Here is a 55,817-nt window from a genome sequence, read left to right as displayed (position 1 = left end):
TCCTATCGGTAGTATCACCTGCGTTAATGGCGTTAGTGGCTCAGGGAAGTCAACACTAGTAAATAGTGTTATTGCAAATGAAGCATTTCGACGAGAGCAGTTAACCAAAAAACAAAAAGGTGGTTATTACAAATTAGTGAGGCCAGAGTTTGAGTCAATTGCCGGTCTCCAAAATGTTCTGATTGTAAATCAGAAGCCTTTACTTCATTTGGAAAGTTCGACTGTAGCTACTGCCTCCGGGTTAGGGGATTTGCTCAGAGGAGGCTTTCTTCGGGACGGTGTTATCGAATGTCAGTGCGGAAGTATTGTCGACAATAAAATATGCTACGAAACCCTAGGAAAGGCCATAGAGCTTTATGCAGCTGACGAAAATTCAATGGTATTTGTTGAGTATTCAGGCGGGCAACAGTTAAATAAGAGCCATCTTTACAACTACATGCGTGAGCATGGATTCTATCATTTCCAGATAGAAGGAAATAAAAAGCAATACGCAATTAGCGATATTGACTCCCTCAAAGAGGGGGGTAGATACAAAATTCGACTTGTAGCTTTGAATCTGTCGGATTTGGCCAGCAAAAATGTTCCCACAGATCGAATTTCCGTATATGTCGAAGACAAGCTTACTCTGGACTTCGCATATCAAACATTTTGCCCCTCTTGCTTGAGGGAGTACCAGAAGAAGTCTTTATCACTGTTTACTACTTCTCGCTTAAGTGACAAAAGCGGCTGCTGCGAAGCGTGCTCTGGGTTGGGTAAAACTCAGGTCATAAACAACGAGCGCTTGTTGATCCGCAGCAACTCTTTGGATGAAAATTTTCTGAGCATCCCTCTCGAAGATGGGCGCTACAAGAGTCTCGGGATATATAAATCAAGTTTTAGCAAGATAATAAAGAAGCACAGGCTCAAGAGTTCGACGCCTTATGCGGAATTTACTGATGCTACCCAAAAAGAAATCAGCGATCTCATAAAGGAAAAGTTAATTAGCCGGCGCCGAGACATAGACCTTGAAGGCCTGCTAATAGAAAATGAGTGCCCATCTTGTAACGGAACTGGGTTCAACTATAAGGCTAGAGCCGTAAGGGTTGAGGGTAGAAATATCAGTGAAACGCTCTCCCTGACTGTCCAGGAAGCGGTTTCTGTCTTGAAAGATCCTAAGCTTAGCTCTGTCTTGGAGGCTCTGGCTGATTTGTCGCTTGGGCACCTTTCTTTAGAGCGTACCACCGACACATTAAGCGGTGGTGAGCTGCAAAGAATAAAGTTGGTAAAGGCCATATCCTCAGGCTTAACTGACTCAATAATAATTATTGACGAACCGTCATCGGGCCTAAGTTTCGGCGATGTAGACAAGTTATTTCGACTCTTTATCAGGCTGCGAGATGAAGGAAATACAGTCCTAATAGTCGACCATTCCGAACACATAATCAGCAAATCTGATTACAGTTTACATTTGGGGCCGGGGTCGGGGCCATCTGGTGGAAATATCGTCGAGCGTGTAAACCAGATTGCAGTGACGGAAGAAATTTCGACGGTGACGATTGATAGCAAAGCGTGGGAGAGAAGATACCTTGCTCTCTTTCCGATAAACCATAACAACATTGTAAATCAAAGAGTTGTTCTACCCCTTGGTGCTATTACTGCTGTAGTAGGCAACTCTGGCAGTGGCAAAAGCAGCCTGATCCAGGGGATGATAGAATGTATTCGCCTCAACTCCACGAGTGAGCGTGAAAAATCTGATCTTATTTCCGAAATCGTACTGTTGAATCAAAAACCAATCAGAGCGAGCAGAAGATCCAGTGTATTAACCTTTTTGGGGTTATCGGATGAACTGAGGAAGAACTTCTCACAGTCAAACTCCGCTAAAGCGCTCGGCCTTGATTCCAGCTACTTCACTAGCAATGGCATCAATGGGGCTTGCCCGCACTGTGAAGGTGACGGTGAGATTGATGGTGTCGTCTGCCACTCATGTTGTGGTTCGCGCTTCAAAAGCATTGTTCTATCAGTGACGATTAATGACCTAAATATACTTGATATATTAAATATGCCGGCTGTAGAGGTGATGGATTTAGAGCTCCCGTCGAGCATAAATGAAGGCTGCCGAATTTTAGTGGAGTTAGGTCTTGGTCATTTGGGCTTGGGCCGTGTGCTCACCGATATTAGTGGAGGAGAAGCTCAGCGCCTCAAGCTTGCAAAATTTTTAATTGAGAATGAAAAGTCCATCGCCGCCCCATCGCAGCACATGATGATTATTCTTGATGAACCGTGCAGAGGACTGAGTACGAACGACTCAAAATTTATTTTGGGCGTCTTTAGAGAGCTAGCACTGAATAACAATACAGTGATTGTGGTTGAGCACAATCCATATGTTATTTCTCAATCAGACTATGTGATTCAGCTTGGGCCAGGCGTCGGCGCTCTAGGAGGAAAAATACTATTTTGCGGGCCGACTGAAGAATTTAAAGCAGATGCCTGCGTGACTGCCAAAAATATACCTAAATCAATACTGGGTTTTTCTTCATTAGGGACTTCCTTGAGCGAGGAAGACAAACATTTCGCTCTAATAAGGAATTATTCCCAAAACCACACAGTAGTTGGCAATGGGCATGTAAAAACATTCCCTGGTAAAAAATCTATAATTTCCTTTGCTCAAGAGAACACGGAAGACGGACTTTACTACTTCAATCCCTTTTGCAATGACTTTTTTCTATCTAGAGTGGTTCCAAACTCGACAATTAAAGAAAGGCTCTCGGGGCTTCTGAAGTTTGGGCTAGAGCATATCTGTGTTTTAGGTAGACTAATAAATTTAAAAACGGCTCACAAGTACATTAGCCAGGATAATATTTGGCATGTCTACGTGCCTTCCGGTGATCCAGACTTAGCGTACAGCTTAGGTGGAGGTTGGCTTGCACTAAAGCAGAGAGACGGTTTCCTCAATATAGCGACTCGGCTTGTAGATATTGAGGCCAGGGTTGTAGGAACCAGGTCTATTTCGGCAAAAACATTTAATACCTTCTACAATGGTTGCAATACTTGTTTGGGTGCAGGAAATTTATTTTTCTATGATGACTTCATAGGCGACCCCAACAAGCCTGTTACAGATGTTGAGTTTTACATAAAGGAGCTACAGGGATATTTCAAGAAACACCTATCCTTTAAGATAAAAGAGTCCGTGGTGCTCTTCAAATCCGAGGGGCTGGTTGATCTATCAAGGCCATTCAGCAGTCTTGGTTCTTACGAGAAGTCAATTGCATTTTTTGGGTTTCCTAACTTTTCTTTTGTTAAAAAAAATGGCAGAAAAGATGCGTTGAGTGACAGAGTTGAGTGGATAGGAATTATCCCCACTTTTGACTTGCATGCTGAGAAAATTGAGAGAGATACAGGCTTTAAAATTGGCGCAGTAAGGCAGTCGGTGGACTGCCCAGAATGTTTGGGGTCAAGATTTAAAAAAGAAGTTTCTTACTACCGCGTTAAAGGGAAGGCCATATACGAACAAGCAGTCAGCTAGGGTTTCATCTCTTGTGTGGTCACTATTTTTATTGAGTTAAATCCCTCTGCATAATCGGGCGGGCAGACTCGCCCGAATAGCATTTCGACCATCTCCTCGGATACAACTCTTTCGTGCGCTCGCTTTTTGTTTTGAATCAAGCAGAGATCAAGTTCGGTTTTTACAAAGATTGCATTGATGCTTATGTTCTGGTCGAGTAAAAACAGGAATTCCCGTTCGTGCGCCTCGTTGAAGTAGGTGGTGTCAAGGACTATATCCTCCTTTGCGCCCTTAACCCTGGCCATAACTATTTCTTTTATTTTATTTTTTATCACCTCTCTTATTTCAAAAGATCTTCTGTCCCCAAAAAGCTCTTCTCGCAGCTGATCACAGGATATTATTTCCAATCCATGGAATGCTTTTTCGCAGTAGTGGCTTTTTCCGGCGCCCGGCGCACCTATCATTAGATATATATTCATATACGTCCTGTGAGTTGCTTCGGTTTTTGTGTAGGCCGTTTCGTTTCAGTCAGGCCGCTTTGGCCTGATTTGCTTATTGCTGGTGGAGCTCTATCTTACCTGCTTAAAAAGCGTGCATGAGCAGTTGAGCGCTAGGGGCAGTTTTCGGTCAGCACAAGGGCCTTTAATTGGGCAGTCATCGTTTAGCGCCAACAGCCTGATGATAGCCTGCGTCTATTCCGTGCGGTCATAATCGCACACGGTGTGACTCTCGTGGCGAATGGGGGCGCTCGCCTTTCTGGGGATCAACTGATGCTTTTTGGCCCTGAGTCGTGTGGGGCAAATCTGGTGGCAAAGTCGCGGCTGATTTCCATCGTTCATTACAGGGCGCTGGTGTTACGTTGCACCGTTACTCACTGAGCCGACGAGCGAAGACGACTATGATGCTCTGATAGAGGCGATGGTTGAACTGCTGATCGTGGTCGGCGATGATGAAGGTGATCCGCTGGCCAGCCTGACTTCTCAACTGGGTGACATGATCGAATAGCTTGATGCCGGTTCGCTGTTAAACTTTTCTAAGCATGGAGCGCTGATGTCAGACAACTATTTGACCCTCGCCAAACGGTTCTGGGTCGATGACATGCCGGGTTCTTCAGTCTCTGGTTCACGCCTGTCTAACCTTCTGGCTACCTTTGCCCAAGGTAAACCATTGAGTGCTCTAGGGCTGCGCTTCCTGACTGAAAATGGCCTCAAGAGCCTGGCGCAATTCGTTGCTGGTGATATTTCTGAATCACAGTTTCTTCGGCTTGCGCCAATTGAGCAGTCGTCCAGGGTCGCCGCTGCTGCGGAGCATCAGAAATCCCTTGAGCAACAGCGAAAGGTTGAGCAGGAGGCGGCTGAGGCTCGCCACGCTACCATGATGGCTCGCTTCCATGCCGAGAGACTCCAGCGCGAAAGTGATCCGAAATTCATCGCTCGCCAAAAGAGTCGAGTGCTGCGAGAAAACTATGGTGTTGATGGCTTCGTTGACGAGCTCGACTTCAGCCAACTGATGGCGATTTTGCGCAAGCTAGATAGTGCAAGGCGGCTTTCCGAGGAAGAGGCCGTTTGGCTGAAAAGCGAGGGCAGGGAATACGCCACTGAGGAAATCCTACGTGCTCATAATCGTATGGAAGCTGACTACTACTTGGGGGCGTTTCGCAAGACGGGTGATGTCTGGCAGTTAGTGAATGCCAGTGGCCACCTGCGCAAATGCGATGCCTCGCAGGAAGCGCATGACCTCCTGGAGAAGATCCAGGATGGAGCCCTCAAGCAAGCCAAGCTGAGGTCGGCGGTTCGCACCACTCATGGTGGCGTGATGCGCGATCTTGGTCGCTATAATGAAGCACTCAAGTTGGCGGACGAAGCACACCGGCTTCTGCCGAATAGCTTTCGACCGTGCACACTTCTTGGGGCACTGAACATCGAGATGGGTAACATCGCCCTTGGGCATGAATGGTACTCAAAGGCAGAGGAGCGGGGTGCTAAAGCAGGGAGCATTGAATCGGAAATTCGATCTCTGCTGGGGCGTATGCCTCCGGAGAAGAGAGAGTCTGTGATAGGCCAGCTGCTGAGTATTGATCCTGCTCAATACGCTTGGCTGCGCAAGAAAACCGCCCTAAAAAAGGATCATCGCTGAGTGCTTTGGGCCTGTAGTGCGTATGCCAGGATTGCCATGGGTATGGCTGAAAGCGCTCCATAATGAGCTGCAAAACTCCTCTGGAGGCCGCGGTTTTGCGTTGTCAAAGCAGCAGATTTTTGTCAATTTACACCAATCGAAATTGAAAAGATCTTCTGGTAAAGCCTTTTAATTCAATTGCTTACGGATTTCAGTGTGCCCTTGATAGCTTGCATGGGGTGCAAGGGGTCGAGTGTTCGAATCACTCCGTCCCGACCAAAAAACCCTAGAAAATCCAGCCACTTAACGGTGACTGGATTTTTTTATGCCTGTAGGTTTTTGATGCTAGTGCTATTTTTATCTTTCTGGTTGCCAATTGGTTGCCAATTGAGATTGGCTAGGCTGTGAGGGCTTCCGGCAACCTGACGTGCTTGGCGCTACTGGAGCGGGGGACGCCATCCGAGCATTGGTTTGGCTTGGCGAGGCAAGCGCGGGGGATGCAGTTTCCAAACTTCATGAGCTGCTACCCGAGAGCGAATGGGGTGCTCTTGTGTCAGCTCACCGCTCGTTACCTATCTGGATGGCGAATGCAATCTGCGCTCAGTCGAGTTGCACCTGCACCCACCCTGTCAAGTTGGGCTAGCGGTTAGCTGTAGCCTACTTACCGCCAGACCGGCATTATCTGGGATGGGGCAATTCGATGTGAAAGCCCGTGAGGCTAGCCGCTGAGGTGCACCAGATGCGGCCTTTGTGAGCCTCAATGATGGATCGGGTGATTGCAAGCCCGAGCCCGGCGTTGCTCGGGCTGCCCTCCCGCCGAGCGGGGTCAACCCGGTAAAAACGGTCGAAGAGCTTCTCTAGATGCTCTGAGCTGATTGTGTCCCCTGGGTTCTCGATACTGAAGGTAGTGGAGTCCTCTGTCTCGCGGATCAGAACCGAAATTGTCTGTCCCGCCGGCGTGTAGCGCAGCGCATTGGACAGCAAGTTGGATAGCGCGCGATCAAGCATCAGCCGATCTCCCAGCACTTGGCCTTTGCCTGTGAGCGATAGCTCAATGCCGCGCTCTTCGGCCAGAAGGTGGTAGTAGTCAAACAGCTTGAAGACTACGTCAGCCAGTTCGATCCTGGCCTGCTCGGGGATGATCAGGCCATTATCAGCCTTGGCCAAGAACAGCATGTCATCAATCATCCGAGACATGCGCTTCAAGTCCTCCAGGTTGGAGTACAGATTCTCCTCATAGGCATTGATATCGCGTTTTTTACTCAGCACGACCTCGGTGTGGGTCATCAGATTGCTGACTGGAGTTCGTAGCTCGTGGGCAATGTCGGCCGAAAAATTGGAGAGCCTAACGAAGGCATCCTCTAGCCGAGCCAACATCGCATTGAAGGAGAGAACCAGTTGCTGAAGTTCCCGCGGCACTGGTTCGAGAGGGATTCGCTCCTGTAACGAGCGAGCGGACATCCCGGAGGCCACATGAGTGACTTGCCGCAGAGGCCTAAGGCCGCTGCGAGCAACCACCCAGCCGAGTGTGGCACTGAACAGGGCGCTGATGACCAATCCAATCCAAAACCATCGTTGCAGCGTGTCGAAAAAGTGTGTGTGATCGGTGACGTCAAGAATCAGCAACGCAGTGAGCGGCTCAGCCTGATCGGCTACCGAGATTTGCTCCGTCATGCCACGGTACATGTGTTGGCCGTTCTGCCACTCCCACATGCTCTGCTCATTTGCACGTCTGAAACGCTCAGGTACTTCGACTGCTCTGGGGTCGGAAAACAGTACAGAACCGTCACTGGCCAGGATAGTGGCGGCCAGATCCTGATGGGCTCCCAGCAAAGCTCGCAACTGCGGTAATTCTTCCGAAAGGCTCGCTTCACCGCGAGCATTGTTGAGGATATGTTTGGCGGATTCGAGTTTCTCCACCAGGGCCTGCCGATCCAGCATCTTGAAGTGGTGCTGGCTGAGCATATTGAAACTCAGCCCTGCTACCGTCAGGACTGCAATTACCGCGGACATGAACATCAGGCTCATGCGTGCGGTCAGCGAAAGGTGCTTCATATTCACTCCGGAGCATCCATCATGTATCCCATGCCGCGGGCGGTATGAATCAGCTTGAGATCGAAATCGTCATCGATTTTTGCGCGTAGCCGGCGTACCGCAACCTCAATAACATTGGTGTCGCTGTCGAAATTCATGTCCCAAACCTGAGAGGCAATCAGCGACTTCGGGAGCACCTCGCCGCGCCGGCGCAGTAGCAGTTCCAGCAGTGAAAACTCCTTCGCGGTCAGGTCAATTCTTTTCCCGCCACGGATCGCACGCCGCTTCATCAGATCGACTTCCAGATCGGCAATTTTCATGGTGGTCTGCGTCGGCGAACCATTACCTCTGCGCAACAGCGTTCTGACCCTGGCCAGAAGCTCTGAGAAAGCAAATGGCTTGATCAGGTAGTCGTCCGCACCCAGCTCCAACCCTTTTACGCGGTCTTCCACACCATCGCGTGCCGTCAAGAACAGTACGGGGACGTCTTTTCCTGCTGCGCGCAACATGCGCAGCACTTCCCAACCGTCCAGCCCAGGCATCATTACATCCAGAATTAGCAGGTCATAGGCTTCGCTAAGTGCATGCTGAAGGGCATCTGTACCGGTCATAACCCGGTCGACATTGAACCCAGCCTCGGTGAGACCTTGCTGGAGGTACGTACCGGTTTTGGGTTCGTCTTCAGCTACCAGTAGTTTCATTCGAGCAGACTCCAAAAGTCGGGTGGCCTGAGTTTGCAGGCAAACGGCACCACCAACCAGAAGCTTACGAAAATGTAATCCTGACTTCAGGTCACTGACAGGGTGGCTTGTCTAGGGTGCAAGCATGAGCACTGGGTTGTGCTCTCGGCCCTCGATAGACCAAAAGCAGAGGTGCCGGCCATAGTTTGCACTGATGGAGACTGCCCCATGAAATCGCTGAAACCTTTACTTCTGGTTGGTTCGCTGCTGCTTTCTTCTATGGTCTGGGCCGAAGGGGGGAGTGATCGTACCTTTGAGCGCATGCAGCAGATGCGCGACAAAGCGGAAGCCGTGCTGATCCAGGCAGAGAAGGCCCCAGTCGGCGAGCGGCATGTGCACATGAAGGAGCACATGAACATGCTCGAAGACCTCATGAGTCAGCTGCACAATGAACATCCTGCTCCAGGCATGTCTGCCGAAGATCATTTGGCCTGGATGGAAAGACACGACAAGTTAGTAGACGACGTCCTGGGTCAAATGATTCGCGAGCACAAGCTGATGATGGCCGACAAAGAGTGCCATCAGTAAAGATTTCCCCCATCTTCCAGGCCTTCCGTGATTGCTCCTTTGGCCTAGCGGCGCCTCAATGGCGCCGTGCTTTTTTCCAGCTGACGCAATTGTAGTTTTGGGGTCAGCGGCCTGGCAGGAAGCGGGGAATAGCATGAGATTTCCAGCCTACCTAGCGAGGTCTCACCATGAAACGCATCCCCCTTAAGCTGCTGATCAGCACACTGTTCATCAGCACCACTTTTCCGGCAGTTGCCGAGACCGGCGACAGTAACAATGGCATTGGGCAGCAGGCCCAGGCGACGCCGGCGACTCGTACCGTCTTCGTGAAGATGGACGACATCAACTACAGCCAGAAGACGATCGATGTAAAGCCAGGTGAAACCGTGCGGTTCGTTCTGAAGAACGAAGGTGCATTGATGCATGAGTTCAACATCGGGCAGGCAGCGTCCCAACTGGAACACCAGCGCAAGATGGCGGCCTTGTTCAAGGACGGTACGTTGACGCCGACAGGCATGGCCGAAAGTATTGTCTGGCATGAGCGTTATGGCACTGGTGATGCCAACCCGCCTGGGTATCCGGAAGTCATCAAAGCCAAGCATGACGATCCGAACGCGATTCTCGTTGAGCCCGGCATAACCAAAGAGTTCGTGTGGACCTTCCCCAAGGCTGGGAGCTTGAGCTTTGCCTGCACGCTACCTGGACATTATCAAGCGGGAATGGTGGGTGAGTTCGCCCTGCGTTAGATCGACGGCGGAGCGGTGCTACCCGTTAGCCACGGGTCTGGGTAGCACCGATCTAACGAACCTTACTGTGATGTATTTTTCGCGTCAGCGTGCCGGCAGCTTCACCTGATTAGCATCAGGGCGTTTCCTTCCTCATTAGCACAGGTGCTCACCATGAAGCTCAGATCAGTATCCATAGTCACCACCGTTGGCTTGCTGCTCAGCACTGCGAACGCTCTGGCCAGCCCGGGACACAACAAAGACAGCATCGGGCAACCGGGAGACAGCCAGGCAGTAGACCGCACCATCGAAGTACGGATGGGGGACATCTTCTTTGAACCCAAGGTAATGGAAATCAAGGCGGGCGAGACTGTTCGCTTCGTACTGCAAAACGAGGGGACTCTGCTGCACGAATTCAACCTTGGCAAAGCCGCGTCCCATGCCGCGCATCAGAAAGAGATGGCTGCGATGTTTCAGAACGGCACGTTGTCCCCGACTGCAGCGCATGTCATGAGCAATATGGACCATGCCATGGGCGGCATGAAGATGGTCGGCATGGAGCACGACGATCCCAACAGTGTTCTGGTAGGACCTGGCGCACGCGAAGAGCTGGTTTGGACCTTCTCCGAGGCCACTGATCTGGAATTCGCCTGTAATGTCCCAGGACATTATCAATCGGGAATGTTCGGCAAGGTGACCGTACGCTGAACTCTATTGATACGTGTCAACTCCGCTTTACTTGAGCCGCCTATGCTGATCCAACAGCCATTGAATTGAGGCTATTGTCATGGACCACACTCATCACTCCAGCACGACTGAACCGCCTTTTTGGAAGAGCAAGATCGGTATTTCGCTAATCATGCTGGCCGTAATCGGCATCTTCTATGTGGCGCGTGAGCATTACGGTCACCTTTCGCAGGCCCTGCCGTACCTCATCCTGCTGCTGTGCCCACTGATGCATCTGTTTGGCCATAATCACGGCGGGCATTCCCACTCCAGCAGCACCGCTGTTTCCAAGGACGAAGAAAGGAAATAAATCGCATGCATAAGACCTCCTGCCATCATGACCAGGATCATGCACATAACTCGCTCGCTCACTCCGAGAGCCAGCGCGACCCGGTGTGTGGCATGGAGGTCAAACCTGATAGCCCTTACCACGAGAGCGTTGAAGGGAAGGCCTATCGTTTCTGCAGTGCGAAGTGCCTGGAGAAATTCCAAGCAGATCCTCATCAGTACACGAGCCATCAGTCGCATGGTGGGCATCACCAGCACGTGACTCCAGCACCCACATCGACACCCGTAAGTGCTGAATACACCTGTCCGATGCATCCAGAGATTCGTCAACCGGCTCCCGGAAACTGCCCGATCTGCGGGATGACGCTGGAACCTGTCATCCCGGAGCTGGAAGAGGAGGAAAACCCAGAGCTGAAGGACTTCTCGCGGCGGTTCTGGTGGACTTTACCGTTGACCTGAATAGGCCCCGCTTCCCTAGAGACCTCCGAGCCTCATAATTGAGGCCCATTAGGAGGTGCCATGAGCAACCAGCGTTACCCCGAAGAATTCAAGATCGAAGCGGTCAAGCAAGTGACCGAGCGCGACCGCCCTGTTGCCGAGGTCGCGGCTCGGTTGGGCGTATCCACACACAGCCTGTATGTGTGGATCAAGCGCTACAGTAAGCCGGAAGCCCAGCGCAAACGCGAAGATGATCAACAAGCCGAGTTGCGTCGCCTGCGTGCCGAGCTCAAGCGAGTGACCGAGGAGCGCGACATCCTAAAAAAGGCCGCCGCGTACTTTGCCAAGGAGTCAGGCTGAGGTACGTCTTTGTCCGCCAGCTCTCGGCGAGCTACTCCGTTCAACGTCTCTGCCAGGTGCTGAAAGTGCATCCCAGCGGCTACTACGCCTGGCTGAGCGAGCCCAAGTCTGCGCGAGCCAAGGACGATCAGCGCTTGCTAGGTCTGATCAAGCATTCATGGCTGGAAAGCGGTGGTGTCTACGGCTACNTGCCAAGGAGTCAGGCTGAGGTACGTCTTTGTCCGCCAGCTCTCGGCGAGCTACTCCGTTCAACGTCTCTGCCAGGTGCTGAAAGTGCATCCCAGCGGCTACTACGCCTGGCTGAGCGAGCCCAAGTCTGCGCGAGCCAAGGACGATCAGCGCTTGCTAGGTCTGATCAAGCATTCATGGCTGGAAAGCGGTGGTGTCTACGGCTACCGCAAGATCCATGCGGATTTGCGCGAGTTGGGTGAGAGCTGCGGACGACATCGTGTTGCCAGGCTGATGCGTGTGGAAGGATTGCGCTCGCAGACGGGTTATCGTCGTCGACCTGGCCGTTACGGAGGTAAGCCCGCCACGCCGGCACCGAACCGGCTGGAGCGCCAGTTCAATGTCAGTGAACCCAATAGGGTCTGGGTCACTGACATCACCTACATTCGCACCTACGAAGGCTGGCTGTACTTGGCAGTGGTGCTCGACCTGTTCTCTCGTCAGGTCATCGGCTGGTCAATGAAGTCCCGCATGAGCAGCGATCTGGCCATTGACGCGCTATTGATGGCGGTATGGCGGCGCAAGCCGAGGCAAGAGGTGATGATCCACTCCGACCAGGGCAGTCAGTTCAGTAGTGCGGACTGGCAAAGCTTTCTCCGAGCCAACAATCTGACGAGCAGTATGAGTCGGCGAGGCAACTGTCATGACAACGCGGTCGCCGAGAGCTTCTTCCAGCTGCTCAAGCGCGAGCTGCTCAAGCGCAAAATCTACGGGAGCCGCGACGAAGCGCGGAGCGATGTATTCGATTACATCGAGATGTTTTACAACCCCAAGCGACGACATGGTTTCGCTGAGAAGCTGTCACCGATAGAGTTCGAACGTCGTTATTTTCTGAGGCAGGATGGTCTCTAGAAAACCGGGGCCTATTCATGCAGTACTAGAAACCCCCTGCAACTGTTCAAGTTGCAGGGGCTTTTTTTGTTCCACATGGAACATCTGGCGCTGTTTTTTCGGCTGTATGCGGCATAAAAAAGCCGGCCTCTGAGAGGCCGGCTGGCGGCGTGTGCGGGAAACTTATGCACCAATTCGAGGAATTAAACAGTCCAAGAAAATTATTTATAAATCATAGTCTTGAACTGATTAATGGCACTCTGCCGGTATTTCGCGCACAGGTTATCCACAATTGATCAGGCAGGCTCGGTGGCCTCTAGGGGTTGATCCAGGCTGTCCAGCGAGCCGATCTCATACTGCGCCTGGCTGACCCAGGCAAAGGCACGATCATTGAGTTCGGCGATGGCGCGTGGACCACTGCCTTCGGCGTGCATCAGCGGGCCGATCACCACCTGGATGGTGCCTGGGGTTTTGCTCCAGCCCAGTTTGGGCCAGAACTCACCGGCGTTGTGGGCAATCGGCAGCACTGGGAGGTTGGCATTGACTGCCAGGGCGGCACCACCGCGGCTGAACTTGCCAATCTGTCCTGGCGGGATACGTGTGCCTTCCGGGAATACCAGCACCCAGGCGCCCTGCTCCAGTCGCTCATGACCCTGCTTGGCCAGCTGCTTGAGCGCCGCTTTGGGGTTGCTGCGGTCGATGGCGATGGGCTTGAGCATGGCCATGGCCCAGCCGAAGAACGGCACGTAGAGCAGTTCACGTTTGACCACCTGGCTCAGCGGTTCGAAGAAGCCGGAAAGGAAGAAGGTTTCCCAGGTGCTTTGGTGCTTGGCCAGGATCACACAGGGCTGCTCCGGAATGTTCTCCAGGCCCTTGATCTCGTAGCGGATACCGACGACCACCTTGGCCAGCCAGACGGCGCAGCGGCACCAGTTCTGGATGACGAAACGATAGCGGGCGCGGAAGGGCAGGAAGGGTGCAACGAAGACGCTGAGAATGCACCAGAAGAACGAGCTGGAAGAGAGCAGCAGGTAGAAGAAGAAAGTTCTGATGGTCTGCACTGTCGACATGGGAGCTTTTACCGTCGCAGGCAGGGCCTGCTTTATAAGTGGAGAAGCTGATCGGCAACCGCCGCCAGATCATCGAATATCAGGGTGCCCGCTGGCAATCCTTTGGCCAGGGTGCGTTCGCCCTTGCCGGTCTTTACCAAAACAGGCTGACAGTCGACGGCGCCGGCCGCTGTCAGGTCACCGCTGCTGTCGCCAACAAACCACACGCCCGTGAGTGCAACGCCATAGTACGCCGCGATCTGTTCGAGCATGCCGGGTTTCGGCTTGCGGCAGTTGCAGCCTTCATCCGGGCCATGCGGGCAGTAGACCACCAGACCCAGCTCACCGCCCTGCTCGGCCACCAGTTCACGCAGGCGCGTGTGCATGGCATCCAGCGTGGCCAGGTCGTAATAGCCGCGGGCGATTCCCGATTGGTTGGTGGCCACTGCTACGGTCCAGCCGGCTTGCGAAAGGCGTGCGATGGCTTCCACTGCACCAGGCAGTGGAAGCCATTCGTCGAGGCTTTTGATATAGGCGTCGGAGTCGTAATTGATTACGCCGTCGCGATCAAGAATCAGCAGTTTCATCGTCTTATCCATAACCGGGAGACGGTGATGGCCGGCACCCGGTAGAGGTAAAGGTGGGCTGTGCAGCCCACCGGGTGTTCAGCAGGCCTTAGCCCAGTACCGAGATATCCGCGACGCCGAGGAACAGGCCGCGCAGCTTGGCCAGCAGTGCATAGCGGTTGGCCCGCACGGCAGGGTCTTCGGCGTTGACCAGTACGGCCACGAAGAAGGCGTCCACCGGCTCGCGCAGGTTGGCCAGTTGGCTCAGCGCCAGGTTGTACTGGCGTGCGGCAGCCAGAGGCTGTACTGCATGTTCGGCCTGCTGGATGGCGGCGTTGAGGGCGAACTCGCTGGGGTTGTCGAAGTGATGGGCTTCGACGCTCGCTGCGACCTGGCCTTCGGCTTTGCTCAGCAGGTTGGATACACGCTTGTTGGCAGCCGCCAGGGCTTCTGCTTCGGGCAGCTTGCGGAACGCCTGTACAGCCTGCACGCGTTGGTCGAAGTCCAGCGGCGAAGTCGGGCTGACGGCACGCACGGCCTGGTACACGGCCACGTCGACGCCTTCGTCCTCATAACGCGCACGCAGGCGGTCGAAGATAAAGTCCTGTACCTGTGGAGCCAGGCCGTCGGCTTTGACCTTATCGGCGAACTGGTTGATGGAGAAAGCGATGGCTTCGGCCAGGTCCAGATCCAGCTGCTTCTCGATCAGGATGCGCAGCACGCCGAGAGCGGCGCGACGCAGGGCGTAGGGGTCCTTGCTGCCGGTGGGCAGCATGCCGATGCCGAAGATGCCGACCAGGGTATCCAGCTTGTCGGCCAGGGCCACGGCAGCACCGGTGAGGGTGCTCGGCAGCTCGGCGCCGGCACCGCGCGGCATGTACTGCTCGTTCAGCGCCAGGGCGACGTCTTCGGCTTCGCCATCGTGCTTGGCGTAGTAGTAACCAGCGATGCCCTGCATTTCTGGGAATTCGCCGACCATTTCACTGGCCAGGTCGCACTTGCAGAGGATGCCTGCACGCGCGGCGCGGGTAGCGTCGCCACCGATGCGCTGGGCGATAAAACCAGCCAGGGCGGAGACACGCTGCGCCTTGTCATAGACCGAACCGAGCTGGGCCTGGAACACCACGTTGGCCAGGCGCTGGTTGAAGCTTTCCAGCTTCTGCTTCTTGTCCTGCTTGAAGAAAAACTCGGCGTCGGTGAGGCGTGGACGCACCACCTTCTCGTTGCCGGAAATGATCTGCGCCGGGTCTTTGCTCTCGACGTTGGCCACGGTGATAAAGCGTGGCAGCAGCCTGCCGTTGCCATCGAGCAGGCAGAAGTACTTCTGGTTGTCCTGCATGGTGGTGATCAGCGCTTCCTGCGGCACTTCGAGGAAGCGTTCCTCGAACGAGCAGACCAGCGGCACCGGCCATTCGACCAGTGCGCTAACTTCGTCGAGCAGCGCTGGCGGCACGATGGCGCTGCCCTGCTCTGCTGCAGCCAGTTCATTGACCCGCGCGATGATCTGCGCGCGGCGCTCGGCAAAGTCGGCAATCACATAGGCGCTGCGCAGATCTTCGGCATAGCTGGCCGGCGAGCTGATACGCACGTCGTGGTTGGCGTGGAAGCGGTGGCCACGGGAAACCCGGCCGGCTTGCTGGGCAAGGATTTCGCAATCGATCACTTCGTCACCGAACAGCATCACCAGCCACTGGCTTGGGCGGACGAATTCGGTTTTGCGCGCGCCCCAGCGCATACGTTTCGGGATCGGCAGTTCGTTCAGCGAGGTTTCAACGATGCCCGGCAGCAGGCCAGCTGCCGCTTGACCCGCAATGCTCTGGCTGAATTTCAGCTTGGGGCCGCTCTGATCAATCTGGCTCAGCTCAACGCCGCACTTCTTGGCGAAGCCCAGCGCAGCCTGAGTCGGGTTGCCGTCCTTGTCGAACGCCGCCTGTACGGGCGGGCCATCGAGGTTGACGGTGCGGTCCGGTTGCTGGGTCGCGAGTTGCTCCACCAGCACTGCCAGACGACGCGGTGCAGCGTAATAGCGTACGTTGCTGTAGCCAAGGCCAGCAGCCTTGAGGCCTTTCTCGATGCCAGCCAGGAAGGCTTCACCGAGGGTTTTCAGGGCTTTGGGTGGCAGCTCTTCGGTGCCCAGTTCTACCAGGAAATCGTGCGCACTCATTCTGCAGCCTCCAGCTTGGCCAATACTTCATCACGCAGGTCGGGGGTGGCGAGCGGGAAGCCGAGTTTGCGCCGCGCTTGCAGGTAGCTCTGCGCCACCGAACGGGCCAGCGCACGCACGCGCAGGATGTATTGCTGACGCGCAGTCACCGAGATGGCTCGGCGCGCATCCAGCAGGTTGAAGGTGTGTGAGGCCTTGAGCACCATCTCGTAGGTCGGCAGCGGCAGCTCCAACTCGATCAGGCGGTTGGCTTCCGACTCGTAGAAGTCGAACAACTCGAACAGCTTGTCGACGTTGGCGTGCTCGAAGTTGTAGGTCGATTGCTCCACTTCGTTCTGGTGGAACACATCGCCATAGGTGACCTTGCCGAACTGGCCGTCAGTCCACACCAGGTCGTATACCGAGTCGACGCCCTGCAGGTACATGGCCAGGCGCTCCAGGCCATAGGTGATCTCACCGGTCACCGGGTAGCACTCGATGCCACCGACTTGCTGGAAGTAGGTGAACTGGGTGACTTCCATGCCGTTCAACCAGATTTCCCAACCCAGACCCCAGGCGCCGAGGGTCGGCGATTCCCAGTTGTCTTCAACGAAGCGGATGTCGTGCACCAGCGGATCAATACCGATGGCCTTCAGCGAGCCGAGGTACAGCTCCTGGAAGTTCTCCGGGTTCGGTTTCAGCACCACCTGGAACTGGTAATAGTGCTGCAGGCGGTTGGGGTTTTCGCCATAACGGCCGTCGGCCGGCCGACGGGAAGGCTGCACGTAGGCGGCGTTCCAGGTCTCTGGGCCAATGGCACGGAGAAACGTGGCGGTGTGGAAGGTGCCCGCGCCAACTTCCATATCGTAGGGCTGCAATACCACACAGCCCTGCTCGGCCCAGTACTGTTGCAGGGCGAGGATCAAGTCTTGGAAGGTGCGCACGGCAGGCGTAGTCTGGCTCACAAATTTCACCCGTACTTTGGCGGCTTGAGAAAGTCCGCGAGTATACCGAAGCTCAGGAAAACCCGCATGCCACGCTGCTTTTGGTGCTCTGACGATCCGCTTTATCAGGCTTACCACGATGAAGAATGGGGGGTACCGCAACGTGACCCCCAGGTGTTGTTCGAGTTACTGCTGCTGGAGGGTTTTCAGGCCGGCCTGTCGTGGATCACCGTGTTGAAGAAGCGCGAGCATTACCGCAAGGTGCTGTTCGCTTTCGATGTGCAGCGCCTGGCTGCACTGACCGACGAATACATCGAAGACACCCTGATGCGGGACCCCGGCATCATCCGCAACCGCCTCAAGCTCCAGGCTGTGCGTAAGAACGCCCAGGCCTGGCTCAAGCTGGAAGACCCGGTGGCGCTGCTCTGGTCGTTTGTCGGCGGCGTGCCGAAGATCAACCACTTTAGCGAACGCGGCCAGGTACCGGCGGTGACCCCGGAAGCCGAAGCAATGAGCAAGGCGCTGAAGAAGGCCGGTTTCACCTTTGTCGGGCCGACCATCTGTTACGCCTATATGCAGGCCAGCGGCATGGTCATGGATCACACCACCGACTGTGACCGCTACGCGCAACTCAACGCCCGCTAGCGCAGGCGGTTACAATGGGCGCCTTTTGATCGGCTGGAGTTGCCTGTGGAAAAGTTCAAAGGTGCCCTGGTGGTGGGGTTTCTGCGCCTGTTTGCCCTGCTGCCATGGCGAGCGGTGCAGGCGGTGGGCGCGGCGATTGGCTGGCTGATGTGGAAGCTACCGAACCGTTCCCGTGAAGTGACCCGGATCAACCTAGCCGGCTGTTTTGCCCACCTGCCGGCGGATCAGCGTGAACGTCTGGTGGGTGAAAGCCTGCGGGATATCGGCAAGACCCTTACCGAAAGTGCCTGCGCCTGGATCTGGCCCGCCAACAAGACCCTTGGCCTGATCAAGCAGGTTGAGGGCATGCAGGTGCTGCAGGATGCCCTGGCCAGTGGCAAGGGCGTGGTGCTGATCAGCAGCCACCTGGGCAACTGGGAGGTGCTGCTGCAGTACGTCTGCTCGCTGTGCAAGCCGATCATTCTCTACCGCCCGATCAAGCTCAAGGCCGTCGATGAGCTGCTGGTCAAACAGCGCGTGCAGCTGGGTAACAGCCTGGCACCGTCGACCAAGGAAGGCATTCTCAGCCTGATCAAACAGGTGCGCAAAGGCGGTGTCGCAGGGATTGCCGCCGACCCGGAGCCGAGCCTGTCGAGCGGTGTATTCGTGCCCTTCTTCGGGGTGCCGGCGCTGACCAGCAAATTTGTGCCGTCGCTGGTCAAGGACCGCAAGGCTGAAGCGGTATTTATGCACGCCCTGCGCCTGGACGATGGCAGTGGCTACCGTGTGGTTATCGAAGCGGCGCCAGACGCGCTCTACGGCGAAGATATCGAAGCGGCGGTAGCTGCGCTCAATCAGGGCATCGAAAAACAGGTGCGGCAGGCACCCAGCCAATATATGTGGAATATGAAGCGCTTCAAAAAGCGCCCGGAAGGTGAAGCCAAGTGGTACTGAGGCGGTCGTAGAGCGGACTCAAGTTGCAGGTGGGGTCGGCTCTCGACTAGTCTGCCAAGAACAACTCGAACGGACGGCGCATGAGCAATAGTCGAAAGAATGTCCGCACCCCCCTCAAGGTACGCCTGCGCATCGATCACCCGGTGCACGGTGAGCTGATGGTCACCACTCGGGATATTTCCGAATGTGGCGTGTATGTGCTGATGGATCAGGCGCAAAACATGCTGGCCATGGGCGAGCAGGTGCAGGGTCAAGTACAGGGCCTGCCGATGGAGGCACCGGTCCTTACTCTGGAAGTGGTGCGCGTTGAGCCGCTGGGCGTTGGCCTGCGCTTTATCCAGAACGACTAGTCGGCGGGCTTCTGGGCGAGCTTTTCCAGCCGTTTGAGAAACACCGCAATCTCTTTGCCGGCCTGCTTGTCGCCCTTCTGTTCTGCCGCCTGTAATCCCTGCATCCAGGCCGTTCGTGCCTGATCCTGCAAGCCCTGCTTGTTCAGCGCCTGACCGAGCAGCTTCCAGGCAGCTGAATACTGCGCATCGAACTCAACGCAGCGCTGCAAATGCTCCGCCGCCCTGGCGAACTCAGCCGCATCCAGATAGCCCTTGCCCAGGCCGAAGCGCAGCAGGGCGTTGTCCATTCCCTTGGCCAGCATCTTCTCCAGGGCTTCTGTGCTCATCGAATATTCCCTTTACTGTTTAGAACCTGTTTCGGAGCTCGCGAACTAGAGCGAGGCCATTTCTAACGCAGTATCGTCGACACGCAGCAGATCCGAGACTGGTTCTTAGAAGAAGGTCAGGCCGACCTGGAATAGCCGCTCAGCATCACGGATGTATTTCTTGTCGACCAGAAACAGGATCACGTGGTCACCGGATTCGATCACCGTGACGTCGTGGGCGATCAGCACTTCTTCGTCGCGGATGATCGCGCCGATGGTGGTGCCTGGCGGCAGGGCGATGTCTTTGATGGCGCGGCCGACCACCTTGCTTGATCGGGCATCACCGTGGGCGATAGCCTCGATGGCTTCGGCTGCGCCACGGCGCAGGGAGTGCACGCTTTCGATATCGCCACGGCGTACGTGGGTCAGCAGAGTACCGATGGTCGCCAACTGCGGACTGATGGCGATGTCGATCTCGCCGCCCTGTACCAGGTCGACGTAGGCCGGGTTGTTGATCAGGGTCATCACCTTGCGCGCGCCGAGGCGCTTGGCCAGCAACGAGGACATGATATTGGCTTCGTCGTCGTTGGTCAGCGAGAGGAAGATGTCGGCGTCGCTGATGTTCTCTTCCACCAGCAGATCGCGGTCTGAGGCACTGCCTTGCAACACGATGGTGCTGTCGAGGGTTTCCGAGAGGTAGCGGCAGCGTGCCGGGTTCATTTCGATGATCTTTACCTGGTAGCGGCTTTCGATGGCTTCGGCCAGGCGTTCGCCGATATGCCCGCCACCGGCGATCACCACCTTCTTGTAGCTGTCTTCCATGCGGCGCATTTCGCTCATCACCGCACGGATGTGCGCCTTGGCGGCGATAAAGAACACTTCATCATCGGCCTCGATCACCGTGTCGCCCTGCGGCATGATCGCCCGGTTGCGACGGAAGATCGCCGCCACGCGGGTGTCGACATTGGGCATGTGCTCGCGCAGCTGACGCAGCTGCTGACCGACCAGCGGGCCGCCGTAGTAAGCACGCACCGCCACCAACTGGGCCTTGCCTTCGGCGAAGTCGATGACCTGCAAGGCACCGGGGTACTCGATCAGGCGCTTGATGTAGTTGGTCACCACCTGCTCGGGGCTGATCAGCACGTCGACCGGAATCGACTCGTTGCTGAACAAGCCGCTGCGCGTCAGGTAGGCCGCCTCGCGCACCCGGGCAATCTTGGTCGGGGTATGGAACAGGCTGTAGGCCACCTGACAGGCGATCATGTTGATCTCATCGCTGTTGGTCACCGCCACCAGCATGTCGGCGTCGTCCGCGCCTGCTTGGCGCAGCACTGTCGGGAACGAACCACGGCCTTGCACGGTGCGAATATCCAGGCGGTCGCCGAGGTCACGCAGACGGTCACCGTCGGTGTCGACCACGGTGATGTCGTTGGCTTCACTGGCCAGGTGTTCCGCCAGGGTGCCACCGACTTGGCCGGCACCGAGAATGATGATCTTCACAGGATCGCTCCGTTAGCCGCGGGGAGTCGCGGCGACTTTGATCAGCTTGGCATAGTAAAAGCCGTCATGGCCGTCTACTTGCGGGAAGAGCTGGCGACCGTGAGGCGTTTGCACACCGAACGGGCCGCCGATATCTAGCTCGCGGGCACTTGGAGTGCGGGCGAGGAAAGCGGCGATATTGTCACTGTTCTCTGCCGGCATCACCGAGCAGGTGGCATAGAGCAGGATGCCGCCGACCTCCAGGGTCTGCCACAGGCTGTCCAGCAGTTCGCCTTGCAGCTGCGCGAGGGCGGGAATGTCATCGGCCTGGCGGGTCAGCTTGATATCCGGGTGACGGCGAATCACCCCGGTGGCGGAGCACGGTGCGTCGAGCAGAATGCGCTGGAACGGCTTGCCGTCCCACCAGGCAGCCAGGTCGCGGCCATCGGCGGCAAACAGTTCGGCTTGCAGATTGAGGCGCTTGAGGTTTTCGCGCACGCGCACCAGGCGTTTTTCTTCCAGATCCACCGCCACTACGCCGCTCAACCCTGGTTCGGCTTCGAGCAGGTGGCAGGTCTTGCCGCCGGGCGCGGCGCAGGCATCCAGCACGCGTTGGCCAGGCGCCAGGTCGAGCAGTTCGGCAGCCAGTTGCGCCGCCTCGTCCTGCACGCTGACACGGCCTTCGCCGAAACCCGGCAGGGTGGTCACGTCGCAAGCTTGCAGCAGGCGGACGCCATCGCGGCTAAAGGTGCAGGGTTCTGCTTCAAAGCCGACGCGGCGCAGTTCCGCCAGGTAGTCATCACGGCTGCCGAGGCGGCGGTTGACCCGCAAAATCAGCGGCGGATGAGCATTGTTGGCCGCGCAGATGCTTTCCCAGTGTTCCGGCCACTGGGCTTTCAGGGCTTTTTGCAACCAGCGAGGGTGGGCGGTGTGCAGCACCGGATCACGGTCGAGGCTGGCGATAATGCTTTCGCCGTCGCGCTGGGCGTTGCGCAGCACGGCATTGAGCAGACCCTTGAGCGAGGGCTTTTTCAGCTTATCGACGCAGGCCACCGTTTCACCGATGGCGGCGTGGGCGGGAATACGGCTGTAGAACAGCTGGTACAGGCCGATCAGCAGCAGCGCTTCGACATCCCGGTCGGCGGCCTTGAAGGGTTTTTGCAGCAGCTTTTCGGCGATCAGGGCCAGGCGTGGTTGCCAGCGTGCAGTGCCAAAGGCCAGATCCTGGGCCAGGCCACGGTCGCGCGGCTCGACCTTGTCCAGCAACGGCGGCAGGCTGCTGCCCAGCGAAGCCTTGCCGGCCAGCACGCTGGCCAGGGCGCGGGCGGCGGCCAGACGTGGGTTCATTGCCCGAGCACCAGGCCAGGGGCGAACTGCTCGCGGCGGCTGTTGTACAGGTCGCTGAAGGCCAGTGCCTTGCCGCCGGGCAATTGCAGGCGGGTCAGGCGTAATGCGCCTACGCCACAGGCCACGGTCAGGCCGGATTTATCGGCGGCGAGAATGCGGCCAGGTGTACCACTGCCCTCGCCCAACTCAGCGGCATGCACCTTGATGGCGTCGCCACCGAGGGCGCTATGGCAGATCGGCCAGGGATGAAAAGCGCGTACCAGGCGCTCCAGCTCCACGGCCGGGCGGTTCCAGTCCAAGCGCGCTTCGTCTTTGTTCAGCTTGTGCGCGTAGGTGGCCAGGCTGTCGTCCTGCACCTCGCCCTTGAGCGTGCCATCGGCCAGGCCAGTGATGGCTTCAATCACTGCTTGTGGGCCGAGGCTGGCGAGGCGGTCGTGCAGGCTGCCGCCTGTATCGACTGGCGAGATCGGGGTGCTGACTTTCAGCAGCATCGGCCCGGTATCCAGGCCGGCTTCCATCTGCATCACGGTCACGCCGCTTTCGGCATCGCCGGCTTCGACTGCGCGCTGAATCGGTGCGGCGCCACGCCAGCGTGGCAACAGCGAGGCGTGACTGTTGATACAGCCCAGGCGCGGTGTATCCAGCACCACCTGCGGCAGGATCAGGCCGTAAGCGACCACCACCATCAGATCGGGTTTGAGCGCCGCCAGCTCGGCTTGTGCGGCAGGGTCGCGCAGGGTCTGCGGCTGGTAAACCGGGATGTCATGCTGCAGAGCGAGCTGCTTGACCGGGCTGGGTGTGAGCTTCTGCCCGCGGCCTGCCGGGCGGTCCGGCTGGCTGTATACAGCAATGATCTGGTGTTGGCTGTCGAGCAGCGCTTTGAGGTGCTCGGCGGCGAATTCCGGGGTGCCGGCAAACACGATACGCAGTGCTTCAGTCATGGGGGCTCGCTAAAGAAAAAGGCTTGCCGCAGCAAGCCTTTGTAATGATGTGGCTCAAGCCTGCTGGCGGTGCTGCTTTTCCAGCTTCTTCTTGATGCGGTCGCGTTTGAGCGTAGACAGGTAATCGACGAACAGCTTGCCGTTGAGGTGGTCGCATTCGTGCTGGATGCATACGGCAAGCAGGCCTTCGGCGATCAGCTCATAGGGCTGGCCATCACGATCCAGGGCCTTGATCTTGACCTTCTGCGGGCGGTCGACGTTTTCGTAGAAACCCGGCACCGACAGGCAGCCTTCCTGATACTGATCCATTTCCTCGGTCAGCGGCTCGAACTCGGGGTTGATAAACACCCGTGGCTCGGACTTGTCCTCGGACAGATCCATCACCACCACGCGCTTGTGCACGTTGACCTGCGTCGCAGCCAGGCCAATGCCCGGTGCGTCGTACATGGTTTCAAACATGTCATCGATCAGTTGACGCAAGGCGTCGTCGACCACGTCCACCGGCTTGGCGATGGTGCGCAGGCGCGGATCGGGAAATTCGAGGATATTCAGGATCGCCATATGCGTTTGTGATGCACTTGTGGAATAAAGTCAAAATCCGCTGCTAAGATGATGAGCAGCATTGAAAAACGGCTTCACGCCGCAGCACGACTGGGTTTCGTCGCGGCGCTAGGGCGCTCCACGTGAAGACACATAATAAAGGGATTCACCGCATGAGGAAATCACTACTCGCCCTGCTGCTGCTTGCCGCAGGCGGCTTGGCCCAGGCCGAAGTGCAACTCAAGGACGGTCACCCAGACCGTTACACCGTGGTCAAAGGCGACACCCTCTGGGATATCTCCGGAAAATTTCTCAGTCAGCCGTGGAAGTGGCCAGAAATCTGGCACGCCAACCCGCAGGTGGAAAATCCTCATCTGATCTATCCGGGCGACCAACTGAGCCTGGTGTACATCGATGGCCAACCGCGCCTGATGCTTAACCGTGGCGAGTCGCGCGGCACCATCAAGCTGTCGCCGCAAATTCGCAGCACGCCGATGGCTGAAGCCATTCCGGCAATTCCGCTGGAGGCAATCAACAGCTTCCTGCTGGTCAACCGCATTGTCGATACCCCTGAGCAGTTCCAGGGTGCGCCTTATATCGTGGCCGGCAATGCCGAGCGGGTGGTCAGCGGTGCGGGTGATCGCGTGTATGCCCGTGGCAAGTTCGACCAGGCCGCGCCGGCCTATGGCATCTTCCGTCAGGGCAAAACCTACATCGATCCGGATACCCAGGAGTTCCTCGGGATCAACGCCGATGATATCGGTTCCGGTGAGATTGTCGCCGAAGAAGGTGATGTCGGCACCATGGTGCTGACCCGTTCGACTCAGGAAGTGCGCCTTGGCGACCGTCTGTTTGCCACCGAAGAGCGTCCGATCAATTCGACCTTTATGCCGAGCGAGCCAGCCAGCGAGGTCAATGGCGTGATCCTCGATGTGCCGCGCGGCGTGACCCAGATCGGTCAGTTCGACGTGGTGACCATCAACAGGGGTGCCCGTGATGGCTTGAAGGAAGGCAACGTACTGGCCATCTACAAGACCGGTGAAACCGTACGTGACCGGGTAACCGGCGAAGCGGTGAAAATTCCGGACGAGCGTGCGGGCCTGCTGATGGTGTTCCGCACCTACGACAAGCTCAGCTACGGCCTGGTGCTGGGAGCCTCGCGCTCGCTGGCGATCATGGACAAAGTGCGTAACCCGTAACACTGAAAAGCCCCGCCGATGCGGGGCTTTTTATTGCCTGCTGAATTTCTTGCCGCCCGTGCGGCGCGACTGATCAAGGATGATCCGCATGTCGCACTCTGCTGCTATTGCGCCTGCTGTTTCCCCCGCCGAGCTGGAAGCGCGTCTGCGTTTGCACTGCCTGCCGGAGCTGGGTCCACGGCGCTTTCGTAAACTCCTCAGTGCCTTCGACAGCGCATCGGCCGCACTCAGTGCGCCGGCCAGTGCCTGGCGTTCCCTGGGTTTGCCGCAGGTGTGCAGCGAGGCGCGGCGCTGCGCCGAGGTGCGTGAGCGTGCCGCGCAAAGTCTGGTCTGGCTGGAAGATGATGCGCATCACGTGGTGATGTGGGATGACGTGATTTATCCAGGGTTGCTGGACGAGCTGGTGGATGCACCGCCGTTGTTGTTTGTTGCAGGTGACCCGACGCTGCTGGAGCAGCCGCAACTGGCGATGGTCGGCAGTCGGCGCGCTTCGCGGCCAGGGCTGGATACTGCGCAGAGTTTTGCTCGCAGCCTGGCCGGCGGTGGTTTTGTGATTACCAGCGGTTTGGCCTTGGGTATCGATGGCGCGGCCCACCAGGGTGCACTGGATGCCAATGGCAAGACAGTGGCGGTGCTTGGCACCGGCTTGCAGTGTCTTTACCCGGCGCGGCACAAGCAACTCGCCGCCGATATCGTCGCCCAGGGTGGTGCGCTGGTGTCGGAATTACCGCTGGATTGTCCGCCGCAGGCAAGTAACTTTCCCCGGCGCAACAGGATTATCAGCGGTCTTTCTGTGGGCGTGCTGGTGGTGGAAGCCAGCCCCTCCAGTGGTTCGCTGATCACTGCACGGTTGGCTGCCGAACAGGGCCGTGAGGTGTATGCGATTCCCGGTTCGATTCATCATCCCGGTGCCCGTGGCTGTCATCAGTTGATCCGCGAAGGTGCCACGCTGGTAGAAAGCATCGAGGACATTCTCCAGGCGCTGCGTGGCTGGCAGGCGCAGCCACCCGCAAGCGCAGCGCTTAAGCCAGAGTCGCTCAACCACCCTTTACTGGCTTTACTGCATGCCGCGCCGCATAGCAGCGAAGCGCTGGTGGTCGCCAGTGGCTGGCCTCTGGCCGAGGTGCTGGCGGCGCTGACCGAGCTGGAACTGGAAGGCCACATTGCCTGTGAAAATGGTCGCTGGGTGGGCCGCGCGCTTTAGCTTGGATACACTGCCGCCAGGTGTTCAGTGGAGAGCAGTGAATGGTTAGCAACTGGCAGATACAGCAAGCCGCACGGGTGGTGCGCAATGGCGGCGTGATTGCCTATCCGACCGAGGCGGTGTGGGGGCTGGGCTGTGATCCCTGGAATGACGAGGCGGTAGAGCGCTTGCTGGCGCTGAAGGATCGGCCTGTGCACAAGGGCCTGATCCTGGTCGCCGCTGACATCGAACAGTTCGACTTTCTTCTCGATGACCTGCCGGAAATCTGGCTGGCGCGCCTGGCCGGCAGCTGGCCGGGCCCCAACACCTGGCTGGTGCCGCATCAGAATCGCTTGCCCGAATGGATCGGTGGCCAGCACAGCAGTGTGGCACTGCGCGTCAGTGATCATCCGCAGGTGCAGGCGTTGTGTCGCCTGACCGGGCCGCTGGTGTCGACCTCGGCCAACCCGGCAGGTCGCCCGTCTGCGCGGTCGCGTCTGCGCGTCGAGCAGTACTTTCCCGGCCAGCTGGACATGGTGTTGGGTGGGGCGTTGGGCGGCCGCAAGAACCCGAGCCTGATTCGTGACCTGATCAGTGGGGATGTGATCCGTCCGTCCTGAAGCAACAAAAGCTAGCGGCTGACGGTCTACGGCAGCAGAATGGTCGAGCCGGTGGTTTGCCGTGCGCTCAGGGCGCTTTGCGCCAGCGCCGCATCCTTAAGCGCATAGCGGTTGCTGATCTCCACCTGCAGGTGGCCGCTGGCGATCATGGCGAACAGTTCGTCGGCCATGCTTTGCAGTCGGGAAGGCGTGTCGGCATATCCGGCCAGGGTTGGGCGGGTGACAAACAGTGAGCCCTTCTGCGCGAGGATGCCCAGGTTGACGCCGGTGACCGCGCCCGACGCATTGCCGAAACTGACCAGCAGGCCGCGTGGGGCCACACAGTCCAGCGAGGTTTCCCAGGTGTCCTGGCCGACGCCGTCGTAGACCACTGGGCATTTCTTGCCATCGGTCAGTTCCAGCACGCGCTGGGCAACGTTCTCATGGCTGTAGTCGATGGTTGCCCAGGCGCCTTGTGCTTTGGCGCGGGCGGCTTTTTCCGCCGAGCTGACCGTACCGATCAACTTGACCCCAAGTGCCTTCGCCCACTGGCAGGCGAAGGAGCCAACCCCGCCGGCGGCGGCATGAAACAGGATGGTTTCGCCACCTTGCAGGGGGAAGGTTTGGCGCAGCAGGTACTGCACGGTCAGCCCCTTGAGCATCACGGCGGCCGCTTGCTCGAAGCTGATCGCATCCGGCAGTTTCACCAGTTTCTCGGCCGGCAGCACATGCAGTTCGCTGTAGGCGCCCAGCGGCCCGGTGGCATAGGCGACGCGGTCGCCGACCTGAAAGCCGCTGACTGCCGAGCCCACTGCCTCGACGATGCCTGCGCCTTCGGTGCCCAGGCTGGATGGCAAACTTGGTGGCGCATACAGGCCACTGCGGAAATAGGTGTCGATAAAATTCAGGCCAATCGCCTGGTTCTGCACCCGAACTTCATTCGGGCCAGGGGCGGCGGGGTTGTAGTCGGTGTATTCAAGGACGTCCGGGCCGCCGTGACGATTAAACTGGATACGCATGGCCATTTTCAGAGTCTTCCGCGATTGAATGCCTGGATGATGCCCGTAGGGGCAGAAATGTGCCGTTATCCAATCGTCTGCATTGACCGCCGTCAACTGCGGCCTTGGGGTGGCAGGTGGTATGCTGGCCGCCCATTTTTCCCCGCGGCCATGTGCCGCCTGGCCTTACCCGTTTTCAAGGTGCCGCCGTGAGTGACCGTACTGAGGCCGTCAAAGCCTACCTGCTGGATCTGCAAGACCGTATCTGCACTGCCCTGCAAGCCGAAGATGGTGGTGCCGAATTCTTCGAGGATGCCTGGCAGCGGCCGGCCGGTGGTGGAGGTCGCACGCGGGTGATGGAGAGCGGCGCGCTAATCGAAAAGGGCGGGGTGAACTTCTCCCATGTGTTCGGCGACAGCCTGCCGCCTTCGGCCAGTGCACATCGGCCGGAACTGGCCGGACGTGGTTTCGAGGCTCTCGGTGTGTCGCTGGTGATCCACCCGGAAAACCCTTACGTGCCGACCTCCCACGCCAACGTGCGGTTCTTCAGCGCGGAGAAGGAAGGCGAGGAGCCGTTGTGGTGGTTTGGCGGTGGCTTCGACCTGACGCCCTACTACGGCAATGAAGAAGACTGCCGGCACTGGCATCAGGTCGCCCATGACGCCTGTGCACCGTTCGGTGCCGAGGTCTACCCGAAGTTCAAGGCGTGGTGTGATCGCTACTTCCACCTCAAGCACCGGGGCGAGCCGCGCGGTATTGGCGGGCTGTTCTTCGATGACCTGAACCAGTGGGATTTCGACACCAGCTTCGCCTTTATGCGCGCCATCGGCGATGCCTATATCCAGGCCTACCTGCCCATCGTGCAGCGCCGCAAGCTGACCCCCTATGGCGAGCGCGAGCGTGAATTCCAGGCTTTCCGCCGCGGCCGCTATGTCGAGTTCAACCTGGTGTTCGACCGTGGCACGCTGTTCGGCCTGCAATCGGGCGGGCGTACCGAATCGATCCTGATGTCGCTGCCGCCACACGTGCGCTGGGGCTACGACTGGAAGCCGCAGCCGGGCAGCGAAGAGGCGCGCCTGACCGAGTACTTCCTCACGGATCGTGACTGGTTGGCGTAAGCGTAGGGTGCGCCATGCGCACCACTCTGCAATTCAATCCGGTGCGCACGGCGCACCCTACATGCACAAAGCCGGCAACTGTTTTCAAGGATCATTCATGGATCGCTACTGCGTCTTCGGTAACCCCATTGGTCACAGCAAATCGCCGCTGATTCATCGCTTGTTCGCCGAGCAGACCGGCCAGGTGCTCGACTATCAGGCACGCCTGGCACCGCTGGACGACTTCCCCGCGAATGCACGCGCCTTCTTCGCCGAAGGCCTGGGCGGCAACGTCACTGTGCCGTTCAAGGAAGAGGCCTTTCGCCTTTGCGACGAACTCACCGAGCGCGCGCGCCGGGCCGGCGCGGTGAATACCGTGAAGAAACTTGCCGATGGCAGCCTACTCGGTGACAACACCGACGGCGCCGGCCTGGTGCGTGACCTGACGGTGAATGCCGGTGTAAGTCTCAAGGGCAAACGCATCCTGCTGCTCGGCGCGGGTGGTGCGGTGCGTGGGGTGCTGGAGCCGTTGCTGGCCGAGCAACCGGCGGCGCTGGTGATTGCCAACCGTACGGTGGAGAAGGCCGAGCAACTGGCCCGCGAATTTGCCGACTTGGGCCCCGTGGTGGCCAGCGGTTATGACTGGATCGACGCGCCGGTGGATCTGATCATCAACGGCACTTCGGCCAGCCTGGCTGGTGAGTTGCCGCCGATTGCCCCCAGTCTGATCCAGCCCGGCCACACCCTGTGCTACGACATGATGTACGGCAAGGAATTGACCGCCTTTAACCGCTGGGCTGCCGAGCACGGTGCGGCACGTACCCTGGATGGCCTGGGCATGCTGGTCGAGCAGGCCGCCGAAGCTTTCTTCCTCTGGCGCGGCGTGCGCCCGGCCAGCGCGCCGGTATTGGCCGAACTGCGCCGCCTGCTGGCTGAGGGTTGAAACCGTGGGGTTGAGCGCGGATGACCTGGCGCAGATCAGCGCGCTGACCCTGCGCCACTATCAGGACTGTGCCGAAGACTTTCGTGAAGGCACTCGCGACCACGATGTCAGCCAGAATATTGCCGCCCTGCTCACGCATATTCAGGCCACTGCGCCCTACCAGATTCTCGATTTTGGCTGCGGCCCGGGGCGCGATCTGCGCACGTTCAGCGCCATGGGCCACAGTGCTGTTGGTTTGGACGGCTGCGTGCGCTTTATCGAAATGGCCCGCGCCGACAGTGGCTGCGAGGCCTGGCAGCAGAATTTTCTTGCCCTCGACCTGCCGCCTGAACGCTTCGATGGCGTGTTCGCCAATGCTTCACTGTTTCATATCCCCCGCCAGGAACTGCCGCGGGTACTCAAGCAACTGCATGCCACTCTCAAGCCGGGCGGCGTGCTGTTCAGCTCCAATCCCCGTGGCGATAACCAGGAAGGTTGGAATGGTGAGCGCTACGGCGCCTATCACGATCTGGCCAACTGGCGCGTGTTGCTCAATGCGGCCGGCTTCAGCGAGCTGCAGCACTACTATCGTCCAGCCGGCTTACCGCGTGACCAGCAGCCCTGGCTGGCCAGCGTCTGGCGTAGCCGCAGTTAAAAACTTGACTTGCGAGTCTGATTCTTCAAGGATGCCCATCTCCCCCATTGGATGATCGCAGTGCATTTGCCTAGCTCGTAGGAACGATTTATTCGCTGTATCTTTTTGTATATAGCGATATGGGTTCATAAGCTGACAATGGACTGCAAAGGAGTTCTGGATGAAGACAGTTTTTTCCCGACACTTAGTCAGCCTGTTCGCCGCCGTTGCATTCAGCAGCCACGCCCTGGCTGAGCAGGTTCAGGTGGCGGTGGCCGCCAACTTCACTGCGCCGTTGCAGGCGATTGCCAGCGAGTTTGAGAAGGATACCGGGCACAGCGTGGTTGCCTCCTTCGGGGCCACTGGCCAACTGTATGCGCAGATTCAGAACGGTGCGCCGTTCGAGGTGTTTTTAAGTGCCGATGAAAGCACCCCGGCCAAGCTCGACAACGAAGGCTTGGGTGTCAGCGACTCGCGTTTTACCTATGCAATTGGCAGCCTGGTGCTGTGGTCAGCCAAGCCGGGTTACCTGGATGGCAGTGATGCGGTGCTCAAGGCCAATCAGTACAAACACCTGGCGATCGCCAACCCGAAAGCTGCGCCCTACGGCCTGGCGGCCACCGAAGTGCTGGACAAGCTGGGCCTGAGTGCGGCGGTCAAGGACAAACTGGTCGAAGGGCAGAACATCACCCAGGCGCATCAGTTTATTGCCACCGGCAACGCCGAGCTGGGCTTTGTCGCGCTGTCGCAGGTGTACAAGGACGGCCAACTCAGCAGTGGCTCGGCCTGGATGGTACCGGCGCAGATGCACACGCCGATCAAGCAGGATGCGCTGATCCTCAAGAGGGGCGAACATAACCCGGCCGCTGTAGCCCTGACCGAGTACCTGAAAGGTGAAAAGGCGGCCAAGATCATCAAGTCCTACGGTTATCAGCTCTAAGCTGTCGTAGCCCGGAGTGCATCCGGGCTGCATCTGTCATTGAAAGGTTTGTGCAATGCCACTGAGCAAAGCTGATTTCGCTGCGGTCCTGCTGACGCTTGAGCTGGCATCGCTGACCACCCTGTTGCTGCTGCTGATCGGTACACCGATTGCCTGGTGGCTGGCGCGTACGGCGTCGCGCTGGAAGCAGCCGATTGGTGCGATCGTCGCGCTGCCGCTGGTGCTGCCGCCGACGGTGATTGGTTTCTACTTGCTGGTGAGCATGGGCCCGCATGGCGTTATCGGCCAACTGACCCAGAGCCTCGGCCTCGGCACCCTGACGTTTACCTTTACCGGGCTGGTGATCGGCTCAGTGTTCTATTCCCTGCCCTTTGTCGTGCAGCCGCTGCAGAACGCTTTCGAGGCGATTGGCCGTGCCCCGCTGGAGGCGGCGGCGACGCTGCGCGCCGGGCCTTGGGATGCGTTCTTCACGGTGGTGCTGCCGCTGGCCAAGCCGGGCTTTATTACGGCTTCGATTCTCGGTTTTGCCCATACCGTGGGCGAGTTCGGCGTGGTGCTGATGATTGGCGGCAATATCCCCGGCAAGACCCAAGTGGCGTCAGTGCAGATCTACAACCATGTGGAAACCATGGAGTACGCCCAGGCTCACTGGCTTGCGGGCGGTATGGTGCTGTTTTCCTTTATCGTGCTGCTGGCGCTCTACTCTGGTCGAAGCAGCGGGCGCAGCAGCACGCGGGTGTGGCAATGATCTGGCCATTGGCGCGGCGCAATCCGGCGATTCGTACAGTCGCCGGGGCGGGTGAAATCCAGGCGCGTTTCAAGGTGGAGCATGCCGGTTTCACCCTGGATGTTGAGCTGAACCTGCCCGGTCGCGGCGTCAGCGCGCTGTTCGGCCATTCTGGCTCGGGCAAGACCAGCTGCCTGCGCTGTTTTGCCGGGCTGGATCAGCCGAGCGCAGGCTACCTGCAAGTCAACGGTGAGCTGTGGCAGGACAGCGCCCAGGGCATCTTCGTCCCAGCGCATCAACGCGCCGTAGGTTACGTGTTTCAGGATGCCAATCTGTTTGCCCACCTCACCGTGCGGCGCAATCTGCAGTACGGGCTGAAGCGCATCCCCACCGCGCAGCGGCGGATTGCCCTGGAGCAGGCGGTTGAATTGCTCGGCATTGAGCATCTGCTGGAGCGCTTGCCAGGCAAGTTGTCCGGCGGCGAACAGCAGCGCGTAGGCATTGCCCGCGCCCTGCTGACCAGCCCGAGCCTGCTGTTGCTGGATGAGCCGCTGGCATCCCTCGATCTCAAGCGCAAGCAGGAGGTGCTGCCCTATCTGGAGCGCCTGCATCAGGAGCTGGAGATTCCAATTGTCTACGTCAGCCACTCGCCGGATGAGGTGGCGCGCCTGGCCGATCATCTGGTGTTGCTGGAGGACGGCAAGGTCAGCGCCAGTGGCCCATTAAAGGAAACCCTGCTGCGCGCCGACCTGCCGTTTGTCTTCGAGGACGATGCGGAGGCGGTGGTTGATGGCGTAGTTACCGCCCATGACCATGCCTACGGGCTGCTCTACCTGCAATTGCCGGATAGCCAGATCAACCTGCGCTTGCCCCACGGGCCGCTGCCGCTAGGCCAGTCGGTGCGGATCAAGGTCAAGGCACGGGATGTCAGCCTTTGCCTGCAACAGGCCGAGGACAGCAGCGTGCTTAACCTCTTGCCAGCGCGAGTAGTGGACTGGATCAACGTTGCCGAGCAGGCTCACGTGCTGGTACGTGTGCAGGTGGGCGGCGAGCAACTGATCGCCCGCATCACCCGTTACTCCTTCGACCGCCTGCAGATCCAGCGCGAGCAGTCTCTCTGGGCACAGGTCAAGTCGGTGTCGTTACTGAGCACTCACTGATGCCGGGGCAAACTCTCCGCCGACAAGCTGCGAGCGCTTCAGCCCCAGCCACTCCAGCTCGATAAACACCAGCACCACAACAGCCTGGACGAGCACGAAGGCGTAGCCCAGCGCGTTCGGTGTGAACCAGCCGCTGAGCAGCACCAGCAGGCTGAGCACCACCCATAGCGCATTCAGGCCGATCACCGTGTAGACCGCTGCCCGCGCCATGCTTTCACGGCGCGATAGCCAGAGCAGAAAGGCCACCAGCGGAATCAGCACCACGCCAACGCCGAAGAGGAATTCACCCGGCAGGGCCAACAGACTGCTGAGCCAGTCAGCCAGCAGCAGGAGTTGCGCCGTGGTGATCACGCCGACCAGGCCATCGGCGAGCAGGGCACGGCGCAGTAACAGCGAAGGTTGCAAGGTGGTCATGGCGAAGTCTCCGTAAAGAACCGTCGAAATAGCGGCTTGCACTTAGATTTCGCCGATCTGTGCGTTACGTCGATTACCTCGCAGGTAATGGCCGCCATGACGTGGCTGGTCTATCGTCGATGCCCATGAACAGTCAAATCCAGCCCGTCGGGGCTCTGCTGCGCCAGTGGCGCCAGCATCGTCGTCTTAGCCAGCTCGACCTCGCTTGCGAGGCTGAAATTTCCACGCGCCACCTGAGCTTTGTTGAAACCGGGCGCGCCCAGCCCAGCCGCGAGATGCTGCTGTTGCTCGCCGAGCAGCTGGACATTCCGCTGCGCGAACGCAATCGACTGCTCAGCGCTGCCGGCTATGCGCCGCTGTTCACTCAGCATGCGCTGTCCGAGCCAGCCATGGAGGCCGCACGCAGTGCCATCGAACTGCTGCTCAAGGCCCACGAGCCTTACCCGGCACTGACCATCGACCGGCATTGGAACCTGCTGGCGGTCAACAGCGCCCTTGCACCTTTTCTGCAAGGCATTGCCCCCGAGCTGCTGACGCCGCCGATCAATGTCATGCGCCTGAGTCTGCATCCGGGTGGCTTGGCGCCGCGCATCGTCAACCTGGGAGCGTGGCGCGCCTACCTGCTGGCGCGCTTGCAGCGTGATATACAGGTCAGTGGCGATGCTCAGTTGCAAGCGTTGTGGGACGAGCCGAACGCCTATCCCGGCCCTGTTGCAGCGCCGCCGGCCGACACGGATGTGGTGCTGATGCCGTTGCAGTTTGCCAGCGAGCAGGGCGTGGTCAGCCTGATTGGCACGACCACGGTATTCGGCACTGCCAACGACATCACCCTGGCGGAACTGGCCCTGGAAACCTTCTTCCCAGCGGATGCCTTCAGTGCGCAATACCTGCGCGATTTGGCCGAAAAGGCGCATCTTTCCGACGAAATCACTCTTTAGGCTGCTTTTCTCTGTTGGCCAGTGCAGTACCCTGTTGCCCGCGAATGTACCGCTGAGCCCACTCAGCACTGCTCACAAAAATAATAAGGAGCACACCCACAATGCGTTCTACAGCGCTATGTCGCCCGCTATTGCTCGTCATTCTCGGCCTGTTCGCCGGCCTCTCGCCGCTGACCTATGCCCAGGCCGTCACCCCGCAGGAACAGGTTCAGGTGCAGGCCAGTCGGGTCACCAGCAGCCTGATGCTGTTACGCGGCGAAGGTTTCCAAAAGAAACATCAGGACGCCCTGGAAACCGACCTGCAAGCCCTGGCCGCTGCGGTGCAGAGCCTGCCGCAAAGCAGCGATACGCTGCGCAGCGCCCATCAGGAACTGGTGGTGCAGATTCGTCGTGGCGTGGCTTTCGGCCCGAGTGAAGATGACATGCCCTGGCGCTACCCCGAGGACCTCAGCAAAGCCCTGCTCGGCGTGCTCGAGGAAACCCGCAAGCTGGCCGGGCCGGCTGACAGCGAACTGTCCGCCAAGCTCGAATACCTCTCGGTGCAGTACCTCAGCCGTGCCTACTTCGGCAATTTCGAAACCGCCCGCGAGCAGCCCGACACCTACCTCGGTCAGGATGAACGCAAGATTGTGCCGTCGGTGGATGAGCAACTGGCCGCGCTGGATGGCAAGGCCGACCCACAGGTGGGCAAGTTGAAAACCCGCTGGGATTACCTCAAGGCCGCGCTGGTCGATCTCAATAGCCAGAGCAGCGCCCTGCAAAGCGCTTCGGGTCGACCCTTTGCGCCGATCACCGTGTATCGCCATACGCGGTCGCTGACCACGCAATGGATGGCGATGTATTGAGGTCTGTCATGGGTCTGCTGCGCGTCGGCGATACTGCGTTAAAAATGGCCTCGGGCTGCTCATTTACAGTCGTAAACTCCGCGCCCTCGGCCATTTTTGCCTTGTCTCGCTCTAGCTCGCGAGACCCGGATCGGTTCTAGGAGGCCGCTGATGGCGGCCTAGTAGTTTCAAGCAGTGGCTTTTTTCTCACGAATACAGGTCGGGCCGGCGCGTTCGACGATGGCCTGCTCTACCTCTTTGCGCAGGCCCAGCAGGAAGGCCGCTTCGGCAGCGACGAACAGCGGGCCGATGACCAGGCCCATCACGTCATCGACAAACGCCGGCTTGCGTCCTTCGTAGTAATGGCCGACAAACTGAATAATCCAGCCGATCACAAACAGGCCTATGCCGCCGCTCAGCCACACCGCCGTCGATTGCACGGCCAGGCCCGCCGCAGCCCACAGGCTGAGCACCAGCAGCAGCGCCATCAGCAGGCCGAAACGTAGGTCCAGGCGCAGGTAGAACACGCCCGCCGCCACGGCCACCAGCAGTGCGGGGGACAGCCACAGGCCGAGCAGCTCGAAGCCCGGGCGTGACAGCAGCACCGCCACCGCCACAACGATCAGTGGAATACCGATAAAGTGGCTGAGAATATTGCGTTGGTCGCGGTGATAGGCCGCGTATTGAGCCAGATGATCAACCAGGGTTTTCATTATTATTTTCCTCATGCAAGACAGGTGGCCAGCATGAACCCACGCCCACGCAGCGCTCTGTCAGCTAGCCGACAAACCGCCTGGAGCTGTCGATGAACAGCGGCCACCACTATCAGGCACGTCTGCGTCAGGGACACTGGTTCAGCGCCCTGCCCGCTGCATTACAGGAGGCGCTGCTGGCCGCCGCCCAGGTGCAGCAACTGGCGCCCGGTCAGGTGCTGTTTCGTCGAGGCGACAAACCCTGTGGCCTGTATGCAGTGGTCGAGGGTGGCATGCGCATTGGTGCGGTTAGTGCCACCGGCAAGGAAGCGCTGCTGACCCTGGTCGAGCCGCCCTACTGGTTTGGCGAAATCTCCCTGTTCGATGGCCAACCACGCACCCACGATGCCTTTGCCGAAGGCCCTGCGACTTTGCTGCTGGTGCCGCAGGCGCGGCTGCTGGCGCTGCTCGAACAGCAACCGCAGTACTGGCGTGATTTCGCCCTGTTGATGAGCCACAAACTGCGCCTGGCGTTTATCGCCCTGGAAGAAATGAGCCTGCTGCCCGCTGCCCCACGGCTGGCCAGGCGGTTGCTGCTGATCGCGGAAAACTATGGCGAGGGCGAGCCGCGCCGGGTGCTGCACCTGCCGCAGGAGCAGCTGGCGCTGATGCTGGCGATCTCCCGGCAGACCACCAACCAGATCCTCAAGGAGCTGGAGGCTCAGGGCATCCTGCGGCTGACCTATGGCGAGATCGAACTCCTTGATCTGCCGCGCCTGCGTCAGGCGGCGCAGTAGGCGGCTGCAAAGACTGAACCTCTGCCGCACAATGGCGCTCTATAACCGACCCTATTTGCGTAGAGCCCGCCGCCCTGATGCCGACCGCCACCGCTGTTGCCCACGCTGACCTGCCCCTGGTGCTGGCCGGCCCGCTGCTGCGCCGCATGGAAGCGCAGCGCCTGGTGCTCTGGCTGGTTGGCAGCCGCCCCTTATCGCTGACCCTGCAGTTGAGCCATGGTGATATGCCCGAGCCACAACGGCTGCCGCTGGCTGGCGACAGCTGCCAGGTTATCCAGATGGGCGAGCAGGCGTTTATCCACCTGATTGATCTGAAACTTGACGCGCCGCTGCCCTGCGATGTGCAGATCGACTACGACCTGCTGATTGAACAGCCGTATCAGTCTGAAATGGGCATCGCCGACTGGGCGCCGCACTTGCTGTACGACGGCGCGACCCAGGCCAATTTCGTCCTGCGCGCGCGGCTGGATCATCTGCTGCACGGCTCTTGCCGCAAGCCGCATCATCCGGCGGCCGATGGCCTACTCTGCGCAGATCGTCTGCTGGCCGAAGCGCCTGCCGCCGAGCAGCGCCCGGCCTTGCTGCTGATGAGTGGCGATCAGATCTACGCCGATGATGTCAGCGGGCCGCTGCTGCGGGCGATTCATCAGGTGATCGAACGCCTGGGTTTGTTTGGCGAGCACCTTGAAGGTGCGGTGGTCGCTGACAGCACGGCGCTGTACCAGCATCCCGCCAGCTACTACCAGCGCGCCGAGCTGCTGCCAGCGCTGAAGAGCAACGAAACCCTGCGCGAGCGGTTTTTCGGTGGTGTGGAAAAACCGGTGTTCACCACCAACAGCGCCGATAACCACCTGGTGACCTGTGCCGAAGTGTTGGCCATGTACCTGCTGGTCTGGTCGCCGACGCCATGGACCTTGCTGGATGCCGAGATGCCGGCGCTGAGCGCCGAGGAAGTGCCGCGTTATCAGGCCGAGCGTGAGCGCATCGAAGTCTTTCGCGGTGGGCTGGGCCAGGTCGCCCGCGCCCTCGCCCATTTGCCGACGCTGATGATCTTTGATGATCACGACATCACCGATGACTGGAACCTCTCCGCTCAGTGGGAAGAGACCGCCTACGGCCACCCGTTTTCCAAACGCATCATCGGCAATGCGTTGATCGCCTACCTGCTGTGCCAGGGCTGGGGCAATAACCCGGATGTGTTTGCTGAGCCGCTGCAGATGATCCGCGCGATGACCGAGGGCCGCGATGCTGCCAACCATATGGACAGCCAGCCGCAGGATGCGCTGATCGACAGCCTGCTGAGCTTTCATCAGTGGCAATTCGTCCTGCCGAGCAGCCCGGCGCTGGTGGTGCTCGACACCCGCACCCGACGCTGGCGCAGCGAGCGCAACCTCAAGCGGCCGTCCGGTCTGCTGGATTGGGAAGCGCTGTGCGAGTTTCAGCAGGCGCTGCTGGATCAGCCGTCGGCGATCATCGTTTCGCCGGCGCCGATGTTCGGCGTCAAGCTGATCGAGACCATCCAGAAGGTCTTCAGCTGGGCCGGCCATCCGCTGATGGTCGACGCGGAAAACTGGATGGCCCACCGGGGCGCCGCGCAGGTGATGCTGAATATCTTCCGCCACTCGCGCACGCCGGGTAACTACGTGATTCTCTCCGGCGATGTGCATTACTCGTTTGTCTACGAGGTGTTGATTCGCCAGCGCAAGCGCGGGCCGAAGCTTTGGCAGATCACCAGCAGCGGCCTGAAAAACGAATTCCCGCCGCGCCTGCTCGACTGGTTCGACCGCCTCAACCGCTGGCTCTACGCGCCCTGGTCACCGCTCAACTGGCTGACCACGCGCCGGCGCATGCAGGTCAAACCGCGCATCCCCTCGCGCAGCAAGGCCGGCGAACGCCTGTGGAATGGCGCGGGGCTCGGTCAGGTGTGGTTCAACGACAACGGCCAGCCGAGCGCGATCTACCAGCTAAATGCCGATGGCTCGCCCGCGGTGGCCTTTGTCGATGACCGTGATAACGCAGCGAGCACGGCGCCTACCCGCCGCGTAGCAACTCAGTCGGCAGATCACTCGGCCTGAGACCGGACTGGCCAAAGCAGGGCCAGCCATTGCGCGCGCCAGTTCAGGGTCAGTGCGACGAGCAGCGTGGCGACGCCCAGCAGCATCAGCCACAGCAGGATGGCCATGGCCGGCGAATCGCCCGCCAGGCTGCACAGCAATGACAGCCCGAGCATCAGGCTGGCGCCGCTGCGCAGGGCGACTTGCCGTGACGCCGTCTGTTGCACGCCTTGATGCACCTGACGCCAATGGTTGGGCAAGGCCAGGGCGAGCCAGGCAAAGCCCAGCACCGCCAGCAGCAGGGCCAACAGCGAGTACAGAACGGCGTCAGACATGGGCGACCTCCAGCGTTTCTTCCTGCGGCACGCGGCGGCGCAGCTTGTGCGCGGCCAGCAGGGCGAGTGCGGCTGCAGCGAGCAGGCACAGGTCAGTGCCGGCCACCGGGCCGTTACCGCTGCGCAGGGTGGCCAGCAGGTGATCGCCGGTGGTCAGCCAGTTGGCCAGAACGGCCAGTACCGCCAGCAGCGCAATCGCCGTGCACTGCTCACGCCAGGCGTGCAGGTAACCGAGGCGTGGGTCCAGCGCCACTCGCCACACAGCATGGGCGCTCGCCACGAGCCACATGGCATAGAAACTCAGGATTTCGACGCGGGCGCGGCCCAGGCCAAACAGCTGCTCCTGCATGGGCAGCCAGCGGTTGGCGAGCAGAAACGCCAGGGTGGCGAGAATCACCCCGCACACGCCGGCAATGCTCAGGGCGTCCAGCAGCGAGACACCGAGATGGCCATGGCGCTGCTGCTTCTTGCGCCGGGCCTGGGTCCAGAAGAACAGCCCGGTGGCGATCACCACACAACCGCCCAGCCCGCCGAGGAAATACAGCCAGCGCAGGGCGTCGTGGCGGAACTGGATGTAGTGCAGGCCGGCGATGAAGTTCCAGGTGTTCACCGTGGCTGATGCCTGAAAGCGGCCCATGACCTCACCGCTGACGTTGGCAAAGCGGAAGTTGTCGATGTCCTTGGTCACGCTGCTGTGGCTGGTGCGGCGCAGCAGCACATTGCCGTTGGCATCCTTGGGATTGTTGATCCGCAGCAGGTACACCGAGCCCGACCCCCAGTGCTGCTCAGCCTTGGCCACCATGGGTTCCAGCGGTGCCAGTTCGCCCGGCTCTTTGGCGGCCCGCAGGCGGATACGGCCGAGTGCTTCGCCGAGGAAGGCGCGTTCGGCGCTGACACCGCTTTGCACCTGCTCGCGGTAGGTGTGTTGCGGCGCATCCGGGTAGTAGATGGCGAACGCGACAATCAGCCCGGACAGGGTGATCAGCAGGTGGAACGGCAGCAGCGCCACGCCAGCGACGTTATGCACATCCAGGGTGCTGCGGCCGAAGGCGCGGTGTAGGCGCAGGGTGAAGAATTCGCTGAACAGCTTGCGGTGGATGACCACGCCGGACACCAGCAGGCAGAGCATGGCCATGCCGGCAATGCCCACCAGCCAGGCGCCGATGTTTTTGTAGCGCAGCGTCAGGTTGTGGTGGAAGGGGTAGATAAAGCCACTGGCACCCAGGGTCAACGGCTTGGCCAGCGGCTCTAGGGTAATCGGGTGGAACAGGTCGCGGCTGCTCTTGCGCGACTCTTCGCTGCCGTAAGTCAGGGTCAGGAACGGCGTGCGCTCCAGGGGCAGGATGATGGTCCAGACGGGTGCGTTGGCGGCGCGTTGTTCCAGCAGTGGGCGAATGTCACGGTCCAGCGACGGCCGCTGCATGCTGTCATCCCAGTGCAGGCGGGTGCTGGGCATCATCCAGCGGTCGATTTCCTTGTCGAACACCGACAGGCTGCCGGTCCAGAATACGGCGAACAGCAAGACGCCGAGCAACACGCCGGCCCAGGTGTGCAGCTCGCCCATGCGGCTTCTGAATCCTGTTTTCATGCTTGCACCTGCAGCAGCAGGGGCGTGCCCCAGGCGAGCAGGCTCAGGCCGCCGAGCAACAGCCAGGCGTTACGTCGGCGCTCGCGGGAAAAGCCCAAGAGCAGCAACAGCAACAGGTAAATGAAGCCGAGCATGATCGCCAGCATCACCGCATCGCCCTGACTCATGCCGCCCCACCAGGCCAGCAGGCCAACCAGTTGTGCGCTGGCGAAATAGGCCAGCGCACACAGGCCGACAACGTGGCTGGCCGTCGCGGCCGGTTGGATAACATCGCGCAGGTGCATGACGGCCTCACTCAAAGCGGTAGCTGGTGCTGAATTGCAGCGAACGCGGTTCGCCCGGCAGGATGCCGAGGTCATTGGTGGCCGACTCGTAGTAGGTCTTGTTGCCCAGGTTGCGGGCGTTGAGGGCAAACGCCCAGGGGCCGCGCTCATGGAACAGTCCGGCATCCAGCACGGTGTAGGCCGGCAGGGTGACGGCGTTGGTGGTCGAGGCGAAGGAATCGCCCTGATGGCGCACACCGAGGCCGACGCGCCAGCCGTTACCCAGCTCTTTGACGCCCCACAGGGTGGCGCTAAAGCGTGGGGCGTTGGCCGCCCGTTTACCTTCCAGCGGCGTGGCCGGCTGCGCCGGGGTGATCGCCGGCGCCGTGGTGTTGTTCGACTGGGTCACCCGCGCATCCAGGTAGGTGAGCCCGCCCTGCAGGCTCAGGCCATGGCCGAGATCGCCGAGGGCCGACAGCTCGACCCCTTCGGCGGTGATTTCACCGACATACAGCGACGGGCCGTTGGGGTCGCTGGGGTCACGGGTCGGCACGTTTTCCTTGATGATCTGGAACAGGCTCAGGCCCAGCTCCAAGGCACCGTCGTTCAGGCGCAGCTTGCTGCCCAGCTCATAGCTGGTGGTGATCTCCGGCGGCTGGATGGCGTTGCCCGGATCGATGACCCCGGTGGCGCTGCCAGGCTGATAGGAGCGTGAAGCGGACAGGTAGTAGGACGACCAGTCATTGGGCTGATAGACCAGCCCGGCGCGCGGGCTGCGGTAATCGTCATCACGGCTGTAATCACTGCCGACGCGGTTGTCGAAGTCGCGTTCCAGCTGATCTTCGCGCAGGCCCAGCAGCATCACCCAGTGCTCGTTGAAGCGCATCAGGTCCTGGATGTAATAACCGGCGGTATGGGTTTCATAGATGCCATCGCGGCGCACGGAGGCTGCGCTGTAGGGCACGGTCTTGAGCACCGGGTTGTACACCGACAGGTTGTAGGCGGCCGGCAGGTCGCCGCCGCGTGACAGGGTGTCGCGCTCCTCGATGGCGTACTCGGCACCGACCATCAGCTCGTGCTGGATGCCCAGCCACTCGACCTGCTTGCTCAGCTCCAGCTTGTTGGCCAGGTCGGTCTGCTGGCTGTCGAAGTTGCTGCGCGACAGGCGCACGGTGGGCGTGGCGGTGTTGAGCAGCAGACGGTTGATGGTGGTCTGGTTACGCTCAAGGTCCAGGGTGCGGTAGCTCAGGGTGTTGCGCAGTTGCAGGCTGTCGCTCAGGTCCACCCTGAGGTCGGCCTGGAAGGTGCTGTCGGCGCTGGTGCCGCTGTCGTTATCGCCGGGGTTGGCCGAGCCGTAATAGGTCGAGCGCGAGACATCCGCCGGCTTGCCGTTGATCCCGGGAATACCGGCGTCGAACACGCGCTCATCGGCCAGGTGCTGGGCGCGCAGGTCGAGGGTCACGTCATCGTTGAAACGCAGGGTGGAAGCCAGCGCCAGGCCGTGCTTCTTGTACCAGACCTCATCGCGGTACGAGTCGCCCTCGTCGGCCATGGCATTGATGCGCACCTGCACCGCTTCGTTCAGCGGCTGGTTGACGTCGAGGGTCAGGCGCCGGGCGTCGTAGGTCCCCAGGCTGGCTGCCAGGTCAGTTTGTGCCTGTGAGTGTGGGCGTTTGCTCACCAGGTTGATCAAACCACCGGCCGAGCCCCGGCCGTAGAGCACGCCGCTGGGACCTTTGACCACTTCGACCTGCTCCAGGTTGAAGGTGTCGCGGAAGCTGTTGCCGCCATCGCGCATGCCGTCCACATAGGTATCAGAAATAGCCGAGAAGCCACGGATGACGAACTGCTCACGAATGCCTTCACCGGTGCTGCTGGTCACGCCTGGGGTGTAGGCCAGGGCTTCCTTGATCGAACGCGCGCCGCGATCACGCAGCACAGTAGCCGGCACGGCATCGACCGTCTGCGGTACATCCAGCGAGTCGACATCGGAGCGGGTGGCGCTGCTCACCGGCACGCTACTTTGGTAACGGCTGGCCTTGCCGGAAATGGTCATGGCAGGCAGCTCGGCACGGGCCGCTGCGTTGTCCGTGTGCGCGGGTGCGGGCCGCAGCACATAACCGCCAGCCTCTACTTGTACGGCCTGCAAGCCGGTATCGAGCAGCAGCGTCGCCAGAGCTTCGGGCACGGTGTAATGGCCTTGAAGACCTGCGGTTACCTTGTCGGCCGTCTGTTCGGCGGTAAAGCTGAGCAGCAGGTTAGCGTTGCTCGACAGGCTGCGCAGCGCCGGCGCCAAAGGCCCGGCGGCAATCGTGAAGGCCTGTTGCGCTTGCTGTTGGGCGTGCGTGCTGTCTGCGGCCATGGCCACGCCCGGCAGTTGCTGGAGGGCCAAGCTGCAGGCCAGGGCCAAGAGCAGGCGGCCACTCGGCCGCTGTTGGAGGTTGTGCGCGGTGTGACGCGGCGGCGTCACGGGGTAATTGGCACGGTGCATGGGGGCTCATGGCACAGAAAGCGAATAAGGTTCTTGCTGTGTAGGTGCCGCGAGAATGGCAATCGGGCAGTGCGTGGCTGAATTATTTTTCGTCGCGCTCGACTATCCGCTGCGACGCGGGCTTAGCCGGCCTGTTCGATCAGCACTCAGTAGCGGCTGCGCGTGCGCACCTGCACTGGCAGCACGCTGGGCAGCGTGGCGAGAATGCGATCGCTGTCGTGCACCGGAAACACCCCGGACAGGCGCAACCCGGCGACGTGTGGATCGCAGCGCAGCAGCCCGGGGCGGTAGCGATCAAGCTCGGCGATGAATGCGCCCAGGGGCATGTCATCAGCAATGATCTGCCCACGGGGCCAGGCCAGATCAGCCTCATGCAGCGGTCGCAGTGGGTCGATATGGGTGCGGCTGAAGCCGGTGCGTTGCCCGGCCAGTAGCACTTGCACGCGGTCACTGCGGGTCGGGTGGATCTGTACGGCGCTTTCCTGTACGGCCACCTGGGTATGGCCGTCGTCCTGGCGCACGCTGAAGCGCGTGCCCAACGCGCGAATGCGCCCTTGCGCGGTCTGCACCTCAAGCGGGCGTGGGTCGACGGGCTGCAGGCCCTGGGCCGCGGCGGTGACGACCATGATCTCGCCCGCGCGCAGGTGCAGCAGACGGGTCTGCGCATCGAATTGCAGATCGAGCGCCGTGGCGGTGTTGAGCGTGACGTGGGTGCCATCGCTGAGGGTCACGCGGCGTTGCTCACCGGTGCCGGTACGGTGTTCGGCCAGCTGTTCCTGCCAGGTGCTGGTGCGGCTGGCCAGCAGCCCGGAGCCGGCCAGCAGGCCACCCCAGAACAGCGAACGCAGCAGCGTGCGGCGGCTGGCCTGCGTGGTTTGTCGGGCATAGGGCGAGAGCGTCTGGTAGGCACTCTTGGCCGGCAATGCCTTGAGCCGTCCGGTCATGGCCTCGATATGCCGCCAGGCGCGCTCGTGCTCGGGGCTGGCGGCGCGCCAGGCTTGCCAGGCCAGCTGCTCCTGGGCGCTGGTTGCGCCTGACATCAGCAGGGTCAGCCATTCCACCGCCTGGTCGGCCACGGCTGCGCTGATCGGCTGGCCCTCGGCCAAGAGCCTGGCGGGTGTGTTGGGGTAAACCGCGCTGTGCTGTCCGTTCATGTCAGTTGGCCAGGGCAAACAGGTATTGGCGGTTGGCGCGCATCAGGTACTGCTTCACCGAGCTGCTGGACACGCCCAGGCGTTCGGCGATTTCGGCATAGCTGAGTTCTTCCAGGTGGGCGAGCAGGAAGGCTTCCTTGACCTGGGCCGGCAGACCGTCAAGGGCGCTGTCGATCTGGCGCAGGGTTTCCAGTGCCTGCAGCTGTTCTTCCGGCGAGGGGTAAACTGCTTCCGGCAGGCTGGCGAGCACTTCAAGGTAGGCGTCTTCCAGGCGCTGGCGGCGATGACGATGGGCAATCAGTCGGCGCGCAATGGTCGCCAGAAAGGGCCGGGGTTCGCGAATTTCATGGGCCTGACCGGAATGAATAACGCTGACGAAGGTGTCCTGGGCCAGGTCTGCGGCGGCAAAGGTGTCGTTCAGCTTGCGCCGCAACCAGCCTTCCAGCCAGCCGTGGTGCTGGCGGTAGAGCGTGTCGAGGTCGGTAGACAGGTCAAATTCAGAGGCAGGCACAGTGAGCTCCGGTCAGCCGGATGGCTACTCAGGCGCACATGATAATTATTATTAAAAACTCAATGCTGCCGGTGACGTGTGCCCCGGCAGCTGATCAGCGGACTGCGCTCACACGTCAGCGCCGCAGCCTTCTTAGCGCAGCTTTTCCAGCATCTGGTAGTACCACATGCCGGCGGCCAGCATCGGGTTGCCGAACACATCGCCCAGCGGCACCTTGATGTGTTTGCAGGCGGCGAAGGTGTCGTAGTGGCCCATTGTTCCGGTCAGGGCGTTGGCCATGATCTCGCCCATGATGTGGGTGGTGGCGATGCCGTGGCCGGAGTAGCCCTGGCAGTACCAGACGTTGTCCGAGAGCTTGCCCAGCTGCGGGATGCGGTTGATCACGATGCCCATGGCGCAGCTCCACTGAAAATCAATGGCGACGCCCTTGAGCTGCGGGAAAGTCTGCTCGATGCCGGGGCGCAGTTCGCCGGCGATATCCCGTGAGTCGCGCCCCGAGTAGTTGCAGCCACCGCCGAACAGCAGGCGACCGTCGGCGGTCATGCGGTAGTAGTCGAGGACGAAACGGCAGTCGTATACGGCCAGATCCTGCGGGTTGATCTGCTTGGCCAGCTCACCCAGCGGCGCGGTGGTGACGATGCCGCCCATGGCCGGGAAGATCATGCCCTTGAGCTTTTTCGGCTCCAGCTTGTGGTACACATCGCCGGCCAGCAGCACCTGCTTGGCGTTGATCCGGCCTTGGGCGGTGACCACCGCCGGGGTGTTGCCATGCACAATCTCCAGTACTTCGGAGTGCTCGAAAATCAGCGCGCCGAGGCTGGCGGCGGCCTTGGCCTCGCCGATGCACAGGTTCAGCGGGTGCAGGTGCATATTGCGGGTGTTCTTCAGCGCGCCGCTGTACAGGTCGCTGGCCAGGTGGCTGCGTACGCCTGCGCGGTCGAGCAGGGTCACATCAGCGCCCATGCCGCGGCGCTGCGCTTCGGCGTAGGTGGCTTCCAGTTCCTGCATGTGGGTTGGCTTCATCGCCGCATGCAGGTGACCGTGCTTGAGGTCGCACTGAATGCCGTATTTCTCCACGCGATTCTTGATGATCTCGTGTCCGCGCCAGCGCAGGTGCCAGATAAAGTCTTCGACTTCCTCGCCGAGGGTGTTGCGCATCTGCTTGGTCATTGCCGCATCGCCCGACAGGCTGCCAGTGACCTGCCCGCCGTTGCGCCCGGTGGCGCCCCAGCCAATTTTGTTGGCCTCAACAATTGCCACCTTGAGGCCGCGTTCTGCCAGCTCCACGGCAGACGCCACGCCGGTAAAACCGCCGCCGATGATCACCACATCGACGCTGACCTCGCCTTGCAGGGTCGGGTAGTCTGTTTCTTCATTGAGGGTGGCGCTGTAGTAAGACGGGCAACGCACGGCGGCGGGCGTTACGGGTTTGAGGGCGGCATTCATAAGCAGTTTCCTGGTAGACGACGGAAATGGGCAGAGCAGTCAGGGCTGAACGCTCCGGTCATCCGGCGGGCGCGCGTGGCGGCAATGCCACAACGCCCAGAACGCCAGGGTGTGTGGCAGCGTGACCCGGTCACGCGGTGCGGCTGCGTGCAACGGGGCGGGAGAGAACACAAGAGAAAGGCGCATGACCGCCAGATTCACACGGGGCCATGCGTTGGTTAAATGCTGTTTTTTACATGCTTGGTTAATGTCTGGCTAAACATTGCGCGGGTGACTCATGCACCGCGCAACTGGGCTATCACCCGCTCGGCGTTTTCCGTGCAGGGCATGCCTTCCGGTTTGCTTTCGATGCTGGCGATGATGGTCAGCAGTTGCGCCTTGTTCTGCGCCAGGCGTTGCTGCATGGCCTCGATCTCGCCGACCTTGCGTTGCAGGCTGCCGAGCAACTGCTCATGCGCCCAGCCCTCGGTGTTGGCATCAGGAAGCAGGCGGCGGATTTCCTCCAGGCTGAAGCCGGCCTGCTGCGCGCAGCTGATAATGCCCAGGGTCTGCACCGCCTGTTCCGGATAGCGGCGGTAGCCGTTGGCCTGGCGCTGGGCGCTGATCAGCCCGCTGGCTTCATAGAAGCGAATACGCGATGCGGCCAGCCCTGTGCGGCTGGCCAGTTCACCAATTTTCATCATTCGTGTTCCGAGCTATTGACCTTAAAGTTGACTTTAACCTTAGCCTTGCTCCATCTGCTAGCTCGGAGTACGCCATGACTGCCTTCCAACCGCTGCAACTGCCCAACGGCACCACCCTGTTCAACCGCATTGCCAAGGCATCGATGGAGGAAAACCTGGCCGACGCCAGCCAGGGCCCGTCCACCGAATTGCTGCGCCTGTATCAGGCCTGGGCCGAGGGCGGTGCCGGCTTGCTGTTGACCGGTAACGTGATGGTCGACCGCCGCGCCATGACCGGCCCCGGCGGCGTGGTGCTGGAAGATGAGCGGCAACTGGACAAATTCCGCGAGTGGGCGCGGATTGGTCGCGCCCGCGGTGCGCAGTTGTGGATGCAGATCAACCACCCCGGCCGGCAGATGCAGGCCAACCTCGGGCAGCAGACCGTCGCCCCCTCGGCCGTGGCGCTGGAGCTGGGTGGCCTGTCGAAGATGTTCCCCGTGCCCAGGGCGCTGGAGGAAGCCGACATTCAGGACCTCATTCAGCGCTTTGCACGCACTGCACAGCTGGCTGAGCAGGCCGGTTTTACCGGCGTGCAGATCCACGCCGCGCACGGTTATCTGCTTAGCCAGTTTCTCTCGCCGATCAGCAACAAGCGCACCGACCGCTGGGGCGGCACGCTGGAAAACCGCGCACGGCTGCTGCTCGAGGTGGTCAAGGCGGTGCGTGCTGTGGTCGCGCCGAGCTTCTGCGTGGCGGTCAAACTCAACTCGGCGGACTTCCAGCGTGGCGGTTTCGATGCGGCCGATGCCAAGCGCGTGGTGCAGCTGCTCAATGGGCAGGCGGTGGATCTGGTCGAACTGTCCGGTGGCAGCTATGAAGCACCCGCCATGCAGGGCGATGCCCGCGACGGTCGCACCTTGGCGCGTGAAGCCTACTTCCTGGAGTTTGCTGGTGAGATCGCCGCTGTGGCGACGATGCCAGTCATGGTCACTGGCGGCATTCGCCGTTTGCCGGTGGTCGAGCAGGTGCTGGCCAGCGGTGTGGCCATGGCCGGGATTGCCACGGCCCTGGCGATCAACCCCGCGCTGCCGAAACAATGGCAGGCCGGGCAGCCCAGCAGCGCCGAGCTGCCAGCGATCCGCTGGAAGAACAAGGTGTTTGCCTCCCTGGCCTATATGGCGGTGGTGAAATTCCAGATGCGCCAACTCAGCCGGGGTCGCCGCCCCAACCCACAGGTATCGCCTTTGCGCGCGCTGCTGTTGGAGCAACTGAAAAGCGCCCGCCGCACCCGTCAGTACAAACGCCTGATGACGGCTCAGGGTTCGGGTTTGTAGCCCAGGCGCAAACCGCCCCAGTGGCGGCCCTGAACCATGATCGGTACCGACAGGTCGTGCATCAGCTCGCCGGTGTCACGCATATAGGTCTGTAGCAGCAGCGACTTCTGGTGGCTGCCGCAGCGGATGCCAGTGCGGTCGTTGAACAGACGCTTGCTGCGGCTCTTCACGCTGTCGATGGCGCGGTCGCCGCAGGGCGGGTGGTTGAACGCAGCGTTGTGCGTCGGCACATAGCCTTCGGCGGTGCAGGCGATGGCAAACACCAGACCTTCGTGCTGGCTGAGCAGCGGTTCCTGAATGGCCGGCAGTACCTGATCGGCGTAGCTGTCGAAGCGGGTTTTGTACTTGGCCGGGAAGCTGCCGGCAATCGGCTGGTAGTGGCGGTCGAACAGGTCGCTGGTGCTGATCCGGCCGCTGTGCAGGTCCGCTTCGAACTGCGCGGCAATCTGCGCGGCGGCGTTGCGGGCGAGGTCATAGATGCGCTGGTGGTAGTCATCCAGGCCGACTTCGGCGAGCTGTTCGCTGACGCTTTCGGCCTGCGCGACCAGACGCTCGGCCGCGCTGCTGAGCTGGCGGGTCTGCCCTTCACTGTCGCCGACATCGCCGCGCAACTGGCTGACCGCCACTGACAGTTCGGCCAGGCGCTCGTGATTATGGCGGGTGCCGCTGTCGATCTGGCTGACCTGGTTTTCCACATCCACCGCCAGTGCAGCAATCCCCTGCAACTGCTCGCCGGTGTGCTCGACCTGCTGCGCGGCCTGGGTCAGCTGCTCGGCCTGCTGTTGCATATGGCTGACCACCGCCGCGCTCTGCTGGCGGATATCGCTGACGATCTGCCCGACTTCCTCGGTGGCGCTGCTGGTGCGTCCGGCGAGGTTGCGCACTTCATCGGCGACCACGGCAAAACCGCGCCCCAGGTCGCCGGCGCGGGCCGCTTCGATGGCCGCATTGAGCGCCAGCAGGTTGGTCTGGCTGGCAATCGACTGGATCACCTGGGTGACTTTCTCGATCTGTTCGGTGCGGCTGCTGAGGCCGTCGATCAGCTCGCGGCTGGTGGCGGTCTGCGCGCTCAGGTGCTGCATGGCATCAATGGCCTGACGCAGTTCCTGCTGCCCGCTGCTGCTGTTCTGTCGCACGCTCTGCGCGGCCAGCAGGGTCTGTTCGGCGCGCTGGGCATTGTCCTGTTCGGTGTGGGTGATGGCCTCGGCGGCCTGGTTGATCTGCTCGGTGGCACTTAGCTGCGAGTGCAGTTTGCCGGCCAGTTGCTGCGCGGCGTGGGCCACTTCGGCTGCGGCCAGGGCGTTGTGGCAGGTCTGTTGGGACAGGCTCTGGCTGAGGTTGCTGAAGGCGTCGTTGGCGGCGTCGCTCTGCGCCGGCAGTTCTTCATGCTGGCGCTGCCAGGGGCCCAGCCAGGGCCACAGGGCCAGCAGCAGAAAGGACGGAATGCTGATAAACCAGGGCACTTGTATTTGCTGATAGGCCGCCATCAACCCGGCCAGCCCGATGGCATGCAGCAGGCAGGCCTTGGGGTAGGAAATAAACGCAGAGCGCATGACAAACCTCATTATTTTTATTCTGGTCGAGCCAACACCAGAAACTGCCAGTGGCGCGCCGCTGCTGTATGGGCGGGCCATGCCTGCTGGAACCTGCGTGCGTGCAGCCGGATATACCTGCTCAGGCAATCGGCCGCTGTCGGCGAATCTATAGACCATAGCGGGTGTCGCTCCCTGCGGCCAACCTTTGGTGGGAGGTTGATTCGAGCACCCATGGCGGTTCGCGGCCATGGCACTTTGGTCGCAGGTGGGTTAATCCCTAAGGGCCTGTTTCGCGCACTGCCTTAATGCTGTGCAGTAGACCCTAACGCGCCGTCAAAGGCGATGACGCTGGATAAATCCACGGTCGAGAAAATCCTTCCAGTGGCCATAGAACTGGCCACCGGCACTGTGCCCATGCCAGTCCAGCAGCGCGCCGCCATCGCCGGTGGCGAGCAGCGCCAGGCTTTGTCGTTGCGGGTGGTAGCGTTTGAGCGGCAGGCCACGTAACGCGGCGTTGAGGTTGGCCGCCAGCACCGGGCCCTGGCGCACGGCATAGACACCGCTTTTGCGCGCACCGGGCAGGCTGGCGCAGTCGCCGGCGGCGAAGATCGTCGGGTGGGTGTAGCTCTGCAGTGTCGGCGCGATCAGTACAAAACCCTGTTCATCGCAGCCCAGACCGCTGTGTGCAGGCCAGGCAAAGGCCTTTGTTCCACTGGCCAGCAACAAGCGTTGACCGCGCCAGACCGGTTCGTCACCGCTGAGCAGGCAGTCGCCTTCGATACGGCTGATCGGGCAATCCTCACGCACCCACACGCCGCGTTGGCGCAGATGGCCGAGGGCGCGCAAGCGCACGCCAGCCGACAAACCATCGAGCAGGTGACCGGCGCAGAACAGCGCCAGCTGCGGCACCTGCCCGGCCAAAGCCAGCGCCAGCTCAACCCCCGCTGCGCCGCCGCCGAGAATTGTCAGAGGCTGTGGTGCGGCCTGCCAGCGTTGCCAACCGGCAAGAAACTCGGCAAAGGGTTTGACCGCCAGCGTCTGCATGGCGTCGCCTTGCTGGGGCGGTGCGCCAACCTGCGCGCCGATATTCAGCGACAGCCAGCTGGCATTCAGGGTTCGTCCGTCGGTCAGTTGCACCTGTTGCTGGGCGGCGGACAGGCTTTCCACCGGGCTGACGATCAGCTCGACCTTGGCCGCGCGACACAGTGCCTGCAGTTCGATCTGGCAATCCGCCGCGCTGTGTCGCCCAGCCAGCAGCCCCGGCAGCATGCCCGAGTACCAGGCCACCGGTCCGGCGCTGAGTAATGCGATACGCCCCGGTGGTCGTTCGATCAACGCCCAGCGCCGCAGCACACCAAGGTGGGCATGGCCGGCGCCGAGCAGCAGGAGGTCGTAGTGATGGTTCAAACGCAGGCATCCATGGCTCAAAACGATGTGCCGTTATGCTACGGGCTTGTGCTGTCGTCTGTCAGGGGATGCTGTAACAGCGGCGTGGCGAAATAGCTGTCGGCGGACTCGCCAGTGTTGTCGCTGTCGGCGGCAAACACCACGCCGAGAATTCTGCGCGGGGCGCTGCCAAAGGCTGCGATGGCATCCGCCTTTAGATCACGGCTTTCACTGAGCCATTGCCCCAGCGGCGCTTCCGGGCCGCGCAGCACCTGCATTTCCACCGTTTCGGTGTAGGCGCTGCGCGCGTGGGTGCCGGGCGCGGCACGGTTGTCCCAGACGTAGCTGAGGGTCGCCGCCGGCAGATTCGGATCAAAGAAGGCACGCGCCAGGCGCAGCTTTTGCCGGGTGACAAAGCTCAGCGAATCCAGCGGGTAATCCAGCAGCACATAAACCCGCGCGGCGTAGTCGTCACCTTCACGGGTGGCGAAGCGCGCCTTGTCCAGTTTCTGCTCGGTGCGCCATTGCCAGCTCAGTTGCCAGGGCTGATCGCCGGGCAGGTCCAGCGGATGTAGCAGACCGCCGGCCGCAGCATCAGCCTGAATGCGCAGCACTGGCTGGCCATCCTGCTCGACCAGCGTGCGCGTGGATGGCTTTAGCTTGGGAATATCCGCCAGACGCCAGGGCGCCGACCACTCGCCGCTGGGCGGGCCGTCCGTCCAGGGCGTCAGTTGGTTATCGGCCTGGGCCAGCGGCGACAGCATCAGCAGGGCCAGCAGTAACCTGCGCATCAGCTGCGGCGCCAGCTATGGAAGCGTTGCACTAACCGCAGCAGCCCCTGCGGCGCATGGGCGCGTTTCCATTCGCCGGCCGCGTATTTGTTGGCTTCGGCCATGGTCGGGTAGCTGTGGATGGTGCCGAGAATCTTGTTCAGGCCGAGATTATGTTTCATTGCCAGCACGTATTCGGCGAGCAGTTCCCCGGCGTGCTCGCCGACGATGGTCACCCCGAGAATCTGGTCCTTGCCCGGCACGGTCAGCACTTTGACAAAGCCGTGGGCAGCCTCGTCAGCGATGGCCCGATCCAGGTCGTCGATACCGTAACGGGTCACCTCATAGGCGATATTCTGCGCCTTGGCCTCACTTTCACTCAGGCCGACGCGGGCGACTTCGGGGTCGGTAAAGGTGCAGGCGGGAATCACCCGATAATCCACCTTAAAGCGTTTTAGCGGGCTAAATAGCGCATTCACCGCCGCATACCAGGCCTGGTGCGCCGCCACGTGGGTGAACTGGTACGGCCCGGTGACATCGCCCACCGCATAGATATTGGGGAAGCGTGTCGCCAGATACTCGTCGACCTCCAGGGTGCCGTTGGGCCGCACCGTCAGGCCCAGTTCCTCGACGCCGTAACCCGTGACATTGGCCACCCGGCCGAGGGCCAGTAGCAGGCCGTCGAAGGCGATGGTCACCTCCTCGCCGGTATCCAGCCGGCGGGCGACCATGCGCTGTTCGCCATCCACCACTTCAAAACGTTCGGCGCGGTGTTGCAGGCGCACATCCACACCGTCGGCGCGCAGGCTGTTCAAGACCAGTTCGCTGGCATCGGCGTCTTCACGCGGCAGCAGGCGCTCGGCCAGCTCCACCTGAATCACCTGGCTGCCGAGGCGCTGGAAGGCCTGGGCCAGCTCGCAGCCAATCGGCCCGCCGCCGAGCACCAGCAGCCAGCGTGGTTGCTCGCGCAGGCTCCAGATGCTGTCCGAGGTGTAGCTCTGCACCTGCTCCAGCCCAGGAATCTTCGGCACCAACGGCCGCGCGCCGGCGGCGATAATCAGGTTGCGGCTGGTCAGGGTCTGGCCATTCACTTCCACGCTCCAGGGCGAAAGAATCTTCGCTTCGCCCTGAATCACCTCGACGCCCAGGCCGGTGTAGCGCTCCACCGAGTCATGCGGTTCGATATCGGCAATCACTCGCTGAATGCGCTGCATCACGGCCGGAAAATCCACCGTGCCCTGCACGCCGGTAAAGCCCAGCGCCGGGCCCTTTTTCAGTTCATTGGCCAACTTGGCCGAACGCAGCAGCGCCTTGGACGGCACGCAGCCGGTGTTCAGGCAGTCGCCGCCCATCTGGTGTTTTTCGATCAGGCTGACCTTGGCCTTCACCGCCGCAGCGATATAGGCGCTGACCAGGCCACCGGCACCGGCGCCGATCACCAGCAGGTTGCGGTCGAAGGTTTTCGGTTTGTGCCAGCCGGCGTACACCCGCCGTGCCTGGATCAGGCCGAGCAGCTTGCGCGCAATCAACGGGAACACCCCAAGTAGGACAAAGGCACCGAGCAGCCCCGGCGAGAGGATGCCGGCGAGCGACTCCAGCTGGCCCAGTTCGCGCCCGGCGTTCACATACACCAGGGTGCCCGGCAGCATGCCGAGCTGGCTGACCCACCAGTAGGTACGCGCCGGCAGGCGGGTCAGGCCCATGGCCAGGTTGATCAGAAAGAACGGAAACAGCGGCACCAGGCGCAGCGCGAACAGGTAGAACGCGCCTTCACGTTCGATGCCCGCATCAATACCGGTCAGGCGCTGGCCGAAGCGGCTTTGCACCCAATCGCGCAGCAGAAAACGGCTGCTGAGCATGGCCAGTGTCGCGCCCAGCGTCGAGGCGAAGGACACCAGGATAAACCCCTGTAACAGGCCAAATAGCGCGCCGGCCAGCAAGGTCATCAGGGCCGCGCCGGGTAGCGACAAGGCCGTGACCGCAACGTAAGCGAGAAAGAACAGCCCCGCCGCTAGCCAGGGCTGCGCGGCCACTTGAGCATTCAGCGCCGCTTGCTGCGCCTTGAGTGCGTCCAGGTTGAGGTACTGGCCGATATCGAAGACAAAGAAACTGCCCAGCAGCGCGAGGATCAGGCCCATCAGAGCCAGTTTGCGGCTATTCATCAGTCAGCGCCTCCAGGGCGCAGAGGCTTTGGCACAGGCTAAAACCACCCAGCAGAGCAGTCTCGGGGCGGTCGCTCAGTTGGCCGAGCACCCGTGCACGGTAGGACAACGCCGCCGGGCTATCAGCAGGCCACTGGCGGTCGAAGTCGGCGAGAAAAGCTGTGTGGTCGTAATTCAAAGGCAGCGCTTCGATAAACAGGCCGTCACGCTGGCAACGGTAAAGCGCCGCCGGGTGCGGCGTGCTGGCTATGCGGCTGAGCAGGCCATAGCAACCGCCGGCAAAGTTCGGTAGCCCGGCCGCGCCGTTATTGATCAGCGCGCCGTACTCAAGGTTTGACGCCACTGCCGAGCAGGTATGGCTGGTGGCGAGCACCTGCACGCTGTTCGCGACGAACCAGCTATCCAGCTGCTGCTGACGCTCAGGCGCACTGAGCGATTCCCGCGAGCAGCTCCAGCCAGCCAGGGATTGCTCGTCGCCATGGCTGATCGCCACGCGCCGCCCGGCCACACTGACCAGTGCCGTGCTCGGCCGTGACGCCAGGCGTTCGGCTATGCCCGGCAAGCCCTGCACAGTTCGGTTCAATACCTGCTGGATGGCATTGGAGCGCTCGACCACCGCGTCATCCACGTCCATCGGGTAGGCGCAGCCGCAGCCGGCTCCGCTGTCATCCGCGCGACCCAGCTCGGTTTCAACATTGCCGCGCAGGGCCAGGTGGGCACTGAGACCCTGCTCGATCTGCTGGAAAATCTCGGGGTCGCGGTCAAACCAGTGGGCGTCGCCGTTAAACACCACCCGCGCCTTTGGCTCCGCCGCCAAGCGCCGTTGCAGAGCGGTCAGGGCCTGGCGATTGCCATACAGGCCGCCGACCACATACAGCGCCTGGCAGTCGAACAGCGGCTCACCGCTAAAGGCATCCCGCGTAAGGCGGTAGTCCAGTGGGCAGTCGCGGCCAGCACGCATCAGGCGTTACCTGTTTTGCGGTGCAGCAGCCAGCCGGGCAGCAGATAGCCGAGTACACAGAGCCCGAGGCCATACAGGTTGGTGCCGAGCAGCAACGCATACTTGCCGTCGCCGATGGCCCAGCTTTGTGGAATCCAGTTCAGGGTCAGCGCGACGCCGAGGCCCAGGCCGGTCCAGAAACTCAGGTGAAAGCCCAGGCGGGTTGGCGTGGTCAGGCCGTGCAGGACAAACACCGGGGCCAAGCCAATCACCATGGTGCCGCTGATGGTGGTGGCCTTGAGGATGTCGGTGCCGGCGATCATCGGCAGGTTGCCGAGCAGGGCGAA

General features: G+C 60.6%; 53 protein-coding genes and 2 pseudogenes (2 of these 55 cut by a window edge). 26 read left to right on the top strand and 29 right to left on the bottom strand.

Translation table 11 applies throughout. The features are described 5' to 3' along the window. Positions 1-3,502 carry the 3' portion of an ATP-binding cassette domain-containing protein gene (locus IOD17_RS14420; protein ID WP_233685752.1) on the top strand. Its footprint begins 74 nt before the window's first position, so only the last 3,502 of its 3,576 coding nucleotides appear in the window; the start codon falls outside the window, past its left edge; it ends in the stop codon at positions 3,500-3,502. Here the strand turns inward: IOD17_RS14420 and IOD17_RS14415 are convergent. Further along, entirely contained in the window at positions 3,499-3,960 is a 462-nt protein-coding gene (locus tag IOD17_RS14415; protein WP_233685751.1) for an ATP-binding protein, read from the bottom strand. The genes IOD17_RS14420 and IOD17_RS14415 overlap by 4 nt on opposite strands. A gap of 571 nt (positions 3,961-4,531) precedes the next feature. Between IOD17_RS14415 and IOD17_RS14410 the strand changes: the two genes are divergently transcribed. After that, entirely contained in the window at positions 4,532-5,617 is a 1,086-nt protein-coding gene (locus IOD17_RS14410) for a hypothetical protein (RefSeq protein ID WP_233685750.1), read from the top strand. 657 nt (positions 5,618-6,274) lie between these two features. Here the strand turns inward: IOD17_RS14410 and IOD17_RS14405 are convergent. Together IOD17_RS14405 and IOD17_RS14400 are read right to left on the bottom strand one after the other, a co-directional pair. Next, on the bottom strand, positions 6,275-7,651 hold the full coding sequence (locus IOD17_RS14405) for a heavy metal sensor histidine kinase (protein ID WP_021221950.1): 1,377 nt from the start codon (positions 7,649-7,651) through the stop codon (positions 6,275-6,277). A gap of 2 nt (positions 7,652-7,653) precedes the next feature. After that, positions 7,654-8,331: a heavy metal response regulator transcription factor gene (locus tag IOD17_RS14400; protein ID WP_004374688.1), complete on the bottom strand. Its 678-nt coding sequence runs from the start codon at positions 8,329-8,331 to the stop codon at positions 7,654-7,656. 207 nt (positions 8,332-8,538) lie between these two features. Here IOD17_RS14400 and IOD17_RS14395 point away from each other — a divergent pair, with 207 nt between their 5' ends. The 7 genes and pseudogenes from IOD17_RS14395 to IOD17_RS14365 form a co-directional block, all read left to right on the top strand. Further along, positions 8,539-8,898: a co-regulatory protein PtrA N-terminal domain-containing protein gene (locus tag IOD17_RS14395; RefSeq protein ID WP_233685749.1), complete on the top strand. Its 360-nt coding sequence runs from the start codon at positions 8,539-8,541 to the stop codon at positions 8,896-8,898. 167 nt (positions 8,899-9,065) lie between these two features. After that, on the top strand, positions 9,066-9,623 hold the full coding sequence (locus IOD17_RS14390; RefSeq protein ID WP_233685748.1) for a cupredoxin domain-containing protein: 558 nt from the start codon (positions 9,066-9,068) through the stop codon (positions 9,621-9,623). A 153-nt stretch (positions 9,624-9,776) separates the two neighbouring features. After that, positions 9,777-10,310, top strand: coding sequence for a cupredoxin domain-containing protein (locus IOD17_RS14385; RefSeq protein WP_233685747.1), 534 nt, complete (start codon positions 9,777-9,779; stop codon positions 10,308-10,310). Between the two features lie 79 nt (positions 10,311-10,389). Then, positions 10,390-10,638: a DUF2933 domain-containing protein gene (locus IOD17_RS14380; RefSeq protein WP_233685746.1), complete on the top strand. Its 249-nt coding sequence runs from the start codon at positions 10,390-10,392 to the stop codon at positions 10,636-10,638. Between the two features lie 5 nt (positions 10,639-10,643). Then, positions 10,644-11,072 (top strand): annotated as a pseudogene (locus IOD17_RS14375) (heavy metal-binding domain-containing protein); the annotation flags it as partial. A gap of 63 nt (positions 11,073-11,135) precedes the next feature. Continuing rightward, a pseudogene (locus IOD17_RS14370) lies at positions 11,136-11,602 on the top strand (transposase); the annotation flags it as partial. 1 nt (position 11,603) lies between these two features. After that, positions 11,604-12,494: IS3 family transposase (locus tag IOD17_RS14365; protein ID WP_233685745.1), on the top strand; the 891-nt coding region annotated here is incomplete at its 5' end. A 275-nt stretch (positions 12,495-12,769) separates the two neighbouring features. Here IOD17_RS14365 and IOD17_RS14360 read toward each other — a convergent pair. The 4 genes from IOD17_RS14360 to glyQ all read right to left on the bottom strand — a co-directional run bounded on the left by IOD17_RS14360 (position 12,770) and on the right by glyQ (position 17,196). Continuing rightward, on the bottom strand, positions 12,770-13,543 hold the full coding sequence (locus IOD17_RS14360) for a lysophospholipid acyltransferase family protein (RefSeq protein WP_233685744.1): 774 nt from the start codon (positions 13,541-13,543) through the stop codon (positions 12,770-12,772). Positions 13,544-13,575: 32 nt separating this feature from the next. Beyond that, positions 13,576-14,109 (bottom strand): D-glycero-beta-D-manno-heptose 1,7-bisphosphate 7-phosphatase, encoded by a 534-nt coding sequence (gmhB, locus tag IOD17_RS14355; protein ID WP_233685743.1) that lies wholly within the window; start codon positions 14,107-14,109, stop codon positions 13,576-13,578. A gap of 88 nt (positions 14,110-14,197) precedes the next feature. Continuing rightward, positions 14,198-16,252: a glycine--tRNA ligase subunit beta gene (gene glyS / locus IOD17_RS14350; RefSeq protein WP_233685742.1), complete on the bottom strand. Its 2,055-nt coding sequence runs from the start codon at positions 16,250-16,252 to the stop codon at positions 14,198-14,200. Continuing rightward, the gene (gene glyQ, locus IOD17_RS14345; RefSeq protein ID WP_233685741.1) at positions 16,249-17,196 is read right to left on the bottom strand and encodes a glycine--tRNA ligase subunit alpha; all 948 of its coding nucleotides are present in this window, start codon (positions 17,194-17,196) and stop codon (positions 16,249-16,251) included. The genes glyS and glyQ overlap by 4 nt, the downstream gene beginning before the upstream one ends. A 66-nt stretch (positions 17,197-17,262) precedes the next feature. Between glyQ and IOD17_RS14340 the strand changes: the two genes are divergently transcribed. From IOD17_RS14340 to IOD17_RS14330, 3 genes are all read left to right on the top strand, one after another. Then, positions 17,263-17,820, top strand: a complete 558-nt coding sequence (locus tag IOD17_RS14340; protein WP_233685740.1) for a DNA-3-methyladenine glycosylase I — start codon at positions 17,263-17,265, stop codon at positions 17,818-17,820. 45 nt (positions 17,821-17,865) lie between these two features. Beyond that, entirely contained in the window at positions 17,866-18,753 is an 888-nt protein-coding gene (locus IOD17_RS14335) for a lysophospholipid acyltransferase (RefSeq protein WP_233685739.1), read from the top strand. A gap of 80 nt (positions 18,754-18,833) precedes the next feature. Next, positions 18,834-19,103 (top strand): PilZ domain-containing protein, encoded by a 270-nt coding sequence (locus IOD17_RS14330; protein WP_233685738.1) that lies wholly within the window; start codon positions 18,834-18,836, stop codon positions 19,101-19,103. On the opposite strand, the gene IOD17_RS14325 is transcribed toward IOD17_RS14330, so the two are convergent. The 5 genes from IOD17_RS14325 to def all read right to left on the bottom strand — a co-directional run bounded on the left by IOD17_RS14325 (position 19,100) and on the right by def (position 23,736). Further along, positions 19,100-19,429, bottom strand: a complete 330-nt coding sequence (locus IOD17_RS14325) for a hypothetical protein (protein WP_233685737.1) — start codon at positions 19,427-19,429, stop codon at positions 19,100-19,102. The two genes, IOD17_RS14330 and IOD17_RS14325, sit on opposite strands and share 4 nt — an antisense overlap. A gap of 105 nt (positions 19,430-19,534) precedes the next feature. Further along, positions 19,535-20,908 (bottom strand): Trk system potassium transporter TrkA, encoded by a 1,374-nt coding sequence (trkA, locus tag IOD17_RS14320; RefSeq protein ID WP_233685736.1) that lies wholly within the window; start codon positions 20,906-20,908, stop codon positions 19,535-19,537. 12 nt (positions 20,909-20,920) lie between these two features. Next, positions 20,921-22,234, bottom strand: a complete 1,314-nt coding sequence (rsmB, locus tag IOD17_RS14315) for a 16S rRNA (cytosine(967)-C(5))-methyltransferase RsmB (protein ID WP_233685735.1) — start codon at positions 22,232-22,234, stop codon at positions 20,921-20,923. After that, a complete protein-coding gene (gene fmt, locus IOD17_RS14310; protein WP_233685734.1) occupies positions 22,231-23,175 on the bottom strand; it encodes a methionyl-tRNA formyltransferase in 945 nt (314 codons plus the stop codon). Before fmt ends, rsmB begins: the two co-directional genes overlap by 4 nt. 54 nt (positions 23,176-23,229) lie before the next feature. Further along, the gene (def, locus tag IOD17_RS14305; protein ID WP_233685733.1) at positions 23,230-23,736 is read right to left on the bottom strand and encodes a peptide deformylase; all 507 of its coding nucleotides are present in this window, start codon (positions 23,734-23,736) and stop codon (positions 23,230-23,232) included. Positions 23,737-23,888: 152 nt separating this feature from the next. Between def and IOD17_RS14300 the strand changes: the two genes are divergently transcribed. The 3 genes from IOD17_RS14300 (at position 23,889) to IOD17_RS14290 (ending at position 26,717) form a co-directional block, all read left to right on the top strand. After that, positions 23,889-24,914: a LysM peptidoglycan-binding domain-containing protein gene (locus IOD17_RS14300; RefSeq protein ID WP_233685732.1), complete on the top strand. Its 1,026-nt coding sequence runs from the start codon at positions 23,889-23,891 to the stop codon at positions 24,912-24,914. Between the two features lie 88 nt (positions 24,915-25,002). Continuing rightward, entirely contained in the window at positions 25,003-26,118 is a 1,116-nt protein-coding gene (gene dprA, locus IOD17_RS14295) for a DNA-processing protein DprA (RefSeq protein ID WP_233685731.1), read from the top strand. A 41-nt stretch (positions 26,119-26,159) separates the two neighbouring features. After that, the gene (locus IOD17_RS14290) at positions 26,160-26,717 is read left to right on the top strand and encodes an L-threonylcarbamoyladenylate synthase (RefSeq protein WP_233685730.1); all 558 of its coding nucleotides are present in this window, start codon (positions 26,160-26,162) and stop codon (positions 26,715-26,717) included. Between the two features lie 26 nt (positions 26,718-26,743). Here IOD17_RS14290 and IOD17_RS14285 read toward each other — a convergent pair whose 3' ends face one another. After that, on the bottom strand, positions 26,744-27,721 hold the full coding sequence (locus IOD17_RS14285) for an NADPH:quinone reductase (RefSeq protein WP_233685729.1): 978 nt from the start codon (positions 27,719-27,721) through the stop codon (positions 26,744-26,746). Positions 27,722-27,903: 182 nt separating this feature from the next. Between IOD17_RS14285 and hemF the strand changes: the two genes are divergently transcribed. The 6 genes from hemF to modC all read left to right on the top strand — a co-directional run bounded on the left by hemF (position 27,904) and on the right by modC (position 33,174). After that, the gene (hemF, locus tag IOD17_RS14280; protein ID WP_233685728.1) at positions 27,904-28,812 is read left to right on the top strand and encodes an oxygen-dependent coproporphyrinogen oxidase; all 909 of its coding nucleotides are present in this window, start codon (positions 27,904-27,906) and stop codon (positions 28,810-28,812) included. 97 nt (positions 28,813-28,909) lie between these two features. Beyond that, complete coding sequence (aroE, locus tag IOD17_RS14275) at positions 28,910-29,734, top strand: shikimate dehydrogenase (protein WP_233685727.1); 825 nt, start codon at positions 28,910-28,912, stop codon at positions 29,732-29,734. A 4-nt stretch (positions 29,735-29,738) separates the two neighbouring features. Beyond that, the gene (locus IOD17_RS14270) at positions 29,739-30,368 is read left to right on the top strand and encodes a class I SAM-dependent methyltransferase (protein WP_233685726.1); all 630 of its coding nucleotides are present in this window, start codon (positions 29,739-29,741) and stop codon (positions 30,366-30,368) included. Positions 30,369-30,528: 160 nt separating this feature from the next. Continuing rightward, entirely contained in the window at positions 30,529-31,287 is a 759-nt protein-coding gene (modA, locus tag IOD17_RS14265; protein WP_233685725.1) for a molybdate ABC transporter substrate-binding protein, read from the top strand. Between the two features lie 55 nt (positions 31,288-31,342). Next, on the top strand, positions 31,343-32,035 hold the full coding sequence (gene modB / locus IOD17_RS14260; RefSeq protein WP_233685724.1) for a molybdate ABC transporter permease subunit: 693 nt from the start codon (positions 31,343-31,345) through the stop codon (positions 32,033-32,035). After that, on the top strand, positions 32,032-33,174 hold the full coding sequence (modC, locus tag IOD17_RS14255; RefSeq protein WP_233685723.1) for a molybdenum ABC transporter ATP-binding protein: 1,143 nt from the start codon (positions 32,032-32,034) through the stop codon (positions 33,172-33,174). The genes modB and modC overlap by 4 nt, the downstream gene beginning before the upstream one ends. On the opposite strand, the gene IOD17_RS14250 is transcribed toward modC, so the two are convergent. Next, positions 33,157-33,588: a hypothetical protein gene (locus IOD17_RS14250; protein ID WP_233685722.1), complete on the bottom strand. Its 432-nt coding sequence runs from the start codon at positions 33,586-33,588 to the stop codon at positions 33,157-33,159. The two genes, modC and IOD17_RS14250, sit on opposite strands and share 18 nt — an antisense overlap. A gap of 125 nt (positions 33,589-33,713) precedes the next feature. Between IOD17_RS14250 and IOD17_RS14245 the strand changes: the two genes are divergently transcribed. Beyond that, complete coding sequence (locus IOD17_RS14245; RefSeq protein ID WP_233685721.1) at positions 33,714-34,526, top strand: helix-turn-helix domain-containing protein; 813 nt, start codon at positions 33,714-33,716, stop codon at positions 34,524-34,526. A gap of 101 nt (positions 34,527-34,627) precedes the next feature. After that, positions 34,628-35,371: a hypothetical protein gene (locus tag IOD17_RS14240; RefSeq protein WP_233685720.1), complete on the top strand. Its 744-nt coding sequence runs from the start codon at positions 34,628-34,630 to the stop codon at positions 35,369-35,371. Positions 35,372-35,538: 167 nt separating this feature from the next. Here the strand turns inward: IOD17_RS14240 and IOD17_RS14235 are convergent, their stop codons facing one another. Continuing rightward, a complete protein-coding gene (locus IOD17_RS14235) occupies positions 35,539-36,063 on the bottom strand; it encodes a DUF962 domain-containing protein (protein ID WP_233685719.1) in 525 nt (174 codons plus the stop codon). A 92-nt stretch (positions 36,064-36,155) separates the two neighbouring features. On the opposite strand from IOD17_RS14235, the gene IOD17_RS14230 reads away from it, so the two are divergent. Together IOD17_RS14230 and IOD17_RS14225 are read left to right on the top strand one after the other, a co-directional pair. Next, on the top strand, positions 36,156-36,839 hold the full coding sequence (locus IOD17_RS14230) for a Crp/Fnr family transcriptional regulator (RefSeq protein WP_170050273.1): 684 nt from the start codon (positions 36,156-36,158) through the stop codon (positions 36,837-36,839). A 77-nt stretch (positions 36,840-36,916) separates the two neighbouring features. Next, positions 36,917-38,914 (top strand): alkaline phosphatase D family protein, encoded by a 1,998-nt coding sequence (locus tag IOD17_RS14225; RefSeq protein WP_233685718.1) that lies wholly within the window; start codon positions 36,917-36,919, stop codon positions 38,912-38,914. Here IOD17_RS14225 and IOD17_RS14220 read toward each other — a convergent pair. The 8 genes from IOD17_RS14220 to IOD17_RS14185 form a co-directional block, all read right to left on the bottom strand. Beyond that, positions 38,902-39,228, bottom strand: coding sequence for a DUF3325 domain-containing protein (locus IOD17_RS14220; RefSeq protein ID WP_233685717.1), 327 nt, complete (start codon positions 39,226-39,228; stop codon positions 38,902-38,904). The genes IOD17_RS14225 and IOD17_RS14220 overlap by 13 nt on opposite strands. Next, positions 39,221-40,816 (bottom strand): PepSY-associated TM helix domain-containing protein, encoded by a 1,596-nt coding sequence (locus IOD17_RS14215; RefSeq protein WP_233685716.1) that lies wholly within the window; start codon positions 40,814-40,816, stop codon positions 39,221-39,223. The genes IOD17_RS14220 and IOD17_RS14215 overlap by 8 nt, the downstream gene beginning before the upstream one ends. Beyond that, positions 40,813-41,100, bottom strand: coding sequence for a hypothetical protein (locus IOD17_RS14210; protein ID WP_233685715.1), 288 nt, complete (start codon positions 41,098-41,100; stop codon positions 40,813-40,815). Before IOD17_RS14210 ends, IOD17_RS14215 begins: the two co-directional genes overlap by 4 nt. Before the next feature lie 7 nt (positions 41,101-41,107). Then, the gene (locus IOD17_RS14205) at positions 41,108-43,570 is read right to left on the bottom strand and encodes a TonB-dependent siderophore receptor (RefSeq protein WP_233685714.1); all 2,463 of its coding nucleotides are present in this window, start codon (positions 43,568-43,570) and stop codon (positions 41,108-41,110) included. Between the two features lie 146 nt (positions 43,571-43,716). After that, positions 43,717-44,724 (bottom strand): FecR domain-containing protein, encoded by a 1,008-nt coding sequence (locus IOD17_RS14200; protein ID WP_233685713.1) that lies wholly within the window; start codon positions 44,722-44,724, stop codon positions 43,717-43,719. 1 nt (position 44,725) lies between these two features. Continuing rightward, positions 44,726-45,235 carry a sigma-70 family RNA polymerase sigma factor gene (locus tag IOD17_RS14195; protein WP_233685712.1) on the bottom strand — a complete coding sequence of 170 codons (510 nt, stop codon included), beginning with the start codon at positions 45,233-45,235 and terminating at the stop codon, positions 44,726-44,728. Positions 45,236-45,367: 132 nt separating this feature from the next. After that, the gene (locus tag IOD17_RS14190; protein WP_233685711.1) at positions 45,368-46,681 is read right to left on the bottom strand and encodes an NAD(P)/FAD-dependent oxidoreductase; all 1,314 of its coding nucleotides are present in this window, start codon (positions 46,679-46,681) and stop codon (positions 45,368-45,370) included. 275 nt (positions 46,682-46,956) lie between these two features. Beyond that, positions 46,957-47,361, bottom strand: coding sequence for a MerR family transcriptional regulator (locus IOD17_RS14185; protein ID WP_233685710.1), 405 nt, complete (start codon positions 47,359-47,361; stop codon positions 46,957-46,959). Positions 47,362-47,438: 77 nt separating this feature from the next. Between IOD17_RS14185 and IOD17_RS14180 the strand changes: the two genes are divergently transcribed. Beyond that, positions 47,439-48,677: an NADH:flavin oxidoreductase/NADH oxidase family protein gene (locus IOD17_RS14180; protein ID WP_233685709.1), complete on the top strand. Its 1,239-nt coding sequence runs from the start codon at positions 47,439-47,441 to the stop codon at positions 48,675-48,677. Here IOD17_RS14180 and IOD17_RS14175 read toward each other — a convergent pair. From IOD17_RS14175 to IOD17_RS14150, 6 genes are all read right to left on the bottom strand, one after another. Beyond that, a complete protein-coding gene (locus IOD17_RS14175) occupies positions 48,659-50,164 on the bottom strand; it encodes a methyl-accepting chemotaxis protein (protein ID WP_418904273.1) in 1,506 nt (501 codons plus the stop codon). The genes IOD17_RS14180 and IOD17_RS14175 overlap by 19 nt on opposite strands. A gap of 381 nt (positions 50,165-50,545) precedes the next feature. Continuing rightward, a complete protein-coding gene (locus IOD17_RS14170) occupies positions 50,546-51,619 on the bottom strand; it encodes an FAD-dependent oxidoreductase (RefSeq protein WP_233685707.1) in 1,074 nt (357 codons plus the stop codon). Positions 51,620-51,657: 38 nt separating this feature from the next. After that, positions 51,658-52,389 carry a DUF3047 domain-containing protein gene (locus tag IOD17_RS14165; protein WP_233685706.1) on the bottom strand — a complete coding sequence of 244 codons (732 nt, stop codon included), beginning with the start codon at positions 52,387-52,389 and terminating at the stop codon, positions 51,658-51,660. Then, on the bottom strand, positions 52,389-54,530 hold the full coding sequence (locus IOD17_RS14160; RefSeq protein WP_233685705.1) for an FAD-dependent oxidoreductase: 2,142 nt from the start codon (positions 54,528-54,530) through the stop codon (positions 52,389-52,391). Before IOD17_RS14160 ends, IOD17_RS14165 begins: the two co-directional genes overlap by 1 nt. Beyond that, positions 54,523-55,491, bottom strand: a complete 969-nt coding sequence (locus IOD17_RS14155; RefSeq protein ID WP_233685704.1) for a hypothetical protein — start codon at positions 55,489-55,491, stop codon at positions 54,523-54,525. Before IOD17_RS14155 ends, IOD17_RS14160 begins: the two co-directional genes overlap by 8 nt. Continuing rightward, on the bottom strand, positions 55,491-55,817 hold the final stretch of the coding sequence (locus IOD17_RS14150) for a sodium:solute symporter (RefSeq protein WP_233685703.1). 1,065 nt of this gene lie beyond the right edge of the window; the window shows 327 of its 1,392 coding nt (coding positions 1,066-1,392); the start codon falls outside the window, past its right edge — the gene reads right to left on this strand; its stop codon occupies positions 55,491-55,493. Before IOD17_RS14150 ends, IOD17_RS14155 begins: the two co-directional genes overlap by 1 nt.

The sequence above is a fragment of the Pseudomonas anguilliseptica genome (genome assembly GCF_021375795.1).
In the GTDB taxonomy this organism is placed as follows: Bacteria; Pseudomonadota; Gammaproteobacteria; order Pseudomonadales; family Pseudomonadaceae; genus Aquipseudomonas; species Aquipseudomonas anguilliseptica_A.
The sequence above is the reverse complement of the archived record's forward strand: the minus strand, read 5'-3'. Positions and strand labels throughout refer to the sequence as shown.

What these genes read in the sequence shown, in the direction of transcription:
- IOD17_RS14415 (WP_233685751.1), bottom strand. Translation starts at nt 3,960, where the DNA reads ATGAATATATATCTAATGATAGGTGCGCCGGGCGCCGGAAAAAGCCAC.
- IOD17_RS14410 (WP_233685750.1), top strand. Translation starts at nt 4,532, where the DNA reads ATGTCAGACAACTATTTGACCCTCGCCAAACGGTTCTGGGTCGATGAC.
- IOD17_RS14405 (WP_021221950.1), bottom strand. Translation starts at nt 7,651, where the DNA reads ATGAAGCACCTTTCGCTGACCGCACGCATGAGCCTGATGTTCATGTCC.
- IOD17_RS14400 (WP_004374688.1), bottom strand. Translation starts at nt 8,331, where the DNA reads ATGAAACTACTGGTAGCTGAAGACGAACCCAAAACCGGTACGTACCTC.
- IOD17_RS14395 (WP_233685749.1), top strand. Translation starts at nt 8,539, where the DNA reads ATGAAATCGCTGAAACCTTTACTTCTGGTTGGTTCGCTGCTGCTTTCT.
- IOD17_RS14390 (WP_233685748.1), top strand. Translation starts at nt 9,066, where the DNA reads ATGAAACGCATCCCCCTTAAGCTGCTGATCAGCACACTGTTCATCAGC.
- IOD17_RS14385 (WP_233685747.1), top strand. Translation starts at nt 9,777, where the DNA reads ATGAAGCTCAGATCAGTATCCATAGTCACCACCGTTGGCTTGCTGCTC.
- IOD17_RS14380 (WP_233685746.1), top strand. Translation starts at nt 10,390, where the DNA reads ATGGACCACACTCATCACTCCAGCACGACTGAACCGCCTTTTTGGAAG.
- IOD17_RS14360 (WP_233685744.1), bottom strand. Translation starts at nt 13,543, where the DNA reads ATGTCGACAGTGCAGACCATCAGAACTTTCTTCTTCTACCTGCTGCTC.
- gmhB (WP_233685743.1), bottom strand. Translation starts at nt 14,109, where the DNA reads ATGAAACTGCTGATTCTTGATCGCGACGGCGTAATCAATTACGACTCC.
- glyS (WP_233685742.1), bottom strand. Translation starts at nt 16,252, where the DNA reads ATGAGTGCGCACGATTTCCTGGTAGAACTGGGCACCGAAGAGCTGCCA.
- IOD17_RS14340 (WP_233685740.1), top strand. Translation starts at nt 17,263, where the DNA reads ATGCCACGCTGCTTTTGGTGCTCTGACGATCCGCTTTATCAGGCTTAC.
- IOD17_RS14330 (WP_233685738.1), top strand. Translation starts at nt 18,834, where the DNA reads ATGAGCAATAGTCGAAAGAATGTCCGCACCCCCCTCAAGGTACGCCTG.
- IOD17_RS14325 (WP_233685737.1), bottom strand. Translation starts at nt 19,429, where the DNA reads ATGAGCACAGAAGCCCTGGAGAAGATGCTGGCCAAGGGAATGGACAAC.
- rsmB (WP_233685735.1), bottom strand. Translation starts at nt 22,234, where the DNA reads ATGAACCCACGTCTGGCCGCCGCCCGCGCCCTGGCCAGCGTGCTGGCC.
- fmt (WP_233685734.1), bottom strand. Translation starts at nt 23,175, where the DNA reads ATGACTGAAGCACTGCGTATCGTGTTTGCCGGCACCCCGGAATTCGCC.
- def (WP_233685733.1), bottom strand. Translation starts at nt 23,736, where the DNA reads ATGGCGATCCTGAATATCCTCGAATTTCCCGATCCGCGCCTGCGCACC.
- IOD17_RS14300 (WP_233685732.1), top strand. Translation starts at nt 23,889, where the DNA reads ATGAGGAAATCACTACTCGCCCTGCTGCTGCTTGCCGCAGGCGGCTTG.
- dprA (WP_233685731.1), top strand. Translation starts at nt 25,003, where the DNA reads ATGTCGCACTCTGCTGCTATTGCGCCTGCTGTTTCCCCCGCCGAGCTG.
- IOD17_RS14290 (WP_233685730.1), top strand. Translation starts at nt 26,160, where the DNA reads ATGGTTAGCAACTGGCAGATACAGCAAGCCGCACGGGTGGTGCGCAAT.
- IOD17_RS14285 (WP_233685729.1), bottom strand. Translation starts at nt 27,721, where the DNA reads ATGGCCATGCGTATCCAGTTTAATCGTCACGGCGGCCCGGACGTCCTT.
- aroE (WP_233685727.1), top strand. Translation starts at nt 28,910, where the DNA reads ATGGATCGCTACTGCGTCTTCGGTAACCCCATTGGTCACAGCAAATCG.
- modA (WP_233685725.1), top strand. Translation starts at nt 30,529, where the DNA reads ATGAAGACAGTTTTTTCCCGACACTTAGTCAGCCTGTTCGCCGCCGTT.
- modB (WP_233685724.1), top strand. Translation starts at nt 31,343, where the DNA reads ATGCCACTGAGCAAAGCTGATTTCGCTGCGGTCCTGCTGACGCTTGAG.
- modC (WP_233685723.1), top strand. Translation starts at nt 32,032, where the DNA reads ATGATCTGGCCATTGGCGCGGCGCAATCCGGCGATTCGTACAGTCGCC.
- IOD17_RS14250 (WP_233685722.1), bottom strand. Translation starts at nt 33,588, where the DNA reads ATGACCACCTTGCAACCTTCGCTGTTACTGCGCCGTGCCCTGCTCGCC.
- IOD17_RS14245 (WP_233685721.1), top strand. Translation starts at nt 33,714, where the DNA reads ATGAACAGTCAAATCCAGCCCGTCGGGGCTCTGCTGCGCCAGTGGCGC.
- IOD17_RS14240 (WP_233685720.1), top strand. Translation starts at nt 34,628, where the DNA reads ATGCGTTCTACAGCGCTATGTCGCCCGCTATTGCTCGTCATTCTCGGC.
- IOD17_RS14235 (WP_233685719.1), bottom strand. Translation starts at nt 36,063, where the DNA reads ATGAAAACCCTGGTTGATCATCTGGCTCAATACGCGGCCTATCACCGC.
- IOD17_RS14230 (WP_170050273.1), top strand. Translation starts at nt 36,156, where the DNA reads ATGAACAGCGGCCACCACTATCAGGCACGTCTGCGTCAGGGACACTGG.
- IOD17_RS14225 (WP_233685718.1), top strand. Translation starts at nt 36,917, where the DNA reads ATGCCGACCGCCACCGCTGTTGCCCACGCTGACCTGCCCCTGGTGCTG.
- IOD17_RS14220 (WP_233685717.1), bottom strand. Translation starts at nt 39,228, where the DNA reads ATGTCTGACGCCGTTCTGTACTCGCTGTTGGCCCTGCTGCTGGCGGTG.
- IOD17_RS14215 (WP_233685716.1), bottom strand. Translation starts at nt 40,816, where the DNA reads ATGAAAACAGGATTCAGAAGCCGCATGGGCGAGCTGCACACCTGGGCC.
- IOD17_RS14210 (WP_233685715.1), bottom strand. Translation starts at nt 41,100, where the DNA reads ATGCACCTGCGCGATGTTATCCAACCGGCCGCGACGGCCAGCCACGTT.
- IOD17_RS14205 (WP_233685714.1), bottom strand. Translation starts at nt 43,570, where the DNA reads ATGCACCGTGCCAATTACCCCGTGACGCCGCCGCGTCACACCGCGCAC.
- IOD17_RS14200 (WP_233685713.1), bottom strand. Translation starts at nt 44,724, where the DNA reads ATGAACGGACAGCACAGCGCGGTTTACCCCAACACACCCGCCAGGCTC.
- IOD17_RS14190 (WP_233685711.1), bottom strand. Translation starts at nt 46,681, where the DNA reads ATGAATGCCGCCCTCAAACCCGTAACGCCCGCCGCCGTGCGTTGCCCG.
- IOD17_RS14185 (WP_233685710.1), bottom strand. Translation starts at nt 47,361, where the DNA reads ATGAAAATTGGTGAACTGGCCAGCCGCACAGGGCTGGCCGCATCGCGT.
- IOD17_RS14180 (WP_233685709.1), top strand. Translation starts at nt 47,439, where the DNA reads ATGACTGCCTTCCAACCGCTGCAACTGCCCAACGGCACCACCCTGTTC.
- IOD17_RS14175 (WP_418904273.1), bottom strand. Translation starts at nt 50,164, where the DNA reads ATGGCGGCCTATCAGCAAATACAAGTGCCCTGGTTTATCAGCATTCCG.
- IOD17_RS14165 (WP_233685706.1), bottom strand. Translation starts at nt 52,389, where the DNA reads ATGCGCAGGTTACTGCTGGCCCTGCTGATGCTGTCGCCGCTGGCCCAG.
- IOD17_RS14160 (WP_233685705.1), bottom strand. Translation starts at nt 54,530, where the DNA reads ATGAATAGCCGCAAACTGGCTCTGATGGGCCTGATCCTCGCGCTGCTG.
- IOD17_RS14155 (WP_233685704.1), bottom strand. Translation starts at nt 55,491, where the DNA reads ATGCGTGCTGGCCGCGACTGCCCACTGGACTACCGCCTTACGCGGGAT.